The sequence below is a fragment of the Methylocystis borbori genome (genome assembly GCF_036576025.1).
Taxonomy (GTDB): Bacteria; Pseudomonadota; Alphaproteobacteria; order Rhizobiales; family Beijerinckiaceae; genus Methylocystis; species Methylocystis borbori.
The window spans coordinates 55,273-104,158 of sequence record NZ_JAZHYN010000005.1 but is presented as its reverse complement, the minus strand read 5'-3'; the positions used below and the strand labels follow the sequence as shown (position 1 = coordinate 104,158).

At 64.3% G+C, this 48,886-nt stretch carries 53 protein-coding genes (1 of these 53 cut by a window edge); 37 read left to right on the top strand and 16 right to left on the bottom strand.

The annotated features are described in order from the left end of the window. Nucleotides 1–223: 223 nt before the first annotated feature. The gene (locus V3H18_RS03070) at nucleotides 224–1,252 is read left to right on the top strand and encodes an arsenic resistance protein (protein ID WP_332080415.1); all 1,029 of its coding nucleotides are present in this window, start codon (nucleotides 224–226) and stop codon (nucleotides 1,250–1,252) included. A 24-nt stretch (nucleotides 1,253–1,276) separates the two neighbouring features. Here V3H18_RS03070 and dksA read toward each other — a convergent pair whose 3' ends face one another. Together dksA and V3H18_RS03060 are read right to left on the bottom strand one after the other, a co-directional pair. Then, the gene (gene dksA, locus V3H18_RS03065; RefSeq protein WP_332080414.1) at nucleotides 1,277–1,693 is read right to left on the bottom strand and encodes an RNA polymerase-binding protein DksA; all 417 of its coding nucleotides are present in this window, start codon (nucleotides 1,691–1,693) and stop codon (nucleotides 1,277–1,279) included. Nucleotides 1,694–1,776: 83 nt separating this feature from the next. Beyond that, entirely contained in the window at nucleotides 1,777–2,988 is a 1,212-nt protein-coding gene (locus V3H18_RS03060; RefSeq protein WP_332080413.1) for an NADP-dependent isocitrate dehydrogenase, read from the bottom strand. Nucleotides 2,989–3,121: 133 nt separating this feature from the next. Between V3H18_RS03060 and V3H18_RS03055 the strand changes: the two genes are divergently transcribed. Beyond that, on the top strand, nucleotides 3,122–3,952 hold the full coding sequence (locus V3H18_RS03055; RefSeq protein WP_332080412.1) for an RNA methyltransferase: 831 nt from the start codon (nucleotides 3,122–3,124) through the stop codon (nucleotides 3,950–3,952). Between the two features lie 12 nt (nucleotides 3,953–3,964). Here V3H18_RS03055 and V3H18_RS03050 read toward each other — a convergent pair whose 3' ends face one another. Further along, nucleotides 3,965–4,360: a nuclear transport factor 2 family protein gene (locus V3H18_RS03050; protein WP_332080411.1), complete on the bottom strand. Its 396-nt coding sequence runs from the start codon at nucleotides 4,358–4,360 to the stop codon at nucleotides 3,965–3,967. A 214-nt stretch (nucleotides 4,361–4,574) separates the two neighbouring features. Between V3H18_RS03050 and V3H18_RS03045 the strand changes: the two genes are divergently transcribed. From V3H18_RS03045 to V3H18_RS02960, 18 genes are all read left to right on the top strand, one after another. Beyond that, complete coding sequence (locus V3H18_RS03045; RefSeq protein ID WP_332080410.1) at nucleotides 4,575–5,135, top strand: NifU family protein; 561 nt, start codon at nucleotides 4,575–4,577, stop codon at nucleotides 5,133–5,135. A 63-nt stretch (nucleotides 5,136–5,198) separates the two neighbouring features. After that, complete coding sequence (tsaB, locus tag V3H18_RS03040) at nucleotides 5,199–5,939, top strand: tRNA (adenosine(37)-N6)-threonylcarbamoyltransferase complex dimerization subunit type 1 TsaB (RefSeq protein ID WP_332080409.1); 741 nt, start codon at nucleotides 5,199–5,201, stop codon at nucleotides 5,937–5,939. Between the two features lie 8 nt (nucleotides 5,940–5,947). Beyond that, nucleotides 5,948–6,436, top strand: coding sequence for a GNAT family N-acetyltransferase (locus tag V3H18_RS03035; RefSeq protein ID WP_332080408.1), 489 nt, complete (start codon nucleotides 5,948–5,950; stop codon nucleotides 6,434–6,436). A 328-nt stretch (nucleotides 6,437–6,764) separates the two neighbouring features. After that, nucleotides 6,765–8,186 (top strand): tRNA (N6-isopentenyl adenosine(37)-C2)-methylthiotransferase MiaB, encoded by a 1,422-nt coding sequence (miaB, locus tag V3H18_RS03030; protein ID WP_408631756.1) that lies wholly within the window; start codon nucleotides 6,765–6,767, stop codon nucleotides 8,184–8,186. Further along, entirely contained in the window at nucleotides 8,183–9,226 is a 1,044-nt protein-coding gene (locus tag V3H18_RS03025) for a PhoH family protein (RefSeq protein WP_408631754.1), read from the top strand. Before miaB ends, V3H18_RS03025 begins: the two co-directional genes overlap by 4 nt. A gap of 9 nt (nucleotides 9,227–9,235) precedes the next feature. Beyond that, nucleotides 9,236–9,748, top strand: coding sequence for an rRNA maturation RNase YbeY (ybeY, locus tag V3H18_RS03020; protein ID WP_408631753.1), 513 nt, complete (start codon nucleotides 9,236–9,238; stop codon nucleotides 9,746–9,748). An 11-nt stretch (nucleotides 9,749–9,759) separates the two neighbouring features. Next, nucleotides 9,760–10,698, top strand: coding sequence for a hemolysin family protein (locus tag V3H18_RS03015; RefSeq protein ID WP_332080407.1), 939 nt, complete (start codon nucleotides 9,760–9,762; stop codon nucleotides 10,696–10,698). Between the two features lie 87 nt (nucleotides 10,699–10,785). Continuing rightward, a complete protein-coding gene (lnt, locus tag V3H18_RS03010; protein WP_332080406.1) occupies nucleotides 10,786–12,399 on the top strand; it encodes an apolipoprotein N-acyltransferase in 1,614 nt (537 codons plus the stop codon). A 194-nt stretch (nucleotides 12,400–12,593) separates the two neighbouring features. Next, complete coding sequence (locus V3H18_RS03005) at nucleotides 12,594–13,025, top strand: helix-turn-helix domain-containing protein (protein ID WP_332080405.1); 432 nt, start codon at nucleotides 12,594–12,596, stop codon at nucleotides 13,023–13,025. A gap of 116 nt (nucleotides 13,026–13,141) precedes the next feature. After that, entirely contained in the window at nucleotides 13,142–14,332 is a 1,191-nt protein-coding gene (gene metK / locus V3H18_RS03000; protein WP_332080404.1) for a methionine adenosyltransferase, read from the top strand. A 44-nt stretch (nucleotides 14,333–14,376) separates the two neighbouring features. After that, entirely contained in the window at nucleotides 14,377–15,066 is a 690-nt protein-coding gene (gene trmB / locus V3H18_RS02995; RefSeq protein WP_332080403.1) for a tRNA (guanosine(46)-N7)-methyltransferase TrmB, read from the top strand. A 37-nt stretch (nucleotides 15,067–15,103) separates the two neighbouring features. Next, complete coding sequence (locus tag V3H18_RS02990; RefSeq protein WP_332080402.1) at nucleotides 15,104–15,997, top strand: co-chaperone YbbN; 894 nt, start codon at nucleotides 15,104–15,106, stop codon at nucleotides 15,995–15,997. A gap of 15 nt (nucleotides 15,998–16,012) precedes the next feature. Further along, nucleotides 16,013–16,678 (top strand): LON peptidase substrate-binding domain-containing protein, encoded by a 666-nt coding sequence (locus tag V3H18_RS02985; RefSeq protein ID WP_332080401.1) that lies wholly within the window; start codon nucleotides 16,013–16,015, stop codon nucleotides 16,676–16,678. A gap of 15 nt (nucleotides 16,679–16,693) precedes the next feature. Beyond that, complete coding sequence (locus tag V3H18_RS02980) at nucleotides 16,694–16,918, top strand: Trm112 family protein (protein WP_332080400.1); 225 nt, start codon at nucleotides 16,694–16,696, stop codon at nucleotides 16,916–16,918. A 15-nt stretch (nucleotides 16,919–16,933) separates the two neighbouring features. After that, on the top strand, nucleotides 16,934–17,815 hold the full coding sequence (locus V3H18_RS02975; RefSeq protein ID WP_332080399.1) for an acyl-CoA thioesterase: 882 nt from the start codon (nucleotides 16,934–16,936) through the stop codon (nucleotides 17,813–17,815). Nucleotides 17,816–18,179: 364 nt separating this feature from the next. Next, nucleotides 18,180–18,518: a P-II family nitrogen regulator gene (locus tag V3H18_RS02970; protein WP_332080398.1), complete on the top strand. Its 339-nt coding sequence runs from the start codon at nucleotides 18,180–18,182 to the stop codon at nucleotides 18,516–18,518. 35 nt (nucleotides 18,519–18,553) lie between these two features. Further along, complete coding sequence (locus V3H18_RS02965; protein ID WP_332080397.1) at nucleotides 18,554–20,029, top strand: ammonium transporter; 1,476 nt, start codon at nucleotides 18,554–18,556, stop codon at nucleotides 20,027–20,029. A gap of 279 nt (nucleotides 20,030–20,308) precedes the next feature. Further along, nucleotides 20,309–21,796, top strand: a complete 1,488-nt coding sequence (locus V3H18_RS02960; RefSeq protein WP_332080396.1) for a bifunctional metallophosphatase/5'-nucleotidase — start codon at nucleotides 20,309–20,311, stop codon at nucleotides 21,794–21,796. On the opposite strand, the gene V3H18_RS02955 is transcribed toward V3H18_RS02960, so the two are convergent. Further along, the gene (locus tag V3H18_RS02955) at nucleotides 21,797–23,248 is read right to left on the bottom strand and encodes an NAD-dependent succinate-semialdehyde dehydrogenase (RefSeq protein ID WP_332080395.1); all 1,452 of its coding nucleotides are present in this window, start codon (nucleotides 23,246–23,248) and stop codon (nucleotides 21,797–21,799) included. Between the two features lie 190 nt (nucleotides 23,249–23,438). Here V3H18_RS02955 and V3H18_RS02950 point away from each other — a divergent pair, with 190 nt between their 5' ends. Beyond that, complete coding sequence (locus V3H18_RS02950; protein WP_332080394.1) at nucleotides 23,439–25,514, top strand: GumC family protein; 2,076 nt, start codon at nucleotides 23,439–23,441, stop codon at nucleotides 25,512–25,514. Nucleotides 25,515–26,043: 529 nt separating this feature from the next. On the opposite strand, the gene V3H18_RS02945 is transcribed toward V3H18_RS02950, so the two are convergent. Next, entirely contained in the window at nucleotides 26,044–26,769 is a 726-nt protein-coding gene (locus V3H18_RS02945; protein WP_332080393.1) for a class I SAM-dependent methyltransferase, read from the bottom strand. A gap of 177 nt (nucleotides 26,770–26,946) precedes the next feature. Here V3H18_RS02945 and V3H18_RS02940 point away from each other — a divergent pair, with 177 nt between their 5' ends. Genes V3H18_RS02940 through V3H18_RS02915 form a run of 6 tightly spaced genes read left to right on the top strand, consistent with a single transcriptional unit; the run spans nucleotide 26,947 to nucleotide 33,507 of the window. Continuing rightward, entirely contained in the window at nucleotides 26,947–28,851 is a 1,905-nt protein-coding gene (locus V3H18_RS02940; protein WP_408631752.1) for an extracellular solute-binding protein, read from the top strand. Nucleotides 28,852–28,857: 6 nt separating this feature from the next. Next, entirely contained in the window at nucleotides 28,858–29,967 is a 1,110-nt protein-coding gene (locus V3H18_RS02935) for a microcin C ABC transporter permease YejB (protein WP_332080391.1), read from the top strand. Nucleotides 29,968–29,970: 3 nt separating this feature from the next. Continuing rightward, on the top strand, nucleotides 29,971–31,137 hold the full coding sequence (locus V3H18_RS02930; protein WP_332080390.1) for an ABC transporter permease: 1,167 nt from the start codon (nucleotides 29,971–29,973) through the stop codon (nucleotides 31,135–31,137). A 32-nt stretch (nucleotides 31,138–31,169) separates the two neighbouring features. Beyond that, nucleotides 31,170–31,424 carry a hypothetical protein gene (locus tag V3H18_RS02925; protein WP_332080389.1) on the top strand — a complete coding sequence of 85 codons (255 nt, stop codon included), beginning with the start codon at nucleotides 31,170–31,172 and terminating at the stop codon, nucleotides 31,422–31,424. After that, nucleotides 31,403–31,867: a type II toxin-antitoxin system VapC family toxin gene (locus V3H18_RS02920; RefSeq protein WP_332080388.1), complete on the top strand. Its 465-nt coding sequence runs from the start codon at nucleotides 31,403–31,405 to the stop codon at nucleotides 31,865–31,867. The genes V3H18_RS02925 and V3H18_RS02920 overlap by 22 nt, the downstream gene beginning before the upstream one ends. After that, nucleotides 31,864–33,507 (top strand): ABC transporter ATP-binding protein, encoded by a 1,644-nt coding sequence (locus V3H18_RS02915; RefSeq protein WP_332080387.1) that lies wholly within the window; start codon nucleotides 31,864–31,866, stop codon nucleotides 33,505–33,507. Before V3H18_RS02920 ends, V3H18_RS02915 begins: the two co-directional genes overlap by 4 nt. Nucleotides 33,508–33,524: 17 nt before the next feature. On the opposite strand, the gene V3H18_RS02910 is transcribed toward V3H18_RS02915, so the two are convergent. The 5 genes from V3H18_RS02910 to V3H18_RS02890 all read right to left on the bottom strand — a co-directional run bounded on the left by V3H18_RS02910 (nucleotide 33,525) and on the right by V3H18_RS02890 (nucleotide 36,983). Then, complete coding sequence (locus tag V3H18_RS02910) at nucleotides 33,525–33,839, bottom strand: type II toxin-antitoxin system RelE/ParE family toxin (RefSeq protein WP_332080386.1); 315 nt, start codon at nucleotides 33,837–33,839, stop codon at nucleotides 33,525–33,527. Further along, nucleotides 33,829–34,125: a ribbon-helix-helix domain-containing protein gene (locus V3H18_RS02905; protein WP_332080385.1), complete on the bottom strand. Its 297-nt coding sequence runs from the start codon at nucleotides 34,123–34,125 to the stop codon at nucleotides 33,829–33,831. The genes V3H18_RS02910 and V3H18_RS02905 overlap by 11 nt, the downstream gene beginning before the upstream one ends. A 139-nt stretch (nucleotides 34,126–34,264) precedes the next feature. Next, nucleotides 34,265–34,723 carry a MaoC family dehydratase gene (locus V3H18_RS02900; RefSeq protein WP_332080384.1) on the bottom strand — a complete coding sequence of 153 codons (459 nt, stop codon included), beginning with the start codon at nucleotides 34,721–34,723 and terminating at the stop codon, nucleotides 34,265–34,267. Continuing rightward, complete coding sequence (locus V3H18_RS02895; protein WP_332080383.1) at nucleotides 34,720–35,589, bottom strand: C40 family peptidase; 870 nt, start codon at nucleotides 35,587–35,589, stop codon at nucleotides 34,720–34,722. Before V3H18_RS02895 ends, V3H18_RS02900 begins: the two co-directional genes overlap by 4 nt. Beyond that, the gene (locus V3H18_RS02890; RefSeq protein ID WP_332080382.1) at nucleotides 35,586–36,983 is read right to left on the bottom strand and encodes a leucyl aminopeptidase family protein; all 1,398 of its coding nucleotides are present in this window, start codon (nucleotides 36,981–36,983) and stop codon (nucleotides 35,586–35,588) included. The genes V3H18_RS02895 and V3H18_RS02890 overlap by 4 nt, the downstream gene beginning before the upstream one ends. Before the next feature lie 214 nt (nucleotides 36,984–37,197). Here V3H18_RS02890 and V3H18_RS02885 point away from each other — a divergent pair, with 214 nt between their 5' ends. From V3H18_RS02885 to V3H18_RS02870, 4 genes are all read left to right on the top strand, one after another. After that, nucleotides 37,198–37,536: a P-II family nitrogen regulator gene (locus V3H18_RS02885; RefSeq protein WP_332080381.1), complete on the top strand. Its 339-nt coding sequence runs from the start codon at nucleotides 37,198–37,200 to the stop codon at nucleotides 37,534–37,536. A gap of 315 nt (nucleotides 37,537–37,851) precedes the next feature. Continuing rightward, complete coding sequence (gene rplM / locus V3H18_RS02880) at nucleotides 37,852–38,322, top strand: 50S ribosomal protein L13 (protein ID WP_332080380.1); 471 nt, start codon at nucleotides 37,852–37,854, stop codon at nucleotides 38,320–38,322. A gap of 2 nt (nucleotides 38,323–38,324) precedes the next feature. Beyond that, a complete protein-coding gene (gene rpsI, locus V3H18_RS02875) occupies nucleotides 38,325–38,807 on the top strand; it encodes a 30S ribosomal protein S9 (RefSeq protein ID WP_332080379.1) in 483 nt (160 codons plus the stop codon). A gap of 125 nt (nucleotides 38,808–38,932) precedes the next feature. Next, entirely contained in the window at nucleotides 38,933–39,286 is a 354-nt protein-coding gene (locus tag V3H18_RS02870; protein ID WP_332080417.1) for a DMT family protein, read from the top strand. 36 nt (nucleotides 39,287–39,322) lie between these two features. On the opposite strand, the gene V3H18_RS02865 is transcribed toward V3H18_RS02870, so the two are convergent. From V3H18_RS02865 to V3H18_RS02850, 4 genes are all read right to left on the bottom strand, one after another. Further along, complete coding sequence (locus tag V3H18_RS02865; protein ID WP_332080378.1) at nucleotides 39,323–40,606, bottom strand: MFS transporter; 1,284 nt, start codon at nucleotides 40,604–40,606, stop codon at nucleotides 39,323–39,325. Between the two features lie 174 nt (nucleotides 40,607–40,780). Further along, nucleotides 40,781–41,245, bottom strand: coding sequence for a flavodoxin family protein (locus V3H18_RS02860; protein WP_332080377.1), 465 nt, complete (start codon nucleotides 41,243–41,245; stop codon nucleotides 40,781–40,783). Nucleotides 41,246–41,254: 9 nt separating this feature from the next. Beyond that, nucleotides 41,255–41,440 carry a hypothetical protein gene (locus V3H18_RS02855; RefSeq protein WP_332080376.1) on the bottom strand — a complete coding sequence of 62 codons (186 nt, stop codon included), beginning with the start codon at nucleotides 41,438–41,440 and terminating at the stop codon, nucleotides 41,255–41,257. 90 nt (nucleotides 41,441–41,530) lie between these two features. Next, nucleotides 41,531–41,746, bottom strand: a complete 216-nt coding sequence (locus V3H18_RS02850) for a DUF1289 domain-containing protein (protein WP_332080375.1) — start codon at nucleotides 41,744–41,746, stop codon at nucleotides 41,531–41,533. Between the two features lie 393 nt (nucleotides 41,747–42,139). Between V3H18_RS02850 and argC the strand changes: the two genes are divergently transcribed. Further along, nucleotides 42,140–43,051 (top strand): N-acetyl-gamma-glutamyl-phosphate reductase, encoded by a 912-nt coding sequence (gene argC, locus V3H18_RS02845; protein WP_332080374.1) that lies wholly within the window; start codon nucleotides 42,140–42,142, stop codon nucleotides 43,049–43,051. A 40-nt stretch (nucleotides 43,052–43,091) separates the two neighbouring features. Here argC and V3H18_RS02840 read toward each other — a convergent pair whose 3' ends face one another. Beyond that, nucleotides 43,092–44,153 carry a transglycosylase SLT domain-containing protein gene (locus V3H18_RS02840; RefSeq protein ID WP_332080373.1) on the bottom strand — a complete coding sequence of 354 codons (1,062 nt, stop codon included), beginning with the start codon at nucleotides 44,151–44,153 and terminating at the stop codon, nucleotides 43,092–43,094. Nucleotides 44,154–44,369: 216 nt separating this feature from the next. Further along, nucleotides 44,370–44,819, bottom strand: coding sequence for an outer membrane protein assembly factor BamE (locus tag V3H18_RS02835; protein WP_332080372.1), 450 nt, complete (start codon nucleotides 44,817–44,819; stop codon nucleotides 44,370–44,372). 211 nt (nucleotides 44,820–45,030) lie between these two features. Between V3H18_RS02835 and V3H18_RS02830 the strand changes: the two genes are divergently transcribed. The 5 genes from V3H18_RS02830 to radA form a co-directional block, all read left to right on the top strand. Continuing rightward, a complete protein-coding gene (locus tag V3H18_RS02830) occupies nucleotides 45,031–45,612 on the top strand; it encodes a YceD family protein (protein WP_332080371.1) in 582 nt (193 codons plus the stop codon). 135 nt (nucleotides 45,613–45,747) lie between these two features. Beyond that, nucleotides 45,748–46,824, top strand: a complete 1,077-nt coding sequence (gene plsX / locus V3H18_RS02825) for a phosphate acyltransferase PlsX (protein WP_332080370.1) — start codon at nucleotides 45,748–45,750, stop codon at nucleotides 46,822–46,824. Then, nucleotides 46,821–47,810, top strand: coding sequence for a beta-ketoacyl-ACP synthase III (locus V3H18_RS02820; RefSeq protein ID WP_332080369.1), 990 nt, complete (start codon nucleotides 46,821–46,823; stop codon nucleotides 47,808–47,810). Before plsX ends, V3H18_RS02820 begins: the two co-directional genes overlap by 4 nt. A gap of 250 nt (nucleotides 47,811–48,060) precedes the next feature. Continuing rightward, the gene (locus tag V3H18_RS02815; RefSeq protein ID WP_332080368.1) at nucleotides 48,061–48,414 is read left to right on the top strand and encodes an integration host factor subunit alpha; all 354 of its coding nucleotides are present in this window, start codon (nucleotides 48,061–48,063) and stop codon (nucleotides 48,412–48,414) included. Between the two features lie 49 nt (nucleotides 48,415–48,463). Continuing rightward, a protein-coding gene (gene radA, locus V3H18_RS02810; protein ID WP_332080367.1) for a DNA repair protein RadA crosses the window boundary here: on the top strand, nucleotides 48,464–48,886 show its 5' end (the start). It continues 972 nt past the right edge of the window; the window shows 423 of its 1,395 coding nt (coding positions 1–423); its start codon is at nucleotides 48,464–48,466; the stop codon falls past the right edge of the window.

Here is a 48,886-nt window from a genome sequence, read left to right as displayed (position 1 = left end):
CGCCAGCGCCGCCGCTTCCGGCCGCCAAACCCCCAGCCCCGCCTCCTGCCCCGCCGCCCGAGCCGCCCAAGCCTGCGGCCGCTGAAGAGGTGGATCCGCTCGAGTCGCTCGAAGCCGAGATGGCGCGGCTTCTCGGCCGCCCGGACGACAAGCAGCAATAAGCGCGGTGCGGAAAATGCGTCTTCTCTAAAGACAGGCCCATCCGTGAATCGGCGATTCATGGATGGGCCAGATGCGAGTCGCGCGAAGGCCGATAGGCGCGACACAGCGGCGGGTGGAGCGTTTGGCGATCGACGAGGCGCGGGAGCTGCTAGAGCGGCGTCAGGTCGCGATCTATTTCGGCGCTGTCGCGGCCGCCGCGGCTTTGGCTTTCTTGTTCCCAGGCTTGACCGCGCTGGAGGCGGCGACCAATCCCGCGCTCGCCCTCATGCTCTTTGCGACCTTTCTTCAGGTTCCGCTCGCGGCGCTTGGACGCGCCTTCGCGCGCTGGCGCTTCATGGCGGCGCTGCTCGCAGCGAATTTCCTGGCGATCCCTGCTTTCGTCGCCGCGCTGTCGCCCCTGCTGCCGCCAGATCCGATGATCCGGCTCGGCGCGAGCCTAGTGCTGCTCGCGCCCTGCGTCGATTATGTCGTGACCTTCGCGCATCTCGGCCGCGGAGACGCCAGAGCGCTGCTGGCGGCGACGCCGGCGCTGCTCCTCGCGCAGATGGCCCTGCTGCCCCTCTATCTGAAGCTATTGCTCAACGATGAAGCGGCGGCGGTGGCGCAGGCCGGCCCCTTCCTCCACGCCTTCCTCTGGCTCATCGCCATGCCCTTGGCGCTCGCGGGAGGCGTCCAATTCTGGTCGGGCCGTTCCGCTCGCGGGGCGAAGGCGACGCGCCTTCTTTCAGTCTTGCCGATCCCGGCGACGGCGCTCGCGCTCTTCGTGATCGTAGCCGCCGTCACGCCGAGGCTCGGCCACGCCCTCGACGCCGTGCAGGCTGTGATCCCCTTTTATGTGGGTTTCGCGGTCGTCGCGCCCCTCATCGGATTGGGGGCGGCGAAGCTCTTCGGTCTGCCCGCGCGCGAGGCGAGAAGCGTCGCCTTCAGCGCCGCTACGCGCAATTCGCTGGTCGTGTTGCCGCTGGCGCTCGCGGCCCCCGGCGCCGTTCCCGTGCTGCCGGCGGTCATTGTCGCGCAGACGCTCGTCGAGCTATTGAGCGAACTCGTCTATGTGCGCGTCATTCCTCGACTCGCGCAAGACGACGCTTGAGGAAACCCGACGCGGCGTGAAGACTCAATCGTCCCGATAGACTTTCTCGCGCCGCTCGTGGCGCTCCTGCGCCTCGATCGACAAGGTGGCGATCGGCCGCGCGTCGAGGCGCTTTAAAGAGATCGGCTCGCCCGTCTCCTCGCAATAGCCGTAGGTGCCCTCCTCGAGCCGCGTCAGCGCCGATTCGATCTTGGCGATCAGTTTGCGCTGGCGGTCGCGGGCGCGAAGCTCGATCGCGCGATCCGTCTCGGACGACGCCCGGTCGGCGAGATCGGGATGGTTTTCATTTTCGTTTTGCAGAGCCGCGAGCGTCTCCCGGCTCTCTTGCAGAATGTCTTCCTTCCAGGCCAGCAGCTTGCGCCGGAAATATTCGCGCTGCCGGTCGCACATGAAGGGTTCGTCTTCAGACGGCTTGTAAGATTCGTCCAGATCCACCGCCATTCCCGCGAATCCTCTATTTGCCCATAGGCGACGCCTATATAGCCGCGACGCATGACAGTTACAATCGCCGCCGCGGCGGCGATTCAGCCCATGGCCTTACGCAGATTCTCGTCGATTTTGTCGAGGAAACCCGTCGTCGACATCCATTTCTGATTGCAGCCGACGAGCAGCGCGAGGTCCTTGGTCATGAAGCCGGATTCGACCGTGGCGACGCAGACCTCCTCCAGCGTGCGGGAGAAGCGCGCGAGCGCCTCATTGCCGTCGAGCTTGGCGCGATGCGCCAGGGCCCGCGTCCAGGCGAAAATCGAGGCGATGGAATTGGTCGAGGTCTCGTGGCCCTTCTGATGCTCGCGGTAATGGCGCGTCACCGTGCCATGAGCGGCTTCCGCCTCGACCGTTTTGCCGTCCGGCGTCATCAGCACGCTCGTCATCAGCCCGAGCGAGCCGAAGCCTTGCGCCACCGTATCGGACTGCACGTCGCCGTCGTAATTCTTGCAGGCCCAGATATAGCCGCCCGACCATTTGAGCGCGGAGGCGACCATGTCGTCGATCAGGCGGTGCTCATAGGTCAGTCCCAGCGCCTCGAACTGCGGCCTGAACTCGGCGTCGAAAATCTCCTGGAATAGATCCTTGAAGCGGCCGTCATAGGCCTTGAGGATCGTGTTCTTGGTCGAGAGATAGACGGGAAATTTGCGCGTCAGCCCGTAGTTGAAACTTGCGCGCGCGAAATCTCTGATCGAGTCGTCGAGATTGTACATCGCCAGCGCGACGCCGGAGGAAGGAAAATTGAACACTTCCTTTTCGATGACCGCTCCGTCGGCGCCCTCGAATCTGATCGTCAGACGGCCCGGCCCCGGCGTTCTGAAATCGGTGGCGCGATATTGATCGCCAAAGGCGTGACGGCCGACGACGATCGGCTGCGTCCAGCCCGGCACGAGGCGCGGCACGTTCTTGCAGATGATGGGTTCGCGAAAAATGACGCCGCCGAGAATGTTGCGGATCGTGCCATTCGGCGATTTCCACATTTCCTTGAGATGAAATTCCTTCACCCGCGCTTCGTCGGGGGTGATCGTCGCGCATTTCACGCCGACCCCATGCTCCTTGATGGCGTAGGCGGCGTCGACCGTCACTTGATCGTTGGTGGCGTCGCGGTTCTCTATCGAAAGGTCGTAATAGATAAGATCGATATCGAGATAGGGTCGGATCAGCTTTTCCTTGATGAAGGCCCAGATAATGCGGGTCATTTCGTCGCCGTCGAGTTCGACGACAGGATTTGCAACCTTGATCTTCCCCATGAGCCGCTCCTTGCAACGCGCGGGCCTTATAACGCCGCGCTGGCGCGAGGCAAAGCCGAGGAAAGAGCGGCCCTCTTTCCCCCGGCGCCGCTTTCAGCCTAATTTGCCGCGACTTTACGCAAGGGGCGGCGCATTGGTTGGCGCGGGGACGGATAAAAGCAAGACGGCGTTTTCGGGCGGGCCGGCCATCGTGCTGGTGCGGCCGCAGCTCGCCGTCAATATCGGCATGTGCGCGCGCGCCATGGCCAATTTCGGCCTGTCCGATCTTCGTCTCGTCTCGCCGCGAGAAGGCTGGCCGCGCACCGGCGCCTATCGCAAAGGCGCCTATGCCGCCGCCGCCGGGGCGACGCATCTCCTCGAAAACGCAAAACTCTATGCGAGCGTGCGCGAGGCGATCGAGGATTTGTCCTTCGTCTACGCCGCGACGGCGCGCGGACGCGGGCAGATGAAGCAAGTGCTCACCCCCGCGCAGGCGATGCCGGATACGGCGATGCGCGTCGCGGCCGGTGAGAAGCATGGCGTGCTCTATGGCCCAGAGCGCACAGGCCTCGACAATGACGATGTGGCGCTCGCCGACGCGATCCTCACTTTTCCGGTCAATCCCGCTTACGCCTCGCTCAATCTCGCGCAGGCGGTGCTGCTCACGGGCTACGAATGGTTTCGCGCGGCGCATGGCGACGCTATTCCCTTCGAACTCGAGGAGCGCTCGCCGCCGGCGACGCGCGAGATGACGCTCGCTTTTTTCGATTTTTTGGAAGGCGAACTCGACAAACGCGGATTCTTCCGTCCGCTGACGAAGAAGCCGGTCATGTCGCGAAACCTGCGCAACATGTTCCACCGCATGAGCCTCACCGAGCAGGACGTGCGCACGCTCTGGGGCGTCGTGGTGCGGCTGGTGGAGGGACCGCGAAGGGAGCCGAAGAAGTCGAGCCGCCGGAAACAGGAAGAAGAAGCCGAGTCGTGAAGGCGCCAAGACCTAATGAAACGACCGCTTTTCCTCCGGCTCCGCGAGGGGCCCCAGGGCCAGCGGGCTCGCCTGGTGATGGACGAGGCGCCATCGCCCGTCGATCAGGCGAAACCAGTTCGTCGCGAGCAGCAGTCCGCCGCCGACCTTCTCGACGCAAAAGACCCGGCCGTCCTCTCCCTCGATGAGCGTCTTTTCGTCATGGGCGGTCACCGCCTCCTGCTGAGGATTGCGAAAAATATCGCGATAGGAGGCGAGCACCCCCATGCGCCCGACGAGCGCCGGCCAGCCGGGATGAACGCAGGAAACGCCGTCCGCCGCCCAGACCTCGTTCATGGCCTCGGCGTCGCGCGCGGCGAAGGCGCGGTAATAGGCGGCGTTGGCCGCAAGAAGCGCTGTCTCGTCCATTTGCCCGACAATGCGGCCTTCTCGACGGCATGGCAAATGCAGTGCCATGCGACAGAAATATCCGCGATGTCCGCCGAAGCACGCGGCGCCGCGCCCTCGCAAGCGGCGCCCGGAGCGCCTAACTAGATGTTTGGAAGGATTCTCCCGGGCGCCGAAATATGCTAAGCGGCGTCGTTCCCCGCCGGCCTTGAACCGGACGCAGGAGAGGCAAAAAATGTTCATCCAGACCGAAGCCACCCCCAATCCCGCCACGCTCAAATTCATCCCCGGCCAGAATGTGCTCGGCCAGGGCGCGATGGAGTTCCGCTCTCTCGACGCCGCCGCTCATGCGCCGCTCGCGCAAGCGCTGCTCTCCATCGAGGGCGTCGAAACCGTGCTGTATGGCGCGGATTTCGTCTCAGTGACGAAGAATGAAGCCGAATGGGCGCATTTGAAGCCCGCGATTCTCGGCACGATCATGGAGCATTTCGCTTCCGGCGCGCCGCTCTTGACCGGCGAGGCGGAGCCGGAGATGGAAGCCGGCGAATTTTATGATTCGGCCGACGAGGAGACCGTCGCCCAGATCAAGGAATTGCTCGAAACCCGCATACGCCCGGCGGTCGCGGGCGACGGCGGCGACATCGTGTTTCGCGGCTTTCGTGACGGAACCGTCTATCTTGCGATGAAAGGCGCCTGCTCGGGCTGCCCGTCGTCGACGGCGACGCTGCGTAACGGGATTGAAAATCTGCTCAAGCATTTTCTGCCGCAGCAGGTGAAGGCGGTGGAGCCGGCGTAACAGGCGCGGGGCGTTTCCGGCGCCGATTTGATCGCGCCCTGAAAACGGTCATAATCCAGAATCATGCGAATCCTTGCGATCGATACCGCGCTGCCCGCCGTTTCGGCCTGCGTGCTCGACGACGACGCGGAAGAGCCCATCTCTTCCGAAACGATCGCCATGGAGCGCGGCCACGCCGAAGCGCTGCTGCCGCTCATCGAACGGGTCATGAGCAAGGTCGAGGGCGGCTTTTCGACAATCGACCGCGTCGCCGTCGCCGTTGGCCCGGGCTCCTTCACCGGCATCCGCATCGGCCTCGCGGCGGCCCAGGGGATCGCCCTCGCCTGCAAGGCCGAGATCGTCGGCGTCTCGACTCTGGCGGCCCTCGCCGCGCCGCTCATTCTCGATCCTTTCGAAGGCGTCGTCGCGGCGGCGATCGACGCCCGCCATGGCAATGTCTACATCGCCGCTTTCGGCGCGGACGGCCGCGCGCTGCTCTCGCCCCGCCGCGCGAGCGCGCAAGACGCGCTACGCGCGCTCGGCGCGGGCCCGATTTTGTTGATCGGCTCGGGCGCGGAGGCGCTCGCCAAAGAAGCGCGCGCCCGCGGCGTTCCGACGCGGATCGTGAGCGAACAGACCGCCCCGGACATCGCCTTCATCGCCCGGCTGGGCCTCGCCGCCCGGCCGGACGCCGCCCCCGCCCGGCCCCTCTATCTCAAGGAGCCGGACGTGACGCCGCCCAGCGCGAGCCGCCCCGAGAAGGAGGCCGCGGCGACGCCCGATATCGCATCGACGGCGCGAGCCGCGACGCCGGTGGAGGCCTGACGCCCGACATGACCCTGCTTTCGTCCTTCTTCGCCAAGCCCGCATTCGTCATCGAGCCGATCGACGCCGAGCGCGCCGAGGATTGCGAACGCCTGCACGGCGCCTCCTTCGCCTTTGGCTGGTCGAAAATCGACTTCGAGAGCTATCTGACCGACCCGCATGTCATTGCCGACGGCGCCGTCGCGGAGGGCCGCAAGGGCGAACTCGGCGGCTTCGTCCTCTCGCGACTCACCCCGCCCGACGCCGAAATCCTCACTTTCGCGGTGGACCCGGCGCGGCGCGGCGCTGGGCTTGGGCGGCGTATCCTGGAAAAGCACCTGGAAAATTTGGAGCGCGGCGGCGCACGGCTCGTGTTTCTCGAGGTCGCCGACGACAATGAGGCGGCGCTGAAGCTCTATGCCCGCGAGGGCTTCAAGGAGATCGGCCGGCGCGAGAACTACTATCGGCGCGCGGATGGCGAGCGCCGCGCCGCGATCAATCTGCGGCTGGAGATGTGAAATACGCCGACCGCCTGACGGGCGTTTTTTGAGGCAGGCCCGAATTTACGTCGGCGTCCCGACGCAAAATATCGTATACTGCCCGCGTCGGTCGTCGCCCGCATCGAGTCGGGGGCGGGCGAGGCAAGGCGATGGGGTTTAAGGGCGATAATCCTCGTCCTCATCCTGAGGAGGCCTCAAAGAGGCCGTCTCGAAGGACGAGGGCGAGCTCCAGAGGGCGTCGCATGAAGGTTTCCTCGTCCTTCGAGACGCGGCCTTCAGCCGCTCCTCAGGATGAGGAAACCTTTCCCGCGTTGCGCTGGCGGAGTGGCGAGCAGGAGCTGCAAAGATCACGACGGAAGTTTTAGAGGCTGTCGAGACGCCGCCCGCCCCACTTGAAGGGGAGCCGGCGCCAACGCCCAGGGTTCTGGTGAAGTCCTACGGCTGCCAGATGAACGTCTATGACGCGACGCGCATGGCGGACCTTCTCGGCCGCGAGGGCTACGCCGAGACGCAGAACGAAGACGACGCCGATCTCGTCATCCTGAACACTTGCCACATCCGCGAAAAGGCCGCCGAGAAAATCTATTCGGAACTCGGCAAGCTCGCGCTCGCCAAACGCGCCCGGGACGCCGAAGGGCGCGAGATGAAGATCGTCGTCGCCGGCTGCGTCGCGCAGGCCGAAGGCGAAGAGGTGCTCAAGCGCCAACGCGCCGTCGATGTCGTCGTCGGCCCGCAGAGCTATCACCGCCTGCCCGACCTCCTGCGACAGGCGAAGAACGGCCGGCGTCTGACCGACACGGAATTCGCGGTCGACGACAAATTCCGCGCCCTTCCCAACCCCAGCCGCGCGCAGATCCGCGCGCGCGGCGTCGCCGCCTTCGTCACCGTGCAGGAAGGCTGCGATAAATTCTGCTCTTTCTGCGTCGTGCCCTATACGCGCGGCGCCGAAGTGTCGCGCCCCGTGGCCGACGTGCTCGCCGAAACGCAGCGCCTTGTGGACGCCGGCGTCGCCGAGATCACGCTCATCGGCCAGAACGTCAACGCCTATCGCGGCGCGGACCAAGCCGGCCGCGAATGGGGGCTGGCGCGGCTTCTCGAGAGGCTTGCGCAGATCGAAGGCCTCGCGCGCCTGCGCTATACGACCAGTCATCCCGTCGACATGACGCAGGCGTTGATTGACGCGCATGAGTCGATTCCAAAACTCATGCCCTATGTCCACCTGCCGGCGCAGTCCGGCTCGGACCGCGTGCTGAAGGAAATGAACCGCAAGCACGGAGCGGCCGACTATCTCGACATCGTCCGACGGCTGCGCAAGGCGCGGCCGGACGTCGCCATGTCCTCCGATTTCATCGTCGGCTTTCCCGGCGAGAGCGACGCCGATTTCGAGGCGACCATGGCGCTCGTGCGGGAAATCGGCTTCGCGTCGAGCTTCTCCTTCAAATATTCGCCACGCCCCGGCACCCCCGGGGCCGCGCGCGACGACCAGATTGACGAAGAGGCAAAGAGCGAGCGCCTCGCCGCGCTTCAGGCGTTGCTCGACGAACAGCGGCGCGCGTTCAACGACGCCGCGGTGGGCCGCGAGATCGACGTGCTTTTCGAAAAGCCGGGACGCCACGAAGGCCAGATCGCCGGCAAGAGTCCCTATCTGCAAGCCGTGCATGTCGAAGGTCCGCTCGAGGCGATCGGCCGCGAGGCGCGCGTGAAGATTATCGCCGCCGGGCCCAATTCGCTCGCGGGGCGGCTGGTCAGCGAGGAGGCGAAGGCTTGACGACGATCGACGACGCGCGGCTCGCCGCGCGGGGACCGGATGCGGCGGAACCGGAAGCGGAAATCACGCTCGCCTTCGAAAACAACCGTTACGCTTCCCTCGTCTTCGGCCTCTACGATCAGAATCTCGCCAAAATCGAACGGCGCCTGCGCGTCGCCTCCTTCGCCAATGGCAATCACGTCACGCTCAAGGGCAAGGCGGAGTCCTGCGAACATGCGCGCCGCGTGCTGGAGGCGCTTTACGAGCGGGTCTCCATCGGCCAGACCATCGCGCCGGGCGATGTGGACGGCGCCATCGAGGAGACGGCCCGCCAGCGCAGCCTCTTTCCCGACGCCGAATCCGGGCGGGGCGCCTTCGAGCAGCTTCTCACCCGAAGGCGCGGCCCGGTGCGCGCCCGCAACGCGGCGCAGGATCAATATCTGCGGGCCCTGAAGCGCTACGAACTGGTCTTCGCCGAAGGCCCCGCCGGCACCGGCAAGACCTGGCTCGCCGTCGGCCATGCGGTGCAGCTCATGGAGCAAGGCGCGGTCGAGCGGCTGATCCTCTCGCGTCCCGCGGTCGAAGCCGGCGAGCGTCTGGGCTTTCTGCCCGGCGACATGCGCGAGAAGGTCGATCCCTATCTGCGGCCGATCTACGATGCGCTGCATGATTTCATGGACGCGCGGATGATCGAGCGCGGCATGCAGACCGGCCTCATCGAAGTCGCGCCGCTCGCCTTCATGCGCGGCCGCACGCTCGCCCGCGCCTGCATCCTGCTCGACGAGGCGCAGAACGCCACGTCGATGCAGATGAAGATGTTTTTGACGCGGCTCGGCGAAGGGTCGCGCATGGTCGTGACCGGCGATCCCTCGCAGACCGACCTACCGCCCGGCCAGAAGTCCGGCCTCGTCGAGGCGGTCTCGCTCCTCGCCGATCTCGACGTCGTCGGCCGCGTGAAATTTTCCGAGGGCGACGTGGTGCGCCACGACCTCGTCCGTCAGATCGTCGGCGCCTATGAGCGCGCGGAACGCGCCAAGCGACGCCCGCGGGGGGAAGCGTAATCCTCGTCCATGAACGCGCAGCCCGCTAAGATCGAAATCGACGTGAACGTCGCCGCGCCCGCCTGGGAGGCGGTCGAAGGGCTGGAGGCGCTCGTGCGCGACTGCCTCCTCAAGAGCCTCGCCTTAAGCGGCGCCGCCCTCGCGCCGGCCTGCGAAATTTCCGTCACCTTCTGCGACGACGCCATGATCCGCGCGCTCAACGCGGACTGGCGCGGCAAGGACCAGCCGACGAATGTCCTGTCTTTTCCGACGCCTGGCGCGCTTCAAGCCAAGCCTTTGCTCGGCGACGTGATCGTCGCCTATGAGACGGTCGCGCGCGAGGCGGCCGAACAGGGCAAAAACCTTCGCAACCATGCCGCGCATATGGTCGTGCATGGATTTCTGCATCTGATCGGCTATGATCACGAGACCGCCGCCGAGGCTGAGGGGATGGAGGCGCTGGAGCGCAAAATCGCCGCGGCGCTGGGATTTCCCGACCCCTACGCGGATGACGCTGAAGGGCTGGCGGGCGGAACGAATTGAACCAAGCGCATATGTCAACGCGATCCGATAACTTCGACGACCCGGTTCCATTAAGGCGCGCCGGCGAGGCGCCGCGTCACGGCTTGCTCGATCGGGTGCGCGGCCTTTTGGGCCTTGGCCCGGTCTCGGTGCGTGAGGACATCGAGGACAAGCTCGAAGAGTCGGCGGGCGACGTGACGCCGCACGAGCGCACGCTGCTCAAAAACGTGCTCGGCCTACACGACATGCGCGTTGAGGACGCCATGATCCCGCGCGCCGACATCGTCGCCATTTCCATCGAGGCCTCGCTGCGCGAAGCGCTTGAATTGTTCCGCACGGCGGGCCATTCGCGCCTGCCGGTCTACGCTGAAACGCTCGACGATCCGCGCGGCATGGTCCACATTCGCGATTTCGTCGTTCTTATCGGCCGCTGCGCCGACAAGCAGGAAGCGCCGGACGCCGGGGCGAAGAAGATCGATTTCGACACGCCGCTCGCCGAAGCCAATCTGCTCAAAAACGTGCTGTTTGTGCCCCGCTCCATGCCGGCGCTCGATCTCCTGATCCGCATGCAGACGACGCATATCCATCTCGCGCTCGTCATCGACGAATATGGCGGCACCGACGGCCTCGTGACGATCGAGGACATTATGGAGATGATCGTCGGCGACATCGAAGACGAACATGACGTCGTCGACGAACCCGGCGTCGTCGAGCTCGACAATGGCGATTATTTCGTCGACGGCCGCGCCGACCTCGACGAGGTGACGCAGCGCCTCGGCGTCGATTTCCGTCTGGAGGACACGCCCGCCGAAGTGACGACGCTCGGCGGCCTCGTCGCCTGGCTCGCCGGCCGGGTGCCGATGCGCGGCGAGATCATTCCGACGCCCGCGGAAGGCTATGAATTCGAAATCGTCGACGCCGATCCGCGCCGCGTCGGCAAACTCAGGGTGCGCGCCAAACAGTCGGCCTGACGCGGCGCGCCCTCATAAAGCGGCCTTCGTGATCCGCTAAAACGCATTACAGTCAATTGGCTGATTCGCGAGGCGCTGCAGGATTCCATGGCGCAGATTGCCGAAATCGTCGGCGTGGGCGCGGGATGGCGCACGCTCCCTCAGCGCATCGTTCTCGCCGATGGCTGGACGCGGCGCGCCCTCGCTTTTCTGGCCGGCGCCTGCGGCGCGCTGGCGCTCGCGCCCTTCAATTTCATCCCGGCGATGTTCGCGCCGCTCACCGTCGCCGTCTGGCTCATCGACGGCGCCGCCGACGCCGGGATCGTCTCGTGCTTTAGCGTCCGGCCGCTGCTTTCAGCGGCGGGCGCAGGCTGGTGGTTGGGCTTCGGCTATTTCCTCGCCGGCCTCTGGTGGCTCGGCGCGGCCATGCTGGTCGAAGCCGACCAATTCGCTTGGGCGATCCCCCTCGCCGTCTTCGGCCTGCCCGCCGTCCTGGCGCTGTTTCCGGCGCTCGGCTTCGCAATCGCGCGCCTGCTCTGGTCGCCCGGCGGCTGGCGCGTCTTCGCGCTCGCGGCGGGGCTTGGCGCCGCCGAATGGCTGCGCGGCCATATTCTCACGGGCTTTCCCTGGAATAATTTTGGCATGGCGCTCGCGGGCGCGGGTCCGCTGGCGCAGACGGCCTCGCTTGTCGGACTCTATGGGCTCGACATTCTCGCTGTCGTCATTTTCGCCGCCCCCGCGACGCTCATCGACCGCCAAGGATTTATGACCGGCGCAATGCGGATCGCCGCGGCGCTCCTTTTCGCCATGTTCGTCTTCGGAGCGCTGCGGCTCGCGATGAACGACACCCGATATGTCGAGGGGGTGAAGCTGCGGCTGATGCAGCCCAATCTCGCGCAGGATGCAAAATTCCGGCCGGAGAACGGCCCGGAAATCCTGCGCCATTACCTCGCGCTTTCGAGCGGTTCGGGCGTCGCCGGCGTAACGCATCACATCTGGCCCGAATCCGCCTTTCCCTATGTGATCTCGCATCATCCCGAGGCGCTTCAATCCATCGCCGACGCGCTCAAGGACGCCGTCCTCGTCGCCGGCGCGGCCCGCGCCGAAGGCTATGGCGAAGGGAGACGCGGCAGGATTTTCAATTCCATCGAGGCGCTGAAGGGCGGCGACATCGTCGCCTTTTACGACAAGGTCCATCTCGTCCCCTTTGGCGAATATCTGCCGCTGGAAGGCCTTCTGCAGCCGCTCGGCGTCAATCATCTCGTGCCGGGCGTGTGGGATCGCGGAACGGGGCCGCGCCGTCTCGACGCGCCGGGCCTGCCCCCAATCGCGCCGCTCATCTGCTATGAGGCGATCTTTCCCGGCGAAGCGGTCGCGGCGCGGGCAGGCGCGGGCCGCCCGGAGCTATTGCTCAATCTCACCAATGACGGCTGGTTCGGGCAAACGACCGGCCCCTATCAGCACTTCGCCCAGGCGCGGCTGCGCGCCATCGAGGAAGGCCTGCCGATGGTCCGCGTCGCCAATACGGGCGTCTCCGCCATCATCGACGCCTACGGCCGCGTCCTGCAGTCGCTGCCGCTCGGCGAGGAAGGCGTCATCGACGGCCCGCTTCCCGGGGCGGCCGCGCCCACGATCTTTTCGAAATATGGCGCTTTGGTCTCTCTGGCGCTCCTCGCTTTGGCGACGGCGCTCGCGCTCAAGGGGCGGTTTCGAAAAAGCTGACAAGCTGGATTCTCAAATCACGTATTTTTTTCGCCGAACTCCCCAGGCGCCGCGGGACGGACCGTTTAAGGGGTCATGCGCCGTCCAAGAAAGGGGCGCGGAACGAAAAACCTCATGGCGTTTCATAGCGCTAACCGCGTCGGCGCTTGCCTTCGAAGGCGATTCGGCTAGAAGGACGAAGGGGGTTCATTCAATTGAAAAAAACGCCAGATCCGATTGATCGTCACGTCGGCAGCCGCGTGCGCATGCAGCGCATCCTGATGAATATGAGTCAGGAGAAGCTGGGAGAGGCGTTGGGTCTGACCTTCCAGCAGGTGCAGAAATACGAGAAAGGCACCAATCGCATCGGCGCGAGCCGCCTTCAGCAGATATCGAAGACTTTGAACGTGCCGCCCTCATTCTTCTTCGAGGGCGCGCCGACATCGAGCGCGCCCGCGCCGGCCGCCGGCTTTTCCGAAGAGTCTTCGTCGCAATATGTGGTTGATTTCCTGTCGACGGCGGAGGGGCTGCATCTCAATCGCGCCTTCGCCCGCATCCGCGATCCCAAAATCCGCAAGCGCATCCTCGATCTCGTGGCGGCGCTCGCCGATCAGTCCGACCCGGCGGAGCCGCCTGCGGGCGACTGAGGGTCATCGTTCTCCATAAAGAACGCTTGGGGCCTTTCGGCTTGACGCAACGAACGCGCGCTGGCAGATGGACCCGCACGAGCGGACTTTTCAATCAATAGCCTCGGAGCGTCGAAGTGACCCGGAAAAACTACCTTTTCACGAGCGAATCCGTTTCTGAAGGCCATCCCGATAAGGTTTGCGACCGCATTTCCGACGAGATCGTCGACGAATTTTTCCGCGAAGGCCCTAATGCAGGCGTCGATCCTTACGCCATTCGCGTCGCCGCCGAGACGCTTGCGACGACGAACCGGGTGGTGATCGCCGGCGAAGTGCGCGGACCGCATATTCCCTTCGAGCGCATCATCGAGATCGCGCGCGTCGCCATCCGCTCCATCGGCTACGAGCAGCGTGGCTTCCATTGGAACACCGCCAATATCGAAGTGCTGCTGCACGAGCAGTCCATCGATATCGCCCAGGGCGTGGACGCCGCCGGCAATAAGGACGAAGGCGCGGGCGACCAGGGCATCATGTTCGGCTATGCGGTCAGAGAGACGCCCGAACTCATGCCGGCGCCGATCTATTATTCGCACAAAATCCTCGAGCTCCTGTCAAAGGCCCGGCACAGCGGCAAGGAAAAGGGGCTCGGCCCCGACGCCAAAAGCCAGGTCACGGTGCGCTATGTCGACGGCAAGCCCGTCGAGGCGACGCAGATCGTGCTTTCGCATCAGCATGTCGACGAGAACCTGACTCCGGCGGACGTGCGCCGCATCGCCGAGCCCTATATCCGCGAGGCGCTGCCCGAGGGCTGGATCACCGCGAACACCGTCTGGCACGTCAATCCGACCGGCAAATTCTTCATCGGCGGGCCGGACGGCGACGCCGGTCTCACCGGCCGCAAGATCATCGTCGACACCTATGGCGGCGCGGCGCCTCACGGCGGCGGCGCCTTCTCCGGCAAGGACCCGACCAAGGTCGACCGTTCGGCGGCCTATGCGGCGCGCTATCTCGCCAAGAATGTGGTCGCGGCCGGCCTCGCCGACCGCTGTACGCTGCAGCTTTCCTACGCCATCGGCGTCGCCGAGCCGCTGTCGATCTACGTCGATCTCCATGGCACCGGCCAGGTGGCGGAAGACAAGCTCGAAGCGGTGCTGCCGCAGCTCCTGCGCCTGTCGCCGCGCGGCATTCGCGAGCATCTCCAGCTCAATCGGCCGATCTACGCCCGCACCTCCGCCTACGGCCATTTCGGCCGCGCGCCGGATGAAGATGGCGGCTTCTCCTGGGAGAAGACGGATTTGGTCGATCAGTTGAAATCGCATTTCGCATAGGCGAACCGCTCGCGATGCGCCTGTGCGCATCTTTGACGCATCCAATGTCTGAAGAGACCCGCCCTTCCCGCCGCCTCTACGGCCGCTCGAAGGGCAAGCCGCTGCGCAAGCATCAGGCGGGGCTGATCGAGAGCCTCTTGCCGCGGCTTGCGCTCGATCTTGCGCGCCCGCCGTCCATCCTTCGCGAAACGCGCCTCGAAATCGGCTTTGGCGGCGGCGAACATTTGATCGAAGCGGCGACGAACGCGCCGCACGTCGACTTCATCGGCTGCGAGCCCTTCGTCAATGGCATGGCGAAGCTTCTCGCGCGGATCGAGTCGCACGGACTGGAAAATGTCCGCCTGCGTCAGGGAGACGCCGCGGAAGTTCTCGACTGGCTGCCGGCCGCGAGCCTCTCGCTCGTCTATCTCTTCTATCCCGATCCCTGGCCGAAGCGGCGCCACCGCAAGCGGCGCTTCGTCTCCCCCGAAAATCTCGACAGGCTGGCGCGAGCGATGCGCCCCGGCGCGGAACTTCGCTTTGCGACCGACATCGACGATTACGCCGCCTGGACGCTCGCGCGCGTGCGCGCCCATCCGGCCTTCGACTGGACCGCGCGTCGGGCGCGCGACTGGCTTACGCCCTGGCCTGGCTGGCCCGGCACCAAATATGAAGCCAAAGCCATAGCCGCAGGCCGCAATCCGGTCTATCTGACCTTCGTCCGGCGGAGCGGCCAATTTTCGGCGGAACGGTAATTGTAAGGCCCGCCGCGACCAATATCGGGAGCAAGGCATGGTTGAAGTCGCGAGAACGGCGGGCGGCGGCAACGCGCCGGTGGAGACGACGACGGATCGCTTTCGCGCCGACGTGCTCGAACCTTCCATCCGGCAGGTCGTGCTGGTTGATTTCTGGGCGCCCTGGTGCGGGCCCTGCAAGCAACTCGCACCCATCATCGAGCGCCTCGTCGCCGCCACAGGGGGCAAGGCGGCGCTCGTCAAAATGAACATCGACGCCGATCCGCTGATCGCCGATCAGCTCGGCATAAAGTCGATTCCCGCCGTCGTCGCTTTTCAACGCGGACGGCCGGTGGACGGTTTCGTCGGCGCCCTCCCGGAGAGCCAGATCAAGGGCTTTCTCGAACGCCTCGTCGGCCCGATCGAGGATACGGCCGACGCGCTCGAAGCGGCCCTTGCAATGATCGCCATGGGCGATATCGCCGCGGCGGAGCAAGTGCTTGGCGAACTGGCGACCGGCGAGCCGCCGGACCACAAGGCCGCGGCCGTGCTGGCGCGGCTTTATGTCGAGGAGGCGCGCTATGACGAGGCGCGCGCGCTTCTTGACTCCCTGTCCGACGCGCTGCGGCGCGACCCCGAGGTGGCGGCCGCGGCGGCGGCGCTCGAAAACGCCCAGCGCGCCAAGGACCTCGGCGAAATCGAGGAATTGAGGGCGCGCGTCAATTTCGAACCCAATGATTTCCAGGCCTATTTCGATCTCGCCCTCGCGCTCAACGCCAAAGGATTGCGCGAAGAAGCGGCAGACGCGCTCCTTGAAATCTTCCGCCGCGACCGTAGTTGGAACGACGATGGGGCGAGAAAACAACTCGTCCAATTCTTTGAGGAATGGGGTCCGATGGACAAGGCGACCATCGGGGCGCGGCGGCGGTTGTCCGCGCTGCTGTTCTCTTAGGAGGCCTTCGCCAAAATGAGCCTGAACCATCCCTTTGTCGCGATCAGCGAATTGCCGGAGGTCCTGCCGCTCTTCCCGCTCACCGGCGCGGTGCTGCTGCCGCGCGGCGAGCTACCGCTCAATATTTTCGAGCCGCGCTATCTCGCGATGGTCGACGACGCGATCGCCGGCGCGCGACTCATCGGCATGATCCAGCCCTTGCCGGGAGAGGAGTCCGCCGACGCGCCGCGACTTTACGACATCGGCTGCGCCGGACGTCTGACGCGCTTTTCGGAAACCGGAGATGGGCGCTATCTCATCACGCTGACCGGCGTCGCGCGCTTTCGCATCGTCGAGGAGCTCAATGTGGATACGGCCTATCGGCAATTTCGCGTCCGCTACGACGAATTCGCCGCCGATCTCACGCCGGGCGCCGGCGAAAGCGCGGTCGATCGCGAGAGCATGGTGTCGATGTTGCGCAATTTCGCCGAATGTTCGAAACTCGAAGTGGACTGGGCGAGCATAGACGCCGCGCCGACGGAGACGCTCGTCAATGCGCTGGCGATGATGAGTCCCTTCGGCGCCAATGACAAACAGGCGCTGATCGAAGCGATAGACCTGAAGACGCGCGCTGAAACCCTTGTCGCCCTCGCCAGGCTCGATCTGGCGCAGCGGGGCGGCGACCGGCCGCAATGGCATTAAGGAATAGGACCCGCGATGAGCGATGAACGCGACCCCGCCGTCGAAAAACTCGAAGCCGCGCCCGAGCCGACGCGCATCGATCCGCGCCTGCTCGAAATACTCGTCTGTCCGCTGACCAAGACGACGCTCGAATATGACCGCGCGCGCCAGGAGCTGATCTCCCGCTCCGCGCGCCTCGCCTATCCGATCCGGGACGGCATCCCGATCATGCTGCCGGAAGAAGCGCGCCAGATCGACTGATCGACGCCCTTCGTCATGGACGAGGCCGCCGCGCCCAGCGCGAAGCTTCTGGCGCTGCTCGACCTCGAAGCGGCGGGACCGGATCGTTTTCGCGGCTACAGCCCGAAATCCGCTGGCCGGCAGGTCTATGGCGGCCAGGCGGTGGCGCAGGCGCTCGTCGCCGCGACGCGCACGGCGCCGCCCGACCGTCCCGTTCATTCGATGCACGCCTATTTCGTGCTCGCCGGCGATCCGACGATTCCGATCGATTTCGCCGTGGAGCGCGTGCGCGACGGCAAAAGCTTCACGACGCGCCGGTGTCACGCCGCACAGCGAGGCCGGACGATTTTCTCGATGGAGGCGTCCTTCCAGCGGCGCGAGGGGGGCCTGACGCACGCCGCCGCCATGCCGGAAGCGCCTGACCCCGAGAGTCTCGACGATCTTCATGCGCTGATCGACCGCTTCCACGGCTTTCTGCCGGAAGAAGCGGAGAATTGGGTGAAGCGGCGGCGCGCGGTGGACATGCGCATCGTCGCGCCGGAAGCCATGCTCTCCCCCGGGCGCCACGCCGCCGGCCAGTTGATCTGGTTTCGCGTACAAGGGCCGCTTCCCGACGATCGGGCGACGCAGAGCGCCCTGCTCGCCTATCTTTCGGACATGACGCTGCTCAATACGGCGCTCGTGGTTCACGGCAAAACGATCTTCGAACCCGGCTTGCAGGTCGCGAGCCTCGACCACGCCCTCTGGATTCACGACGCGCCGCGCGTCGACGACTGGCTGCTCTACGCGCAGGAAAGTCCCTGGTCGGGACACGCCCGCGCCTTGACGCGCGGCCAGATTTTCGCGCGAGACGGTCGTCTCCTCGCCTCCGTCGCGCAAGAGGGGCTGGTGCGCCTGCGGGGCGCGCCTGAGGCCTAGGCGCAGCCTCTCTCTGCCCGCCAAGTTTAAGATCAATAAATAGGCACTAATCTGCACAATTGATAGGCGCCAGCCTGAACGGCAGAGGCGATCAGCCGGCGCGCGACCGGAGGGGAGGCTCCGTCGCCATGACGCGCCCACTCAAGGTCGGGCGTCGACTTCGCCGAAGATAAAGGGTCTCCCGCGCTCGGGGATCGCGCGCGCCGGCGCTTTTCCGACGAATTCCAGGATAAGCCATCGCTGGCATGGCATTTGAAAGCTTGTCCGCGCCGACGCGGCAGCGTCCGCCCAGCGACCGCGACGCAGGCGCCGGCCTCAAGCGGGCGACGCTCGACGATGCGGTCGACAACAACAGGATTGGCAGATGAAAATCGTGACAGCGATCATCAAGCCGTTCAAGCTCGATGAGGTCCGCGACGCGCTGACCAACATCGGCGTGCACGGCCTTACCGTGACGGAAGTCAAGGGCTATGGACGCCAAAAAGGGCATACCGAAATTTATCGCGGGGCCGAATACGCCATCAGCTTTCTGCCGAAATTAAAGATCGAAGTCGCCGTCGACGCCGCCCTCGTCGATCAGGTCATCCAGGCGATCACCAATACGGCGCGCACCGGCCAGATCGGCGACGGCAAGATTTTCGTCGCCCCGCTCGAGCGCGCCATTCGCATTCGCACCGGCGAGACCGACGCCGACGCGCTCTGATAGTCCTCTCCCCGAACCACCAGGAGCTTTCAAACATGAAACTTCGTTTGCCTCGGAGCGCGACCGTTGCTTCGATCCTCGCGGGAGCGGCTGCAACGACCATAGCGTCGTTTCCGGCCTTCGCCGGTAACGATCCCACGCCCAATCCCGGCGACACCGCCTGGATGCTGACGTCTTCGGCGCTGGTGCTGATGATGTCGATCCCCGGCCTTGCGCTGTTCTACGGCGGCCTCGTGCGCACCAAGAATATGCTGTCGATCCTCACGCAGGTCTTCGCGATCGTCGCGCTGGTGGGCGTGCTCTGGACGCTCTACGGCTATTCGCTCGCCTTTGGCGACGGCGGCTCGCTGAGCAATTACATCGGCGGCTTCAACAAGCTATTTCTCAAGGGTGTGACGGCCTCCTCCAATGCGGCGACCTTTACCCCCGGGCATGTCATTCCGGAATTCGCCTATTTCGTCTTCCAGATGACATTCGCGATGATCACGCCCGCGCTCATCGTCGGCGCCTTCGCCGAGCGCATGAAATTCTCGGCGGTGCTGCTCTTCGTGACCTTATGGGTGACCTTCATCTACTTCCCGATCGCCCATTGGGTGTGGGGCGTCGCGGATCCGAACGCGCTTGTCGACGCCGCGACGCAACTCGCCGCCGCCACCACCGAGGAGGCGAAAGCGGCCGCACAGGCGAAGATCGACGAGATCAACGGCGCCGTCGGCTGGCTCGCGGGCAAGGGCGCGCTGGACTTTGCGGGCGGCACGGTCGTCCATATCAACGCCGGCATCGCGGGCCTCGTCGGCGCGATCGTCGTCGGCAAACGCATCGGCTATGGCAAGGAGGCGCTGCCGCCGCACTCCCTCACCCTGTCGATGGTCGGCGCCTCGCTGCTGTGGGTCGGCTGGTTCGGCTTCAACGCCGGCTCCAACCTCGAAGCCAATGGCGTGACCTCGCTGGCCTTCGTCAACACCATGGTCGCTACCGCTGGGGCGGCGCTCTCCTGGATGCTGACGGAGTGGCTGGTGAAGGGCAAGCCTTCGCTGCTCGGCATGATCACCGGCGCCGTCGCCGGCCTTGTCGCCGTGACGCCGGCTTCCGGCTACGCTGGTCCCATCGGCGCGCTTGTGCTCGGCCTGATCGTCTCCCCGATCTGCCTCTTCTTCGTCGACTTCGTGAAGAAGAAGGTCGGCTATGACGACTCGCTCGACGTCTTCGGCGTGCATTGCATCGGCGGCATCACCGGCGCGATCCTGACGGGCGTCCTCGTCAATCCCGCTCTTGGCGGCGTCGGCATCACCGACTACACCAATCTCGAGGATTACACCGGCGCTTACGATCTCGTGACCCAGTTGAAGGCGCAGGGCACCGCCGTCGTCGCGACGCTGCTGTGGTCTGGCGTCGGTTCGGCGATCCTTTACAAGCTCGTCGATCTCGTCGTCGGCTTGCGGCCGGCGCCCGATCAGGAGCGTGAAGGCCTCGATATCACCGATCACGGCGAACGCGCCTACAATTATTGATCTCAAGTCTCCTAAGCGCGATACGGAGCGGCGCCCACGGGCGCCGCTTCTTTTTGTGGAGCGACGCGCAGACCCTCTCCCGCTTGCGGGAGAGGGTGTCATGCGGAACGCGTGACGGGTGAGGGCCCTCATCCGACCCCGCTTCGCGGGGCCACCTTCTCCCGCAAGCGGGGAGAAGGATTCGCGCATCATCGCCGCGCGTATTGCCCTTGTCGCCACGCCGATGCAACATGCGTCGCTTCGATAAATCGATAGGGGTAAGGACGGATGTTTTTTGAAATGCGGCGCGCGGGTCTGGCGTTTATCATCCTCTTGGCCGCCGCCCTTCCAGCCCGCGCGGCGGAGCGCGTCGTCAATCTCACCCTCGTCGTTTTCAGCGACATTTATGAAATGGCCGAGAAGGACGGGCGCGGCGGCTTCGCGCGCATCGCGGGGGCGCTGAAGGCCGAACGGGCGCGCGCGAAGAACGTCCTCGTCGCGCACGCCGGCGATACGATTTCGCCGTCGCTGATGTCTGGCCTCGACAAGGGCGCGCATATCATCGACCTCCTCAATCGCAGCGGCCTCGATGTTTTTACGCCCGGCAATCATGAATTCGATTTTGGCGAAGCCGTCTTTCGCCAGCGGATGAGCGAAACGCAATTCGCGCTTCTCGCGGCAAATCTGCGCGACGCCGCGGGCAATCCCCTGCCCGGCTTCGCCGACAGCAAAATTTTCGACATTGACGGCGTCAAGATCGGCGTCTTCGGCCTCACCGACGATGAAGCGGCGCGACGCTCGAGCCCCGGCAGCCTGCAGCTCCTTCCCGCCATCGAGACGGCGAAGCGCCAGGCGCAGGCGCTGCGCGACGCGGGCGCCGACCTCATCGTCGTGGTGACGCATTCGGAATGGCAAGACGATGTGCGCCTTGCGCGACTCGAGCCGATCGACATCGTCCTCTCCGGCCACGACCATAATCTTCTCGTCGCCTATGACGGCCGCGCGGCGATCGGCGAGACGCAGGCCGACGGCGCCAATCTCGTCGCCATCGATCTGACGATCCGCAAAGGCGACGACGGCGAGGCGCGCTGGACGCCGAAATTTCGCATTATCGACACAGCCGACGCGACGCCCGACGCCGCCATCGCCGAGCGCGTCAAGCAATATCAGGAGTCGATCGACAAGACGCTCGACATCCCCATCGGGTTGACGAAAACGCCGCTCGACAGCCGCAAGGCCGCCGTGCGCGGCGAGGAGACGGCGATCGGCGATTTCTTCGCGGACGCCATGCGCGCGGCGACGGGCGCGGATCTCGCCCTGCTCAACGGCGGCGGCATTCGCGGCGACCGCCTCTATGAGGCCGGCGCGACGCTCACGCGCAAGGATATCGCGAGAGAACTGCCTTTCGGCAACAAGCTCGTGCTGATGGAGATTTCCGGCGCCGATCTGCGCGAGGCGCTGGAGAATTCTGTCTGGATGATCGACCGGGGCGCGGGGCGCTTCGGCCAGATTTCCGGCGCGCGCATCGTCGTGCGGCGCAACGCCATTCCGGGTCAACGCATCGTCTCCGCCGAGATCGGCGGCAAGCCGCTCGATCCGGCGAAGATTTATAAACTCGCGACGATCGATTTTCTCGCGCGCGGCAAGGACGGCTATGTGGCGCTCGCGCGCGGCAAGCCGCTCATCAGCGAAATCCAAGGGCCATTGCTGGCGAATGTCATTATCGCCGCGATCGAGAAGGCCGGCGCCGTCGCGCCCGTCGTCGAGGGACGCATCGCGATCGAATAATCAAATCCCGCCGAGGCACACATATTTGATCTCGACATAATCGTCGACGCCATAGCGCGAGCCCTCGCGCCCGAGACCCGACTGTTTCACGCCGCCGAAAGGCGCGATCTCCGTCGAGATCAGCGTTTCATTGACGCCGACCATGCCGAACTCCAATCGCTCGGCGACGCGGAAGACGCGGGCGATGTCGCGGCTGTAAAAATAGGCGGCGAGCCCGTAGGGCGTGGCGTTGGCGAGACGCACGGCGTCCGCCTCGGTCTCGAAGGGGATGACCGGCGCAACGGGCCCAAAGGTCTCCTCACTGAAGATCAGCGCGTCGGGCGGCACATTGGCGAGCACCGTGGGCTCGAAGAACGTGCCGCCGAGCGCGTGGCGCGCGCCGCCGGTCAAGAGCTTCGCGCCATGCGCAAGCGCGTCGGCGATATGGCGCTCGACCTTTTCGACCGCCGCGGGCTCGATCAGCGGCCCGATAGCGACGCCCTCCTGCGTCCCCTCGCCGACCTTCAGCGCGCCCGCCGCCGCCGCAAGCTTTTCGGCGAAGGCTCCCGCGACGCCCGCCTGCACGAGGAAGCGGTTGGCGGAGACGCAGGTCTGGCCGGCGTTGCGATATTTGGAAGCGAGCGCGCCCCTGACGGCGGCGTCGAGATCGGCGTCGTCGAAGACGATGAGCGGGGCGTTGCCGCCAAGCTCCATCGAGCATTTCTGCACATTCTCGGCGGCCTGCCGCAACAGGATTTTGCCGACCTCGGTCGAGCCCGTGAAGGTGAGCTTGCGCACCAGCGGATTATGCGTGAATTCGAGCCCGACCGGCGCGGGATCGCGCGCCGTGACGACATTGACGACGCCCGCCGGCACGCCCGCGCGCTCCGCGAGTTCGACGAGCGCGAGCGCGGAGAAAGGCGTCAGCTCCGCGGGCTTCACCACCATGGCGCAACCCGCGCCAAGCGCCGCGCCGACCTTGCGCGCGAACATGGCGGAAGGAAAATTCCACGGCGTGATCGCCGCCGTGACGCCGATCGCCTGTTTGAGCACGAGGAGGCGCCGGTCAGTCGGTCCTGGAATGACGTCGCCATAGATGCGCCGCCCCTCCTCCGCAAACCAGTCGATGAAAGCCGCGCCATAGCCGATCTCGCCGCGCGCCTCGGCGAGCGGCTTGCCCATTTCGGCGGTGATGATCCGCGCGAGCCGCTCCTGATCTTCCATGATCAGCTCGAACCAGCGGCGCATGATCTGCGCGCGCTCTTTCGCCGGGCGGTCGCGCCAGTCGGGCAGCGCGCGGGCGCAGGATTCGACGGCGCGGCGCGCCTCGGCGGCGCCCATGTCGGGGACGCGCCCGAGGATCGCGCCGGTCGCCGGATTATCAACGGCGAAAGTCGCGCCATTGTCCGCGTTTACCCATTTCCCATCGATAAAGGCCTGCTCGCGCAGGCCCAAACCCGTGATTGCGTCCATGCCTCACATCCTCTCGCGCGCCGCGCGCGTCGCCATTGAAATATAGGGAAAGGGTCGGCGGATCGCACCTTCGCCCTTTTCGCCCGCTGCGCATGAGCCCTAAGCGCCGTGCGGGTAACTCATGGTTAATGGTTTCTATATTCAATGTATTTCCGCCCCGGCGAGGCTGGCGGCGCGCCGCGGAACCCTCATGAGCATTTTCGGCCGAAAGCCCGCGCGTCTTGGCGCGGACCGTGACGACAAGGCGGCCGCGCGCGATTCTTGGCGGGAATCACTTTCGCGCCGCCCCGTCCGCGCCGTCTGGCTCTTTCTTCGCCGCAATCTGGCGCGCATGGCCGCGGTCGCGGTCGCCGTCAGCCTGGCGGCCTTCGCCGTCGCTCTTTTCGTTTTCAATAAATATTCGGCGACGGCCGTCGTCATGATCGACCCCCGCGCCGGCAAGGATGCGCAAATCGACGCCGGCGCAATCGAAAGCCTCGCGCAGATCGCGCGTTCCGAGGCGTTTCTGGGCGCGCTCGTCGATGGGCTCGATCTGACCCGTGACGGCTATTTCGGCGGGAGCGGCGCGGCGGAGCCGCTCCAGCGCCTGGCGACCATCGAGAAGCTTAGAACCAATCTCTCCGTCGCGCGGCGGGACGCGACTTACGTCATCGAGGCGACGGCGAGCGCGCCTTCGCCTGGCCTCGCCGCCCGCATCGCCAACGCCGCCGCGCGCAAAATTCTCGATGAGGCGACGCCATCGCGCTTGGGCGTAAGCGCGACGACGGCGCAACCGATGGAAAGCCGCCTCCCGGAAGCGCGCGAAAACGCAACGCGCGCCGAACAGGCGGCGGAGCAGCTTAGAACGCGCCTCAAACTCGCTGACGCCGCGCAGGGCTTTAGCCTCGTCGAAGAGCGCATATCCGAACTCAATCGGCAGCTGGCGCTCGCGAGCGCGCGGACGGCGGAAGCGCGGGCGCGATATGAACTGCTGCGCAGGGCGGGCGACGCCGACGTTTCACTGCAAGCGGCGCAATCCGCGCCGCTAGACGCTTTGCGCGCCGAATATGCGCGGCTGTCACGGCAAGCCGCCGGCCGGGCGGCCGTGCTCGGACCGCGCCATCCAGAAGTCTTGAGACTAAAGGCGCAGCTTGCCGACGCGCGCCGCGAGGTCGCCGCCGAGAACAAGCGCGCGCTCGCCTCCGTCCGCTTCGCCTATCTCGAAGCCGAACAGGGCGAAGCGGCGCTGGCGGAGGAACTCAAAAAAGCGCGGGCGGAAAGCGCCGAGCTTGGCCCGGAACTCATGAAGCTCGAGGAACTCGAAAACGAATCCAAAGCGGCGCGCGACGCCTATGGCGAATTGCGCGAGCGGGCGCGGGCGAAGGATTTGGACGCAAGCGCCATTCGCATCGTCTCCCCAGCCCTGCCGCCGCTGCGCACGACGACGCCGCCGCTGACGCTCGCGGCGGGATCGGCGGCGCTCGGACTTCTCGCAGGCCTCGCCTATGCGACGCTGCGGGAGCGACGTCGGGACACGCTGAACACCGCCGCCGCGGCCGAGCGGTTCGGCGGCGCCGAAACGTTGGGGTTCATTCCACTGATAGAGGATTCAGGCCAGGAAGGAGACAAGCCGCAAAAGCCAGATCTTTCTCCCTGGCTCGCCGAGCTTTGCGCCGAACTCGCGCCGAACGAAGCCGGCGACGAGGGAAGCGTCCTGCTTGTCGCTTCCGCGAGGCGCGGCGAAGGGCGCACCACGGTCGCGGCGAATCTCGCCGCCTATCTTTCTCAAGGCGGCGACCGCGTGCTGCTCATCGAAGCGGATCGGCCCGCGCGACAGACGAAGCCGCGCTTAGGCCTTCTGGACATTCTCCAAAGCGGCGAGGATTTGGAGCGCGCCTTCGTCGACCCGCCGGACGCCTCTTACACATTCCTGCCTTTCGGAGGACGCGCGCTCAAACGCCCTTACGCCATCGGCGGGCTCATGAGCGGCGTCACCATGCGCGCCTTGCTCAAGCTCGCGCGGCAATGGTTCGATCTCATCGTGATCGACGGGCCGCCCGCCCTCGAAGCGCCCTATGCGCCGCTTCTCGCGGCGCGGGCGGACCACGTCGTTTTTCTCATCGAATGGGACAAGACTCGCGCGGAAGACGCAGAGGCCGCGCTCCAACGGCTGGACCTTCATGACGCGGCTGCCATTCTCTACAATAAGACAGACGCCGCGCGACTCCCGCTTTACGAAGGACGCCGCTCTTATTTGTCCGAAGTAAATTTTGGAGAGGCCGCCTAACGCGATCGATCGCGGAAGGCGAACGCTCATAGCGGCCTATCCCATTCCCCTTGTCGCAGACCGATCCCGCCCTAACTTCCTTGGTTCAAATGCTGCGGCCAGGAATGCTGCGCGGCGGCTATTTTCCATATGCGGTCCACGGGAGTGTCATGATGAAAAAATTCGCCCTAACAGCCGCCGTTGTAGCCGCTCTAGCGTTTCCCTCCGCGGCGCTCGCAGGTCACGGCGGCCCGCATGGCGGCGGTCACCATGTCGGCGGCGGGTGGGGTCATCATGGCGGAGGCGGTTGGGATCATCATGGCGGCTGGGGACATAATAGAGGCTGGGGTTGGGGTCATAGAGGTTGGGGCGGCGGCCATACCGGACACTGCTGGCGCTGGTGGCGTGGGGGTTGGCACTGGGTCTGCTGATCGCACCCTTTAGCGCTCTATCAATTCAATGGGGCGGATCTGCGCGTCAGGTCCGCCTTTCATTTTTTCGCTTGTTGGATTCGACCAACGGCCGATTAGCGGATCGTCGCCGCATTAATTTAAACAGTCGCACGAGTGGATCGGTCTTTACCGAACTCGAAGACAAGCCAGGGCGCGCCGCGCTTGTTGCCCGTATCGACATCGGGCAATTCGGCAAGCGCAATGAGGCGCAGGCCCGCCTCGGACGCCTGCTTCAACATCGCCGACAGAGTCCAGTGATAATCTGAGAACTTCACCTCGTTACGCTCGTCGAAGACCGATACGGAAAACTCCACGCCGTCATTGAGATAAAACCCGTCATCGAAATTCGCGTCGAACGTCGAATACTTCTCTTCGCGAAAGCAGGGATGCGTCACGACGATGAAAGCGCGCCCCTTCGGCTTCAACAGGCGAAACTGCGCGTTCAAATAATCGACGCAGCCTTCATGCGTCTCGATCGTCATCCAGACCGCAGTCGACGCGACGACGTCGACGCTCTCCGCCGGCGCAGCTTGCGGATCGTCGAGAAAATGCGCGCGCTGTCCGGCGAGGCGCTCTTTCGCGATTTCCCGCAAGGTTTCGGAAGGGTCGTAATGCCATATTTCGCCATCGAATTTTTCTCTCAGGCTCGACAGAAATCTCCCGTCGCCGGCGCCATAATCAAGAACCACAGATGGTTCGCGCGTCAAAATGGCGTCGACGAGCCAGGGAAAGACGATGTCATGCTTGCTTTCCTTGATCTCGCTGAAGCGGCTGTCGTCGGCTTCCGAAAGCCACGTCGCCTTGCCTTTACGATCTTCCGTCATTTCCGCCGAGGCTCCACAAAGCTCCCACTCTTCAGAAGTTACTATTTTTCATAAATGATCTAGATTACGAAAACGGGTCGACATCGACGAATGACGCCCCAGCTTCAATCTTAGCGCCTCGCTTGCGCCGGGGGTGGCGGTCTCGCCAAAAACCGACATAATCGCCGAGAATCATGAATGCGCCCGGAGCGTCTCCATCCGAGGAAGCTATTGACCGATCTTCCCTTCGCTTATCTCACCCGCCGACAATTCATCGCAGCCGGGGCGGCCTTCGTCGCCGCGCCGGGCGCGCGGGCGCAGGCCGTGAGCGGCGCGCAGCAACCCGCCGACATCGAAACGCACGGCCTCTCCACTTTCGGCGAACTCGCCGAAAAGCCGGACTTCAAGCGCTTCGCCTATGTGAATCCCAACGCGCCGAAAGGCGGCTCCCTGACGCTCACCACGCAGAGCCCGACTTTCGACTCGCTCAACGGCTATGTTCTGCGCGGCACGCCGGCGCAAGGACTATCGCTCATATTCGACAGCCTGCTCACCTCGAGCCTCGATGAGCGCGACGCCGCTTACGGCCTGCTCGCGCGCGCCGTGCGCATCTCTCCCGACAAGCTCGTCTATCGCTTCCTCCTGCGGCGCGAAGCGCGCTTCCATGACGGCTCGCCCGTCACCGCCGAGGACGCCGCCTTTTCGCTCAATATCCTCAAGGCCAAGGGACATCCCGTCATCGCGCAGATGCTGCGCGATCTCTTAAGCGCCGAGGCCGAAGCCGACGACGTGCTGACCGTGCGCTTCGCCGAAGGACGAACGCGCGACCTGCCGCTCGTCGTCGCCGGCCAGCCGATCTTCTCGAAAAAATATTATTCGACGCGCCCCTTTGAAGAATCGACGCTGGAGCCGCCGCTTGGGTCGGGCGCGTATAAGATCGGCGCCTTCGAGCAGGGCCGTTTCAACGTCTTCGACCGCGTCCCCGATTATTGGGGCAAGGACCTGCCGGTGAACGTCGGGCAGAATAATTTCGAGAAGGTGCGGTTCGAATATTTCAGCGACAGCAATGTCGCCTTCGAAGGCTTCAAGGCGGGCGCCTATACGCTGCGCCAGGAGGACACCGCCCGCATCTGGGCGACAGGCTATGATTTTCCCGCCGTGCGCGACGGCCGCGTGAAAATGGAGACATTCCCGAACCGGCGCATCCCCGGCATTCAAGGATGGTATTTCAACACGCGCCGGCCGATGTTCAAGGATGCGCGCGTGCGCCAGGCGCTCGCCTACGCCTTCGACTTCCAATGGACGAGCCGCAATCTGATGTATGACGCCTATAAGCGCGTCACCTCTTATTTCGAGAACTCCGACCTCGCGGCGACCGGGCTTCCCGACGCCGGCGAACTCGCCCTGCTCGAACCCTATCGCGCGCAATTGCCGCCGGAAGTCTTTAGCGAGCCGCCCCTGCCGCCCGTCTCCGACGGCTCCGGCCAGGATCGCGCCCTGCTGCGCAAGGCCAGCGAACTGCTCGCCGCGGCGGGCTGCGTGCGCAAGGGCGAAACGCTCTTCCTGCCGGACGGAAAGCCTTTCGAATTCGAATTTCTCGACCGCTATAATATTTTCGAGCGGCACACGCAGCCCTTCGTCAAGAATCTCAAGCTGCTCGGAATCGCGTCGCGGCTGCGCGTCATCGACTCGGCGCAATATAAGCAGCGACTCGAGGATTTCGATTTCGACGTGACCGTCGACAATCTCACGATGAGCCATTCGCCGGGCGAGGAATTGCGCAATTATTTCGGCTCGGAAGCGGCGAAGTTCAACGGCTCGCGCAATCTCGCGGGAATTTCCGACAAGGTCGTCGACGCGCTGATCGAAAAGGCGCAACTCGCCGGGTCGCGCGCCGAACTCGTGACGGTCTGCCGCGCGCTCGACCGCGTGCTGCGCGCGGGCTACTATATGATTCCGCACTGGTATACGGCGGTGACGCGCCTCGCCTATTGGGACCTCTACGACCGGCCCGAGCGCGAGCCGCTCTATGACGTCGGCTATGTCTCCACCTGGTGGTGGAGCGAGGATAAGGCGCGCAAAACCAACTTCACGAGGCGCTAGTCACGCATGGGAGCCTATATTGCGCGCCGCCTGCTGCTGATGATCCCGACGATCCTCGGCATCATGCTCATCTCCTTCGCCATTGTGCAATTCGCGCCGGGCGGGCCCGTCGAGCGCATTATCGCGCAATTGCAGGGCTTCGACGTTGGCGCGACCGGCCGTTTTTCCGGCGGCGGCGGCGACGTCGGCCAGGCCCAATCGGCGCAGATCGGCGCCGGCGCGGACACCGCCTCGAAATATCGCGGCGCGCAGGGCCTCGACCCGAAATTCATCGCGGAGCTCGAGAAACAGTTCGGCTTCGACAAGCCGGCCTGGGAGCGCTTCCTGCTGATGGTGAAGAATTACGCGCTCTTCGATTTCGGGCGCAGCTATTTCCGCGATGAAAGCGTCATCAAGCTGATCGGCGAGAAACTGCCCGTCTCCATATCGCTTGGGCTCTGGATGACGCTTCTCTCCTATTCGATCTCCATTCCGCTCGGCGTCGCCAAGGCGGTGCGCGACGGCACGAAATTCGACATGTGGACATCGAACATCATCATTGTCGGCTACGCCATTCCGAGCTTTCTCTTCGCCATGCTGCTTATCGTCCTCTTCGCCGGCGGCTCTTTTTGGCAGATTTTTCCCTTGCGCGGCCTGACCTCCGACGATTTCGCGCAGCTTTCCCTCTTCGGCAAGGTCAGGGACTATCTTTGGCACATCGTGCTGCCCGTCACGGCGATGACGCTCGGCGCCTTCGCGACGCAGACCTTCCTCACCAAAAATTCCTTCCTCGACGAAATCCGCAAGCAATATGTGCAGACGGCGCGCATGAAGGGATTGACCGAACGGCGCGTGCTCTACGGCCATGTGTTCCGCAACGCCATGCTGATCGTCATCGCCGGTTTTCCCGGCGCCTTCGTGCACGCCTTTCTCACCGGCTCCGTGCTGATCGAGACGATCTTCTCGCTCGATGGCCTCGGCTATCTCTCCTTCGAATCCATCGTCAATCGCGACTATCCGGTGGTCTTCGCCAATCTCTATATTTTCGCCCTGCTCGGACTCGTCGTGAATCTCATCTCCGACCTCACCTACACCTGGATCGATCCGCGCATCGATTTCGAGACGCGCGAGGTTTGACGGATGAGCGCAGCGACAGACGCCAATATTCGACTCGCGCCGCCGATCTCGCGCAGCGGCTGGCTGCGTTTGACGCCGCTCGATCGGCGCCGGCTCGACAATTTCAAGGCGAACACGCGCGGCTATTGGTCCTTCTGGATATTCATGACGCTGTTCCTGATGTCGCTCGGCTCGAATTTTCTCGCCAATGACCGGCCGATCCTCGCCTGGTACAAGGGCCAACTGCTGTTTCCCGCCTTCGTCGCCTATCCGGAAGAAAAATTCGGCGGCTTTCTCGCCCACACCGACTATCGCGACCCCGTCATCGCCAGCGAGATCAAGGCGCATGGCTGGATGCTCTGGCCGCCGATCCGCTATTCCTACGACACGCATAATCTGGAGCTGCCGACGCCCGCGCCCTCGCCGCCGACCTGGATGCTCACGCACAAGCAATGCGAGATCGCCGCCGCCAAGGGATTGCGGCCGGGAGAGCCGAACCGCGGCTGCGCGGCGCTCGAATATAATTGGCTGGGCACGGACGATCAGGGCCGCGACGTTGTCGCGCGGCTGCTTTACGGCTTTCGCCTTTCGGTGCTGTTCGGGCTGATCCTTGCGACGATCTCCTCGATCGTCGGCGTCGCCGCGGGGGCGATACAGGGCTTTTTCGGCGGTCGCGTCGATCTCATCTTCCAGCGCGTCATCGAAGTATGGTCGTCGCTGCCGCAGCTTTATCTGCTTATCATTATTTCCTCCTTTCTGACGCCTGGCTTCTTCGTGCTGCTCGGCATCTTGCTGCTCTTCTCCTGGGTGTCGCTCGTGCATGTCGTTCGCGCCGAATTCCTGCGCGCGCGCAATTTCGAATATGTGAACGCCGCCCGCGCGCTGGGGCTCTCGAGCTTTCGCATCATCATGAAACATCTGCTGCCGAACGCCACGGTCGCGACGCTCACCTTCCTGCCCTTCATTCTCAATTCGTCGATCACGACACTGACGGCGCTCGACTTCCTGGGCTTCGGCCTGCCGCCGGGCTCGCCGTCGCTGGGCGAATTGCTGCTGCAAGGAAAATCGAACCTTCAGGCGCCCTGGCTCGGGCTTACCGGCTTCGCCATCATCGCGCTGATGCTGTCGCTCCTCGTCTTCGTCGGCGAAGCGGTGCGCGACGCCTTCGATCCGAGGAAGAATTTCCAGTGACGGCATGCTAGAATTGCCGGCGGAGCAAGACGATGAACAGGATTGTGCGCGAACATTACCCCGCGGCGAAGCTTCCCGACGACTTGAGGGATGAAATCGGCGCCGAAAAGCGGGTGACGATCACGATCGAGGTAGAGGATACGCGCTCCGGATCAGAAGCGGCTGAATCGCGCGGCGACTGGTTCTCCAAATATGAGCATATACGGCGCGCGACTTTTCATTCGCTCGAGGAGGTGAACGATTATGTCCACGGCTTGCGAGACGAATGGGGCCATCGCGAGCGATGAGCACAAGAATTTACCTGGACGCGAATGTTTTCATCGACGCTTTTGAAAATGACGAGGTTCCCGTCACAAGAGGAAGGCGCGTGCTCGACCATATCAGAGGAGGCGGCGCCGTCGGCGTGATCAGCGAACTGGTCGTCGCCGAATTGCTGACGAAACCTTTGGAGATTGGCGACGAAGAATTGTGTTCCGCCTATGAGGGACTGTTCGAATCGTCTTCGACCATAGAAACTTTTCCAATCGACCGGCATGTGCTGATGCAGGCTGCAAGGCTGAGGGCGACCGTCAAGTCCATGAGAATGCCGGATGCAATACATGTTGCGACAGCGAAACTCCATAACTGCGTCGCCTTCGTCACCGCGGATAAGCGGCTTCCGATCCCCAATGAAATCCGGGCGATCGATCTCGACGCGTTTACAATCGACAACATAGCCGCGCTCGCATGACTTCAGCTCCCCTCCTCGACGTCCGCGACCTTTCCGTCGCCTTCCGGCACGGCGGAAAGCAGACGCTCGCCGTCGATCATGTCTCTTTCTCGCTGGAGCGCGGCAAGACGCTGGCGCTCGTGGGCGAATCCGGCTCCGGCAAGTCGATCAGCGCGCTCTCGATCGTGCGTCTGTTGCCGCCCGGCGCCATCGCCTCCGGCGAGGCGCGCTTCGCCGGCCAGAACATGCTGACGATCGATGACAACGGCCTGCGCGCCATTCGCGGCGCGCGCATCACCATGGTCTTTCAGGAGCCCATGACCTCGCTCAATCCGCTGCATACGATCGAGGGGCAGATCGCCGAGATTCTCGAGTTGCACGGGATGCGCGGGCGCGAGGCCGTGCGCGCCCGCGTCGTCGAGCTTCTGGGCGAAGTCGGCATCCCCGACCCGCAAGCGCGGCTTGGCGCCTATCCGCATCAGCTTTCGGGCGGCCAGCGCCAGCGCGTGATGATCGCCATGGCGCTCGCCAATAAGCCCGATCTCCTGATCGCCGACGAGCCGACGACGGCGCTCGACGTGACTGTTCAGGCGCAGATCATCGCCCTGCTCGAACGCCTGCAGCAGACCTATGGCATGGCGATGCTCTTCATCACCCATGATCTTGGGCTGGTGCGACGTTTCGCCGACACGGTCTGCGTCATGCAAAAAGGCCGCATCGTCGAACAGGGCGAAGTCGCGAGCGTCTTTAACGCGCCCACCCATCCCTATACGAAAGCGCTGCTCACGGCCGAGCCGAAAGGCGCGCCGATCGTCGAGGACGAAAACGCCCCCGTCGTCGCCGCCGCCGAGCAATTACGCGTCTGGTTTCCCATCCGGCGCGGCTTCATGCGCCGCATCGTCGATTATGTGAAGGCGGTCGACGGCGTCACCGTCGCCGTGCGCGAGGGCGCGACCGTCGGCGTCGTCGGCGAATCCGGCTCGGGCAAGACCACTCTGGCGCTCGCCATGCTGCGGCTCATTCGCTCGGAAGGCCCGATCGTCTTTCTCGGCCAGCGCATCGACGGCAAGAGCGTCAAGGAGATGCGCCCGCTCCGGCGCGACATGCAGATCGTCTTTCAGGACCCATACGGCTCGCTCTCGCCGCGCATGTCGGTCGCCGAAATCGTCGCCGAGGGCCTTACCGTGCAGCGCCCCGAACTGACGCTCGATCAGCGGCGCGAGATCGTCGCGCGCGCGCTCATGGAGAGCGGGCTCGATCCCGAAACCATGGATCGCTATCCGCACGAATTTTCTGGCGGCCAGCGCCAGCGCATCGCGATCGCCCGCGCCATCGTTCTGGAGCCGAAATTCGTCGTGCTCGACGAGCCGACCTCGGCGCTCGACATGTCGGTGCAGGCGCAGATCATCGATCTCTTGCGCGATCTGCAGCGCCGCCGCTCGCTCGCCTATCTCTTCATCAGCCACGACCTGCGCGTCGTCAAAGCGCTCGCAGCCCACCTCATTGTCATGCGCCATGGCAAGGTGGTCGAGGAAGGGCCGGCGACGCAGGTGTTTTCCGCGCCGAAAAACGATTATACGCGCGCGCTCTTCGCCGCCGCCTTTCGCAACGAGGCGGAACCCGTTTCGAGCAATTCTGTCCGACTACGCGAGCAAGATTGAAATTTCTTTTCGTGGCTTTAGGATGAATTCGTACGAAGATCGCGTCGCCCGTCCACCACGCGTACAATCTCGATAAGCTCGACTGTCCCTCGATCCGTGTCGGGCGTCAATTCGTAGAGAATGAGGTAGGGGCGCTCGACCAGCATCCGGACCTTGGGCTGAATGTCTTTCCGGCGCAGGCCGAGCCTTGGTTGCTCTTTCAGCATGGCCGCAAGCTGTTCGAGCCGATCATAGACGCGCTCGGCGGCGGCGACGTTGTCAGCGCCAATCGTGACGTAGATTTGCAGCAAGTCTTCGCGAGCTTGCTTGCTCCAGCGAAATTCAATCGCCATTCGGCGCGAATTCGCTCTTATCCTTGAGACGGCTCCGCGCTTCGCGCCTTAGCGCCGGAAAATCAACTGGCCCGCCGTCACCACTGGCCTTGCCTTCGTCCCACAATTGGCGCAAGCGTTGAGCATCGCTATCGTTTTGACAGCTTTTGCGCTTCGCCTGCCAATCGCGAACCGCCTCGCGGAGAATTTCCGTGGGCGTCGCATATTCACCGGAGTCGATAGCGGCTCGCACATCCGCCATTTGCTGATGCGTCAGGGCCACGCTGATTTTTTGGACCTTCGACAAAACAGACCTCTCGCATTCATTCTGCGCATTTTGGGGCGCTAGTAGCAAAAAGTCTACTTTTTATGCGGAAGGCGCAAAAAGTCGGATTGTGCGGCTCGATTTACTTGCCCGAGCTCGAATGGTCGCTGTCCATCCGCGTTTAAGCGCGCGCCGGATCGCTAAAGACGACCATCGTCGACGTCATCGTCTGAACGATCTCGTCCTTCTGATTGAATGTGTTCGCCCGAATGGTCACGAAGCCGCGATCGGGACGCCTCGGTGAGCGCTCTATATGCGTGATCTCGGTTTCGACGCGCAGGCTGTCGCCCGGCCGGACGGGGCGTTTCCAGGCGACATGCGCATCGGCGCCCACGACGCCGCCCGCAAACGGCGCCTCCGCCGATTGAAGCAGCAGGGTGATGGTGAGCGCCGCCGTCTGCCAACCGCTGCCGATGAGGCCGCCGAACATGCTGTCCTTGGCCGCCTCTTCGTCGACATGGAAGAACTGCGGATCATTGTCCCGCGCGAAACGGATCATGGCCGGCGCGTCGAGCGTCACGCTTTTCGAACTGAGCCGCTGGCCGACGTAAAGGTCTTCGAGATAGAGCTTCTTCGTCATGCCGGGAACGCTTTCCTCTCCGCCAACCGCCTGACGCTCGTGACGGGCCCGGCCCCCGCCGCCTCGTTGCGGGCGCGGACCGCCTCCAGCGGCTCGCTCGTCACCTGCATATGGGTCGCATTGGCGTGCAGCAAAACCGTCGCGTCGCGCATCACGCCGACATGCCCCTTCCAGAACACGATGTCGCCGCGTTGGAGCGGCGCGCCGTGCGCGAGCGGCGCGCCGAGCGCGGCTTCCTGCATATCGGTATCGCGCGGCGCTTCGATCCCCGCCATCAGCAGCGACACTTGCACGAGGCCGGAACAATCGACGCCCATGACCGATTTGCCGCCCCAAAGATAGGGCGCGCCAAGAAGCGTCTCCGCCACGGCGACGAAATCCAGCGCACGCGCGCCCACCGGCGCAAGATGCTTGCGATAGATGAAGCCCAGTTCCGGCGTCACCGCGAAGCCGTCGCGCTCCTCGACGATCGCGACCTCGGCGCCAAGCGGCAGCGCGCCGAGCGGGGGCAGTTTGATATTGGCGGCGGGGTAAATGAAAGTTCGCGGAACGGCGACGCGATGCGTGGCCCGGCTCAATTCGCACCACAACGTATTGGCGGCGATCCAGCCGACATAATTGTCGCGCGCGAGCTGCGCCCAGGCCCAGCCTTCCTCTTCATCATAGACCGTGACGCGCTCGCCATAGAGAACCTGCGTATCGACGGCGGCGTCGGGACGCGGCGCGCGCCGAAGGTCGACGACGCAGTCCCTGACCTCCATCGCCGCGCCTTCGACATAGCGATCGGCGGTCACGCGTCCCTTGAGATAGGCCGCCGCGATCTCCGGCCGCGCGGGCGTCAGACGCCGATCAAAAGTCTCGCTCACGTCGCCCTTCCCTGCGCGGCGCCCGCCTCGATCAAGTCATAGAGCAGCCGCGCGGCCTGAATTTCGCCGCCTTCCGGCCGGCCCGGCTTCGTCGAGGGGTTCCAGCCATAGATGTCGAAATGCGCCCAGCGCGACGGATCGCTCACGAAGCGGCGCAAAAACAGCGCCGCCGTGATCGATCCCGCGAAAGCGCCGCTCGACGTGCTGGAGACGTCGGCGATTTTGCCGTCGAGGCCGCTATCGTAATTGTCCCAGAGCGGCAGCCGCCAAACCGGATCGTTCGTCGCCCTCCCTTGCACGGCGATTTCTTCGGCGAGCGCGTCGTCGCCGGTATAAAAGGGCGGCAACTCCGGCCCGAGCGCGACGCGGGCGGCGCCGGTGAGAGTCGCGAAATCGAAGAGGAGATCGGGCGCGTCTTCGCTCGCATAGGCGAGCGCGTCGGCGAGAATGAGCCGCCCTTCGGCGTCGGTGTTGCCGATTTCGACGGTCAATCCCTTGCGGCTTCGATAGATGTCGCTCGTGCGGAAGGCGGACGCCGAGATGGAGTTTTCGACGATGGGCAGGAGCACGCGCAACCGCACCGGAACAGCGCCGTCGAGCAGCATCGAGGCAAGCGCCAGCGTCGTCGCCGCGCCGCCCATATCCTTCTTCATGAGCTGCATGGCGCTTGACGGTTTGATGTCCAATCCGCCGGTGTCGAAGCATACGCCCTTGCCGACGAGCGTCACCCGCAGCCCGTCTTCAGGGCCATGCTCGAATTCGACGAGTCTCGGCGCTTGCGCCGCCGCGCGGCCGACCGCGTGGATCAGCGGGAAATTCTCGGCAAGCAACGCATCGCCGACGATGACGCGCGTCTTCGCCTCATATTTGGCGGCAAGCGCCAAAGCGGCCTCGGCGAGCGCCTCCGGCCCCATATCGTTCGTCGGCGTATTGATGAGATCGCGCCCGAGCGCCACGGCGCTCGCGATGCGCTCGATGTGCGCGCGATCGACGCCTTGGGGGGCGCAAAGCCGCGCCTTCTCGTTCTTGGCCGCCTTGTAGCGCGTGAAGGAATAGGAAGAGAGCAGGAAGGCCAGCGCCGCCTGCGCCGGCGCTTCGACGCCTTCGCCGAAGCGGTAAAGTCCGGCAGGCAGAGCGGTCGCAAGCTTGCCGGCGAAAAAGGGATCGCGCGCCTTCTTCGCCTTGCCCTCGGCGCCGAAGAAGACCCGGGGCGCGCCCTCGACATCCGGCGCGATCAGGAGCGAACCGGGCCTCGCCTCGAAGCCGGCGACGGCCGCGAGACGCACGACCGCTTCGGGAAGCCTCGCGCGCCGTTCCGGCCAGTCTTCCTTGGCCGCGAAATCGATTGCGGTCGCGCCCGAGGACCAGTCTTCCAGCTTCGCGCCCACTGTCATCTCCTTGAAGCGGCGGCCGCTATTCCGCCGCTCGCGTTAACCCCTTATTGCGCGCGAGCCGGCGTCTTCACAAACGGAAAAGATCGACGGCGATCAAAAGGCGGCGCGCCGCTCGAACGCCCTTATAGTCAAATCGATGAATTTATGCGCAATATGGAGGCTCATCGGCTGATGCGAGATTGCTTCGGCCATCGTCCGGGGCGAAGCTGCGCAGATGAAAATCATTACCGCCGTGATTAAACCTTTCAAGCTCGACGAGGTGCGGGAGGCGGTGACGGCGCTCGGCGTCGCCGGCATGACCGCGACCGAAGTCAAAGGCTATGGGCGCCAGAAGGGCCACGCCGAAATCTATCGCGGCGCCGAATATATCGTGTCCTTCTTGCCGAAGCTGAAAATCGAAATCGCCCTTGCGGACGAATATGTCGACCGCGCGATCGAGGCGATCCGGCTCGCCGCCTATACGGGCCATATCGGCGACGGCAAAATCTTCGTGACGCCGCTGGAGCGCGCGCTGCGCATCCGCACCGGCGAGACCGACCGCGAGGCGCTGTAGGCGAGCCCGTACCTTCTTCTTGCAAACCAAAGCGGGATGGGTGACTGCGCGGATAGCGTGGAGTTGGCGAGCTAGTCGCGCGGGGCCGTTCAACGACAATATTTGCGACGTCGCTCCACCGAACCCCGAAAAGCATGGTTCGTGGTGACGGGGAAGCGGAACATAAAGGCGGTATCATATTACCGCTACTTATAACTGACTAGTTTTATTGATGTGAAATGCCCCAAGCCTGTGAAAAACCGCTTGACCTGCCCTGCTCCATCCCCTATCCCAAGTCCTTCCGAACAGTTGAACGTTCCGACGGAATTTCCATCCATGTACGGCAAGACCTATTCGGCGAAGCCCGCCGACATTGAAAAGAATTGGGTGCTGATCGACGCCGCCGGCCTCGTCGTCGGCCGCCTCGCGTCGCTCATCGCGCTGCGGCTGCGCGGCAAGCATAAGGCGACCTTCACGCCCCATATGGACGACGGCGACAACATCATCGTCATCAACGCCGACAAGGTGGTGCTGACCGGCCGCAAGCGCGACCAGAAGGTCTATCACCATCACACCGGCTATCCGGGCGGCATCAAGGAACGCTCGGCGAAATTCATCCTCGAAGGCCGCTTCCCCGAGCGCGTGCTGGAGAAGGCGGTGCAGCGCATGCTGCCGCACGGGCCGCTCGGCCGCAAACAGCTTGGCAACCTGCGCGTTTACAAGGGCGCCGAGCATCCGCATGCGGCGCAAAATCCGCAGACGCTCGACGTCGCCGCCCTGAACGCCAAGAATTCCCGGAGCGCCTGAATATGGCCGAGACCACCCTTTCCTCTCTCTCCGACCTCGATCAGGCGGGCGTCGCCGCGGCGCCGGAAGCGCCGCGCTATGTGCAAAAGCTCGATAAGCTGGGCCGCGCCTACGCCACCGGCAAGCGCAAGAACGCCGTCGCGCGCGTCTGGATCAAGCCGGGCCCCGGCAAGATCACCGTCAACGGCCGCGACGTCGAAACCTATTTCGCCCGTCCGGTGCTGCGCATGATTCTGGCGCAGCCCTTCGGCGTCGCCAAGCGCGCCGGCCAATACGACATGGTGGTGTCGGTCGCGGGCGGCGGCCTGTCGGGCCAGGCCGGCGCCGTGCGCCACGGCCTCGCCAAGGCGCTGACGCATTACGAGCCGGAGCTGCGCGCGGCGCTCAAGAAGGAAGGCTTCCTTACTCGTGACTCGCGCGTCGTCGAGCGCAAGAAATACGGCAAGCGCAAAGCCCGCCGCAGCTTCCAGTTCTCGAAGCGCTAAAAGACGCGCTGTTTTCGGCGTTTATTCCGACAAGAAAAGCGGCGCCCAGCGCCGCTTTTTTATTGGGCGCGCAACGCTACATCATACCGGAATCGCAAAGGCCAAACGAGGATCGATCTTAAATGCTGCGCTTCCTTCAGTCGGCGACCGTCGCGCCGATCCTTCTCCTATGCGCCTCCAATCTCTTCATGACGACGGCCTGGTACGGCCATCTGAAATTTCCGCGTCTTTCCATGCCCTATGCCGTACTGGTCAGTTGGGGCATCGCGCTCGTCGAATACAGCCTCGCCGTTCCGGCCAATCGCATCGGCTATGGGGCCTATTCCGCGGCGCAGTTGAAGACGATCCAGGAAGTCATCACGCTCGTCATCTTTTCCGGCTTCTCGGTCTTCATTCTCGGCGAGGCGCTCAATTGGCGCACGGTTCTTGGCTTCTGCCTCATCGCGGCCGGCGCCTTTCTCATTTTCCAGTCCAAGTGATTCGAGTTAGCGCGTCGAAGAAACGCCCCGGCGGGCCTATTCAAGCTCCAGCGCCTTGTGCCGTTCGCGCAGGCCCGCGCCGCCCAGGAGCCCGACGACGGCGCCAAACATCAGATAATAGGCGGGCGCGAGGGGCGTCGCGAGAAAATGGATCAACCAAGCGACGATAAACGGCGCGAAGCCGCCGAACGTCATGACGGCGAGATTATAAGCGATCGCGAGCCCAGACGAGCGGACATGGGTTGGAAACTGCTCGGCGAGCGCCGTCGAAAGAGCGCCAAAGAGCCCCAAGAGAATGACGCAAAAGGCGGTCTGCGCCGCGGCGAGAGCCGTCATGGATTTTTCCGCCTGCAGCCACATAAACAGCGGATAAACGCTAAGGAGAAGCAAGGCGTTCGACGCCAAGATCAACGGCCGCCGGCCAATCGCGTCGGAGAGAGCGCCGATCGCCGGCGTCAGCAAGATCACCAACAGAAGGCCGGGGGCCTGCGCCATAAAAGACTGTTCGAGGGTCAGCCCCATCTCGGTCTTTCCATAGGTCGGCATATAAACGAGGATCACATAGAAGGAGATCGTCGCGCCGACCGTGGCGGCGAAACAGGCAAGAAGCCTTCCGCCATGGCGCCGGACAAGATCGAGAAAAGCGTCCGTCGCCGCGCCGCTCCGGGGCGACGCCTCGAAAGCGGGCGTTTCGTCGAGATAGCGCCGGATATAAATCCCTACCGGGCCAATCAGCAGGCCGGCGACGAAGGGCAGTCGCCAGGCCCATTCACGCAACGCCTCGTCCGAAAAGGCGCTCGCGACGATGAAGCCTGCGAGCGTTCCAAACAATATCGACAGGCCCTGCCCGACCATTTGCAGAGAGCCATAAAGTCCGCGGCGACGCGCAGGCGCGACTTCGACGAGAAACGCGGTCGAACTGGCGAATTCTCCGCCGGCGGCGAAGCCTTGCAGCAATCGGCCGGCGACGATGAGCATCGGCGCGCAGACGCCGATCGTCGCATAGGTCGGCGCGAATGCGATCACCGCCACTGCGACGGTCATCGCGAACATGATCAGTTGCAGCGCCGCCTTGCGGCCCTTGCGATCCGCATAGAAACCGAAAAATATGCCGCCGAGCGGCCGCGTGCAGAAACCCGCGCCAAAGGTCGCAAACGCCGCCAACAGCGCGGCCGTATCGTCTCCTCTTGGAAAGAACGCCTGCGCCAAAACCGAGGCGAAAAAGCCGTAGACGACGAAATCGTACCATTCGAGCGCATTGCCGATGACGGCGGCGGCGATTTGCTTGGGCGCTGGCGTTTTCGCGTGACGCGGGTTCATCCATATTCTCGATTGTCGGCGGCTTTCACAAACAGCCGCGCGGTCGCCGCGTCGTCTCGACAATCAGCGCGCCCATCGGAAGGAAGAAATACACGCTTGCAAGGCTCGACAAAATGTCGTTCCGCGCATCGCGATGACCGCGCGCAAGTCTTTATTGACGATGGCTTGATCGGTTCAGAAGACGCCGGCCTCGAGCCCCGCCGCCATCAGCATCCCCAATTCGCGGCATTGCTCGACGAATTCCTCGCGCCAGGGGCCACGGCAGATCAGCGGCTCGCGCATGGCGCGCCAGCGCAGGCCCGTGACAATCGTCTCGACGCCGCGCCGCGTTCCCGTTCCGTCATGTCCGGCGCGGATATAAAGCGCGTAAGGCAGGCCCTGCGTGCGCTCCAGCAAGGGGTAATAGCAGCGGTCGAAGAAATCCTTCAGCGCGCCGCTCATATATCCGAGATTCTCGGTCGTCCCCAGAATGACCGCCTGCGCCTCGAGCACATGCTCGGGCGTCGCGGCGAAAGGATTTAAGCACTCGACCGCAACCCCTTCGATCTCGGGAGCGCGCGCGCCGGCGAGAACGGCGTCTCGCAGCCGCTCGGTATTCAAAGACGGCGCATGCGCGACGATGAGCAGGCGTTTTGGCAATAAACCCGGCTACCAGGGATGGAATTCGGGGACGTAGATCAGCTTGAAATAGACGCCCAACCCGACCATCGCGAGCAGAAGCAGCGACAGGCTATAGGCGATGACAGAAAAGACCGAGGCGTTGTAGATCGAATCGACGAATCTGAGCGCGTATAATTTCAACGCGCTTTCCTTGTCCAATTCATGCTTGACCATGACCATTCCTCCTTATGGAGGCGAGGAGCGCATCTCTTTTCCCCACATGACAATATAGAGCCGGCAATATCGGGGCCAGCCGCGATGCGCCTATTCGGCCCCGGCGGCGTCGGAATCTGTTCTCGCCGCGCCCGCATTGGCTGGGCGCCGCGCGCGCTTACGCTCTCCGGCCAGTTCCACCACCTGGATCTTCCGCGATTCGGACATCGACATCCAGCCGGCGATTTCGGCGCGCGTGCGGCCGCAGCCGACGCATATGTCTTCGCCGTCGAGTTCGCATATTCTGATGCAGGGACTGTCGATCATGGGCTCCCGGGAATCGCCGCGCGCCGTGAAGCGCGACGCTCTCCGCCGCGCTATAGGATGGCGCGCCGCCCGCGTCAAAAAGCGCTTAGAGCAGGTTCCGAAAAAGTTGACAGACTTTTTCGATGAGAACCTGCTCCGACGTTTTGATTTTGAGCGATTGCTCATCGATCACATGATTCGATGTGATCGGGAAGCGCTCCAGAGCGCGCTGCGAAAAAGTGGGATCCGGTTTTTCGCGTAAAGCGCGCTCTAAACTTTTAGAATCGATCAAATTATCTGCGCTTGAGCGATTCCGCCCAAATGCAGCGTGATCTAGAGGCGGCGGACCACGTCTTTCTCTCCGCTTCCGGATGGATTAGATGCGGGCGATGAGAGGCCATGAGGCGGGCGGGCATGACTAAAATCTTCATCGACGGCGACGCCGGCACGACCGGCCTTGAAATCCGCGAGCGGCTCGCCGGGCGCGCGGATATCGAACTCGTCGTCATCCCGCCGGAGAAACGCAAGGATGCCGCCGCCAAGCGCGACCTGCTCGCCAAGGTCGATATCGCCATCCTCTGCCTGCCGGACGACGCGGCGAAAGAGACGGTCGCGCTTTGCGACGCCCTCGGGGAAAGCGCGCCGCGCATTCTCGACGCCTCGACCGCGCATCGCGTGGCGGAAGGTTGGGTCTATGGCTTCGCCGAGCTTTGCGCGGGACAGGCCGAAGCCATCGCCGCGGCGCGCCGCATCGCTAATGTCGGCTGCTATGCGAGCGGCGCGATCGCGCTGCTGCGCCCGCTCATCGACGCCGGCCTCATCAAGCCCGACCAGCCGCTGACCATCAACGCCGTCTCGGGCTATTCCGGCGGCGGGCGGCAGATGATCGAGTCCTACGAGCGCGGCGAGGCGCCGGAATTCGAGCTTTACGCGCTCGGCCTCGAACATAAGCATGTGCCCGAGATCATGGCCTATGCGAGGCTTGACGCGCGCCCCCTCTTCGCGCCCTCGGTCGGCAATTTCCGGCAGGGCATGCTCGTCTCCATCCCGCTCCCGCTCGACGCCCTGCGCGGCGGGCCGGCCGGGGGCGATGTCGAAGCCGCCTACGCGCGCCACTATGCGGACGCGAAACATGTGCGCCTCGCGCCCGCTCCCGCCAATGGCCGGCTGGACGCGCTGGCGCTCAATGGAACCGACGACATGGAAGTCTTCGTCTTCGCCAATGAGGCGCGCCGTCACCTGTTGCTCGTCGCGCGGCTCGACAATCTCGGCAAGGGCGCGGCGGGCGCGGCCGTGCAAAATCTCGATCTGATGATTGGAAAGTGAGCCAAGCGGGTAGCGCGGAGAAGAAATTGCTGCTCGCTACTCACTCCGCGTAGGCCGTCGCTCCCGTCGGCAATTTCGTGGCGACGTCCTCGTAACGGCTGGTGCGCTTATCCATCATCGTCTCGAAGGCTTCGTGCACCTGCCGCACCGAGCGATCTCTGAGCTTGCGGCCCTGCTGATCGTAAAAGATCGGCTTATTGGCGCGCGCGGGCCTGGGCAGCAGCGCGACGGCAGAGGATTCCGGCGCCTCCTGCAGCGTCTTCATGAAGCGGGCGGCGTCGTCGGGACCGAGAAAATGGATGAGATAGGTCTCGCCCGGCGTCAGCGGTCGGCCGATCTTCTCGGCGATTTTGGCGCTGTCCTTCTTGAGCATTTCGGCGGCCAGAACGGCGGAGAGATAGGGGTCGTTACGTAAATTCAGAATCTTCGCGCGCTTTTCCGCCGTGACGCGCGGCGCGGCGTCTTCGCCGGCGAGCGCCGCGGCGGATTCGCCATGGCCGTGACGCCAGCCGAAACTCTTCATCGCCGTCAGCCAGGTCTTCTCCACGAATTGGAACAGCCCGCTCGCCGAAGAGGTTCGCGCTTTGGCGGTCGTCGAGAAATTCGACTCCTTATCGGCGATGGCCATGAGCAGCGCCGGGTCCATTTCCGTCGTTTGCGCCGCTTTCACGACGTGCTCGACGATCGACTCATGCACTTTCACCGAGCCGAAGCGGATCACGCTCGGATCGTCGAGGCCGTCATTCATCCGATGCGACCAGGTGAGCGCCGCCTGATCGAGCGAAAAATCGGAATCGAGCGCCGTATCGTCCTCGCCCGGTTGCGAGAGGCTCGTGAGCGGACTCAGCGCGAGACGCGCGCGTGAGGCGCGCATGAAGCGCTCGAAACGCGGCGAATCGTCCTTTTGCGCGGAAAGAAACAGCAGCGTCAAAACCGACAACGCCGTGGCGACGCCGAGCGCGCGCAGCAGCAGGGAACAGGACCGTTCGAGAAGAAAGCCCGGAAGAATCGCCTGAAGCGAAAGTCGAAACCGCCGGCGCGAGCGAGGCGACGCAGCTCTTCCCTTAGAAGGCGGCGGGGCGTTCGTCAGCGTGACAGTCATGCTTCGCGGTTTCTCCACATTTACGCAAAAATTGCGTAAACAGAAAGTTACCTGCGATGCAGGGCGAAAGATCGGCGCCCAAGGCCACGCTGTCGCCATATTCCGACGCGCCGCCGCGCGCCCGATCCGCCCAAAACTCTAATGATTGGCCGTCTTTGCGCGACGATCGCCGCCGCGGCGCCACATTCGCGCCATCCGCGGAGACCGTCTCGGGGGCTAGAAGATGTCCCTCACTTTGGAAAGCATCCCCTGCAACAAGTGATATTCAGGCCCTGCGGTCGGCGTCGAGCGCGAGATGAAGTCGACGGGCTTGCCGTCCTCGAGGCCGTAGTCGGCGACGCGCTGAACTTTTTTCGACTTGTCGAAATAGACCGCATAAACGCGCTGATCGGCGATGCTCTGGGGCATGAAGGCCAGCTTCCGCTCGATGCGCTGGCTGACGTAATACCAGGCGTCGCCGCCGACCGTCGAGGTCGTCGAGGGCGTGCCGAGCGCCGAGAGCACCTGCGGGGCAGTCATGCCTGGCTTGACTTGCGCCGTATTGCGGGAGTCGATGACCGCGCCGCGGTTGATGACGCCGTCATAGCCCAAACAGCCCCCGAGCGTCGCGGCCATGCCGCACGCCGCCGCGAAACGGGAAAAAATGCGCAAGGCTTGCGCCGACATGAAAATCTCCATCGTCCTTGGCTCGGCCGGCCGGCCGGATCATGGCTCCAAGCGCCCAGATGCGTAAACTTCGAACGCAGCGAAAGCAAGACAGCGCTTTCGCCAAGGCGCGCTTCCTCGCCGTCCTGCCGCACGCGACGCGCTGGCGTCCGTGCGCGGCCGCACATATGTAGCTCACAGCAATTAAACGCGCGCTTAAGGAGGGCTCGCCATGGATCAGGATTTCGCCGCGGCGCCGGCCCTCACCCGCCCCTTTGCGCTCACCGAGGTTCCGCCCGAAGGGCTTGAGATCGACATTCGTGCGACGCCGGCCGAATGCGCGGCGCTCGCCCGTCTCAACGACCTGCCGGCGGTCCATTCCTTCGAGGCGGCGCTGCGGGCGCGGCGCTGGCGCGGCGACGGTCTGGAGATCGAGGGGGAAATCCGCGCAAGCCTGCGCCAAAACTGCGTCGCGACGCTTGAGGAATTCGACTGCGAACTCGTCGAGCCGGTGGAGGCGCGTTTCGCGCCGCCGCCGCCTGATGACGCTCCCCGCAGCAGACGGCGCCATGAGCCGCCGCCCGCCGCGGAGATCACGCTCGACGAGGACGCGCCCGATCCCTTGATCGGCGGCTCCGTCGATCTCGGCGCCGTCGTCTCGGAATTTTTTACGCTGGCGCTCGACCCCTACCCGCGCAAGCCCGGCGCTGAATTCGTGGAGCCCTCGCCCGCTCAAGAGGACGAAGCGGCCTCGCCCTTCGCGGCGCTGAGCGTCCTGAAGCCGCGCGGACCCTCCTCTGGCGAGGATCGATAGGCGCTTGCGCTATTCGCCGGCAAATGGCAAGTCGCCCGCAAGGCGCGGCGCATGCGCCTTCTCTGAGGCGTCACAAAAGCCGGCGAAGACAAGATCGGCGCGAAGCAACACGGCATTCGGGAGCAAACGGGACACATGCCGCAGACTGTTCGGATCGCGCTCGACGCGATGGGCGGCGATTTCGGTCCGAAGGTGACGATCGCCGGCGCCGCTTTGGCGCTGGAGCGGCGCCCTGGCAGCCAATTCCGGCTCTTCGGCGACGAGGCGGCGATCCGCGCTGAACTCGACCGCCATCCACGGCTCGCCGCGCGCGCCGAGGTGCGCCACGCCCCCGTCTCGATCCGCATGGATGACAAGCCGAGCCAGGCGCTACGCGCGGGGCGCCGGGTTTCCTCCATGTGGCTCGCGATCGAAGCGGTGAAGAAGGGCGAGGCGGACGTCGCGGTTTCCGCCGGCAACACCGGCGCGCTGATGGCGATGTCGAAAATCTGCCTGCGCACGCTGGCGCGCGTCGACCGTCCGGCGCTCGCCTGCCTGTGGCCGACGCTGCGGGGCCAATCCGTGGTGCTCGACGTCGGCGCCTCCATGGGGGCGAACGCCACCCATCTCGTCGATCTCGCGATCATGGGCGCGGCCATGGCGCGCGTCATTTTGGGGCTGGAGCGGCCCTCCGTCGGCCTGCTCAATGTCGGCACGGAGGAGATCAAAGGGATAGAAGAGGTGAAGGCCGCCTCCGCGCTTTTGCGCGACCTCGCCCTGCCGGGCTTCGACTATCAAGGCTTCGTCGAGGGCGACGGCATCGGCAAAGGCGCCGTCGACGTGGTGGTCACGGAAGGCTTTACCGGCAATATCGCGCTGAAGACGGCGGAGGGCACGGCGGCGCAAATCGCGGCCTATCTCAAACAGGCGATGGGCGGATCGCTTCTGGCCAAGCTCGGCTATCTTCTGGCGCGAAGCGCCTTTGGCGAACTGCGCGCCAAGATGGACACGCGCGGCACCAATGGCGGCGTTTTTCTCGGCCTTCAGGGGATCGTCATCAAAAGCCACGGCGGCGCTGATCCCGTCGGCTTCGCCCGCGCCGTGGAGATCGGTTATGAGATGGCGGGAAGCGATCTCCTCAACCGCATCCGCGACACGGTCGCGCTCGCGCATCGGCTCGAAGATCGAGACGGCGCCGATCCGACAAGCTCCCCTCAGGAAGCCGCCCAGTGACGACAGATCAGTTGGGATTGCGTTCGGTCGTTCTCGGCGTCGGCGCCTACCTCCCGCAAAAAACTCTCACCAATGACGAACTCGCCAAGCTCGTCGACACGAGCGACGAGTGGATCGTACAGCGCACCGGCATCAAGGAGCGCCACATCGCCGCCGAAGGCGAGACGACCTCGATGCTTGGCGAGAAGGCGGCGCGCGCCGCGCTCGCCAACGCGGGGATCGCGCCGCAGGACATCGACCTTATCATCGTCGCCACCTCGACGCCCGACTGGACCTTCCCCTCGACGGCGACGCAGATCCAGGCCGCCCTCGGCATGACGCAAGGCGCCGCATTCGATTTGCAGGCGGTCTGCTCGGGATTCGTCTTCGCCGTGGCGACGGCGGATAAATTCCTGCGCTCTGGCTCTCACAAGCGCGCGCTTGTGATCGGCGCCGAGACCTTTTCGCGCATCATCGACTGGACCGACCGCACGACCTGCGTGCTCTTTGGCGATGGCGCCGGCGCGATGGTGCTCGAAGCGCGGCCGTCGCGCGGCGCGCTGGACGAGCGCGGCGTCCTGACGACGCATCTGCGCTCGGACGGGCGTCACTGCAACAAGCTCCATGTCGACGGCGGCCCGTCGGCGACGCAGACCGTCGGCCATTTGCGCATGGAGGGAAAGGAAGTCTTCCGCTTCGCCGTCGGGCAGGTGACGGATGTCGTCAAGGACGCCTTCGCCGCCACGGGACTGACGGCGGAGGACCTCGACTGGTTCGTGCCGCATCAGGCGAATCGCCGAATCATCGACATGTCGGCGCAAAAGCTTGGAATTGCGCCGGAAAAGGTTGTCGCCACCGTGCATTTGCACGGCAACACTTCGGCCGCCTCGGTGCCTCTGGCGCTCGCCACGGCTGTCGCCGACGGACGAATCAAGCCGGGCGACCTCGTCATGCTCGAAGCGGTCGGCGGCGGATTTACATGGGGGTCGGCGCTGATACGCTGGTAAGCTCTCGAAATACAATAATAATTTGATTGTATGCAAATAATTTCAAGGAATTGCCGCCCCGCGCGATACAACCTGCGCTTGATTTCGCCGTCCAATTCTGAAAAATTCAGCGATAAAGGCGGCATAACATGCGCATTCGATGGGCCTAAACAAAATTCACGCGCTACCCCTGATTGAGCCGGCTTCGCCCCATCCCACGCGCTCCGAACGTCCGCCTTTGTCGCTTGTCGCAGCTTACGCAAGGTAGAAGATGGCAAACGGGGCAGCGGTCGGCGCGCCAAATGGCGCGGCGAAAGAAGAACATACGGAAAGAAACGGCGCGGTGACGCGCTCGGACTTGGCCGACGCGGTCCATCGGAAGATCGGGCTGTCCCGCGCCGAGTCCGCCAAATATGTCGAGATGGTGCTCGACGAAATCTTCGAGCGAATCGTCGCGCGCGAGGACGTAAAGCTTTCTTCCTTCGGCGCCTTCATCGTTCGCGCCAAGAAGGAGCGCCTCGGACGCAATCCCAAGACGGGCGACGGCGCGAAGATTTCCGCGCGGCTTGTCGTCTCGTTCAAACCTTCCAATATTTTACGCGCAAGGATAAACGGCGGCGAGTAAACGCTTCTCGGCGCTTGACAAGCCTTGGGGCCGCATGCGCCAACTAAATATGGCCAAAGCCCGGTCCGTCTTCGTCTGCCAGAATTGCGGCGCCGTCACATCGAGATGGCAGGGCCGCTGCGAGTCCTGCGGCGAATGGAACGTGATCGTCGCGGAGACGGATGGCGGCGCGGCCGCGCGTCGGGCGACGCGGGGCCGCGCCTTCGAACTTGAAGGGCTCGCCGGCGAAGGGCGACCCGCGCCCCGAATCGTTACCGGCGTCGACGAATTCGACCGCGTCACCGGGGGCGGATTCGTGCCGGGCTCCGTGCTGCTGCTTGGCGGCGAGCCCGGCATCGGCAAATCGACGCTCCTCATCCAGGCCTGCGCGGCGCTCGCGCGACAAGGCGCGCGCGTCGTCTATATTTCCGGCGAGGAGGCCGTGGCGCAGGTGCGGCTGCGGGCCGCGAGACTCAATCTCGCCGACGCGCCG

Coding starts and splice junctions, on each gene's coding strand:
- V3H18_RS03070 (WP_332080415.1), top strand. CDS start 224: ATGGGCCAGATGCGAGTCGCGCGAAGGCCGATAGGCGCGACACAGCGG.
- dksA (WP_332080414.1), bottom strand. CDS start 1,693: ATGGCGGTGGATCTGGACGAATCTTACAAGCCGTCTGAAGACGAACCC.
- V3H18_RS03060 (WP_332080413.1), bottom strand. CDS start 2,988: ATGGGGAAGATCAAGGTTGCAAATCCTGTCGTCGAACTCGACGGCGAC.
- V3H18_RS03050 (WP_332080411.1), bottom strand. CDS start 4,360: ATGGACGAGACAGCGCTTCTTGCGGCCAACGCCGCCTATTACCGCGCC.
- V3H18_RS03045 (WP_332080410.1), top strand. CDS start 4,575: ATGTTCATCCAGACCGAAGCCACCCCCAATCCCGCCACGCTCAAATTC.
- tsaB (WP_332080409.1), top strand. CDS start 5,199: ATGCGAATCCTTGCGATCGATACCGCGCTGCCCGCCGTTTCGGCCTGC.
- V3H18_RS03035 (WP_332080408.1), top strand. CDS start 5,948: ATGACCCTGCTTTCGTCCTTCTTCGCCAAGCCCGCATTCGTCATCGAG.
- ybeY (WP_408631753.1), top strand. CDS start 9,236: ATGAACGCGCAGCCCGCTAAGATCGAAATCGACGTGAACGTCGCCGCG.
- V3H18_RS03015 (WP_332080407.1), top strand. CDS start 9,760: ATGTCAACGCGATCCGATAACTTCGACGACCCGGTTCCATTAAGGCGC.
- lnt (WP_332080406.1), top strand. CDS start 10,786: ATGGCGCAGATTGCCGAAATCGTCGGCGTGGGCGCGGGATGGCGCACG.
- trmB (WP_332080403.1), top strand. CDS start 14,377: ATGTCTGAAGAGACCCGCCCTTCCCGCCGCCTCTACGGCCGCTCGAAG.
- V3H18_RS02990 (WP_332080402.1), top strand. CDS start 15,104: ATGGTTGAAGTCGCGAGAACGGCGGGCGGCGGCAACGCGCCGGTGGAG.
- V3H18_RS02985 (WP_332080401.1), top strand. CDS start 16,013: ATGAGCCTGAACCATCCCTTTGTCGCGATCAGCGAATTGCCGGAGGTC.
- V3H18_RS02980 (WP_332080400.1), top strand. CDS start 16,694: ATGAGCGATGAACGCGACCCCGCCGTCGAAAAACTCGAAGCCGCGCCC.
- V3H18_RS02975 (WP_332080399.1), top strand. CDS start 16,934: ATGGACGAGGCCGCCGCGCCCAGCGCGAAGCTTCTGGCGCTGCTCGAC.
- V3H18_RS02970 (WP_332080398.1), top strand. CDS start 18,180: ATGAAAATCGTGACAGCGATCATCAAGCCGTTCAAGCTCGATGAGGTC.
- V3H18_RS02965 (WP_332080397.1), top strand. CDS start 18,554: ATGAAACTTCGTTTGCCTCGGAGCGCGACCGTTGCTTCGATCCTCGCG.
- V3H18_RS02960 (WP_332080396.1), top strand. CDS start 20,309: ATGCGGCGCGCGGGTCTGGCGTTTATCATCCTCTTGGCCGCCGCCCTT.
- V3H18_RS02955 (WP_332080395.1), bottom strand. CDS start 23,248: ATGGACGCAATCACGGGTTTGGGCCTGCGCGAGCAGGCCTTTATCGAT.
- V3H18_RS02950 (WP_332080394.1), top strand. CDS start 23,439: ATGAGCATTTTCGGCCGAAAGCCCGCGCGTCTTGGCGCGGACCGTGAC.
- V3H18_RS02945 (WP_332080393.1), bottom strand. CDS start 26,769: ATGACGGAAGATCGTAAAGGCAAGGCGACGTGGCTTTCGGAAGCCGAC.
- V3H18_RS02940 (WP_408631752.1), top strand. CDS start 26,947: ATGCGCCCGGAGCGTCTCCATCCGAGGAAGCTATTGACCGATCTTCCC.
- V3H18_RS02935 (WP_332080391.1), top strand. CDS start 28,858: ATGGGAGCCTATATTGCGCGCCGCCTGCTGCTGATGATCCCGACGATC.
- V3H18_RS02930 (WP_332080390.1), top strand. CDS start 29,971: ATGAGCGCAGCGACAGACGCCAATATTCGACTCGCGCCGCCGATCTCG.
- V3H18_RS02925 (WP_332080389.1), top strand. CDS start 31,170: ATGAACAGGATTGTGCGCGAACATTACCCCGCGGCGAAGCTTCCCGAC.
- V3H18_RS02920 (WP_332080388.1), top strand. CDS start 31,403: ATGGGGCCATCGCGAGCGATGAGCACAAGAATTTACCTGGACGCGAAT.
- V3H18_RS02915 (WP_332080387.1), top strand. CDS start 31,864: ATGACTTCAGCTCCCCTCCTCGACGTCCGCGACCTTTCCGTCGCCTTC.
- V3H18_RS02910 (WP_332080386.1), bottom strand. CDS start 33,839: ATGGCGATTGAATTTCGCTGGAGCAAGCAAGCTCGCGAAGACTTGCTG.
- V3H18_RS02900 (WP_332080384.1), bottom strand. CDS start 34,723: ATGACGAAGAAGCTCTATCTCGAAGACCTTTACGTCGGCCAGCGGCTC.
- V3H18_RS02890 (WP_332080382.1), bottom strand. CDS start 36,983: ATGACAGTGGGCGCGAAGCTGGAAGACTGGTCCTCGGGCGCGACCGCA.
- V3H18_RS02885 (WP_332080381.1), top strand. CDS start 37,198: ATGAAAATCATTACCGCCGTGATTAAACCTTTCAAGCTCGACGAGGTG.
- rplM (WP_332080380.1), top strand. CDS start 37,852: ATGTACGGCAAGACCTATTCGGCGAAGCCCGCCGACATTGAAAAGAAT.
- rpsI (WP_332080379.1), top strand. CDS start 38,325: ATGGCCGAGACCACCCTTTCCTCTCTCTCCGACCTCGATCAGGCGGGC.
- V3H18_RS02865 (WP_332080378.1), bottom strand. CDS start 40,606: ATGAACCCGCGTCACGCGAAAACGCCAGCGCCCAAGCAAATCGCCGCC.
- V3H18_RS02855 (WP_332080376.1), bottom strand. CDS start 41,440: ATGGTCAAGCATGAATTGGACAAGGAAAGCGCGTTGAAATTATACGCG.
- V3H18_RS02850 (WP_332080375.1), bottom strand. CDS start 41,746: ATGATCGACAGTCCCTGCATCAGAATATGCGAACTCGACGGCGAAGAC.
- argC (WP_332080374.1), top strand. CDS start 42,140: ATGACTAAAATCTTCATCGACGGCGACGCCGGCACGACCGGCCTTGAA.
- V3H18_RS02840 (WP_332080373.1), bottom strand. CDS start 44,153: ATGACTGTCACGCTGACGAACGCCCCGCCGCCTTCTAAGGGAAGAGCT.
- V3H18_RS02835 (WP_332080372.1), bottom strand. CDS start 44,819: ATGTCGGCGCAAGCCTTGCGCATTTTTTCCCGTTTCGCGGCGGCGTGC.
- V3H18_RS02830 (WP_332080371.1), top strand. CDS start 45,031: ATGGATCAGGATTTCGCCGCGGCGCCGGCCCTCACCCGCCCCTTTGCG.
- plsX (WP_332080370.1), top strand. CDS start 45,748: ATGCCGCAGACTGTTCGGATCGCGCTCGACGCGATGGGCGGCGATTTC.
- V3H18_RS02815 (WP_332080368.1), top strand. CDS start 48,061: ATGGCAAACGGGGCAGCGGTCGGCGCGCCAAATGGCGCGGCGAAAGAA.